Source organism: Sphingomonas zeicaulis, assembly GCF_050433225.1.
Classification (GTDB): domain Bacteria; phylum Pseudomonadota; class Alphaproteobacteria; order Sphingomonadales; family Sphingomonadaceae; genus Sphingomonas_D; species Sphingomonas_D zeicaulis.
In genome coordinates this window covers 1-56,328 of record NZ_JBNPXQ010000014.1, presented here as the reverse complement: position 1 = coordinate 56,328, position 56,328 = coordinate 1, and the positions used below count along the sequence as shown (strand labels likewise).

The window sequence follows — 56,328 nt, the reverse complement described above, 5'->3', positions numbered from 1 at the left end:
GAAGGATCGCCTTTTCGCGCAGTAAGTCATCCTTGAGCTTTTCGCTGAGCCGGGCTTCCGTCACGTCGGAGATGGTCAGGAGCAGGCGGACCAGTTCCGGTTCGCCATAGTCGAGCTTCTGGGCACTCAGAACGAGGCGCCGGGGCGGCAGCCCACCCTTGAGATCCATCTCATAGGCTTCGATCCTGACATGGCCCGAAAGGGTGGCGTCGAGCAGCGAGCGAAGCTGGGGCACGTTCCATTCCCCTGCGCCGAGCGCAAACACCGACTGTCCGCTGACATCGGGCGGATCAAGACCGAATGCGCTGTAAAAGGATGTGCTGCCGGCTATGACAGTCAACTCCCCGTCGAGGAGCAACGCGGGCGCGGCGGAAGAAGTCAGGATCGCCAGCGCGAGGCCATGCGCAACATCAGGTTGGACGGACGGATTCATGATGAATGCCCCTTTCCGGGGAAAGCCGGAAAGCTCGCGGTGATGAAAGCTGTGTCCGGTAATCGCGAATCTCGCACTCCTTCCAGAAGGATACGGACTCGCAGATGCACCATAGCACCGATCACGCATAAGCCCGGCATCTATTCGATGCTGGGCAAATGTTCCTGTCCCTGATCCCGGGCAAGGCCCGTGCGGATCAGTCGGCGCACGTTGGCGCGACCCGGTAATAGTCGGTCACGCGACGGCCATAGGCTTCATCGAATACAGGTGCTGAATCCGGCCGAAAACTAGGCGCGCCTTCCAGCAATCGTTTGTCGATGTTCGCCACATATCCGCCCTCGGTCTCGTCGAAGCGAAAAGCCGACCAAGGAATGGGGTGATAGCTCTGCCCCAATCCGAGAAATCCCCCGGTGGACAGGATGACATAGGCGATCTGTCCGGTCCGCTCATCAAGGATAAGCTTGGCCATCGTACCCAGCTTGTCGCCATCGCGGCCATGCACGGCCTTGCCGCGAATGTCGTCGGCGGAGATCAGGACAACCGCGCCGACGGGCGCGGCTGTTGCTTCTGCATTGGTGGCCATGGCTTGGCTCCTTTGAGTGAAAGCCAGGGGCAGCAGGCGCCACCCCGGACTGGACAAGCATTCTCAGGCAAGACTGTGCTTCAATGCGCTGGTCTGGTCGTGCCCGGCCTTCACAGAGGTGAAGGCATCGCGAATGACGTCCCGTGTTGCGGGTTGCAGGTCGGTGTCCTTCAACGCGATTTCGAACTTCGCCTTGATATGATCCTCGCCGCGTTCGACTTCGTCGATGATCGCCTTATCGTTTTTGCCGGTAAACGCCTGCTTGAGGTCCATGAAGCTGCGATGCGCTGCGCCCAGGAAACTGGAACTGTCCTCAGGCTTACCTCCGAGTCCACGCATTTCTCCCTGCAGGGAAGCGACGACCTGTCTGCGATCAAGCGCAAAGCCGGCAAACAGGGTCTCAAAACGCGTACTCTTCGCATCTTCGGCTGCATCCTCGAAGCCTTTCAGGCTGTCGAGGGTCGTTGTGATCAGTCCGTTCAGAACCGAGATATCATGCTTGTCGCTCACGTTTTGTATCCTTGATTTGGGTAGTATTAAGAGCCGGAAGAGATGGCACCCTCCAGCTCCTCGTGACGCTCAGTTTGCCGAGAGGGCCGATGGCAACAGCGCATCGCCCTGCTGGAGCTGTTGCTCGATGATCGGCACGCCGTTGCCGGCAACCTGTTTCAGCGACTGGTCGGCACCGTCTTCGGCATAGCCCTTATAGGCGGCCCAATTGCCCTGCTGAACGCGTGCGGACTGGGTGAGATAGAGGTTGTCGAACGATCCGCGCGGCGTGCCCCGCAACATCTTGAGCATCGAAGCTCGTTCTGCCGACAATCGGGTGGTCGGCCGGGCGATCCTGCGCTGGTCGTTGTTCAGCGATGCGAGAAGCGTCTGCTGGGAAGTTTGCGCCTCCGAGATCATACGGCGCGCATAGTTCTTGACGTCGCTGCGCTGTGAGCGCGCGAGGCTGAGCCGGCTTGCCGCTATCTGAAACAGATTGGCATCGGATGCGGAGGCAGAGAAGGCTGGGCCGTCGAGGCCATGGATAGGTGCGGCGCCCACGTCCGCGCTGGAATAGCTGCCCGTCATGGCGGGCATGGTGGACTGGGCTGGGGCGACCGTAGGGACGCTGAGCATTGCCGTCCCGAGCAGGACGGAGATCATTGCACATTTCATGTTATGTTCCTCGCGGACCCAAATCTACCGGTTATGCCGGCAAGAAAAGGCACGTCCGCTCTTTGGCTGGAAACGCAGCGTCCAGGATGGAAAGGCATCGCTTGGAGCCATCAAAGAACGATCGAGGCTCGATATCGTTGCACGTGTTCCACATTTATATTTGAGAAACGCCTTGATCCACCGGTCGATGATAAATATTTATGCGTATAGAATTTAATATTTATGGAACGAATATCCCATAAGATTATTTTGTATATTCCGGGTACGACATGCCGATACGGCGAGATCGTCTTCTGGACTATATATCTCAGGAGTGCGATCATGGGAATCATCATGTGGCTTGTTGTCGGCGGCGTCCTCGGCTGGCTCGCAAGCGTTATCATGCGCACGGATGGACAGCAGGGCATCATCCTCAATATCGTGGTCGGCATCATCGGTGCCTTCATCGGTGGCCTGATTTTTGCGCGGGGCGACATCAACAATGCCCCGCTCACGATCACGACATTTCTGGTCTCGCTCGTGGGGTCGATCATATTGCTCGCAATCGTCAACATGGTCCGCCGCGGGTCGATACGCTGAGGTCATCATCAATGTGGTTGTGTCGGCAACGCAGCACGAACGGTGACGCCATTTGAGCATGCTCACCATCAGGCACCGCACGTCCTACCATTATCGGCAGGCGGTACAGCTTGGGCCCCACCGGCTGATGTTGCGCCCACGCGAAGGACATGATGTCAAACTTGTGTCTTTCGACCTGGATATCACGCCCGAGGCGAGCATTTCCTGGACCTGTGACGTTGCCGGCAATGCGGTCGCGACAGCGACGGTTCCAGTCATGACCGACAGCTTGATTGTCGAAGGCAGATCGGTGCTGGCCATAAGCGCAATCGCGTGGCCGGTGTTCGATATCGCTGCATCGGCGATCAATTATCCGTTTCGTTACGGCGAGGACGATTGGACGGACCTCGGCAGTCTGACCGTCATGCAGTATCCGGACGAGGCCCATCGGCTGCGGGACTGGACGCAAGGATTCGTCGCTGGGAATCCCACCGATACGCTTGCTCTGCTCAAGGACCTGACCACCGGCGTTGCCAACGGGATCTTGTATCAGGTGCGAGAGGATGAAGGCACACAGTCCCCAGTCGAGACGTTGGACCGCGGCTGGGGATCATGCCGGGATTTCGCGGTGTTGTTCGTCGAGGCAGCGCGCAGTCTCGGCTTCGGCGCGCGGATCGTCTCCGGTTACCTCGACAATCGGGCGGAAAACCTCGTCGGCCAGAATGCGGCCGGGTCCACCCATGCGTGGGCCGAGGTCTTTGTACCCGGTGCTGGCTGGATCACCTTTGACCCGACCAACCGCAGCGTTGGTGGTTTCAACCTTGTGCCTGTCGCGACTGGTCGCGGTATCCACCAGATCGCACCGGTCACCGGCAGCTATGCGGGACCAGCGAACATGCTTGACCACATGAGCGTGGAAGTCGAACTGCGCTGACCAGCCATGCGCCAGTGGATAACAGAGTAGCTTGCCAAAAGACCTCTCCGCCCATGGTATTTCGCCTTGCACACCCCATATCTAATTTACCGCAGTCCAAATGCCCAGGGCTCGACTGCGGCCGAGAGATAGTTCGCGCTCCCGCTCATGATGGAGACGAGCGATGTCCTTTTTATTCAGTAGCATAACGAGTACGGACAGAGCGGATCTTCCACTCGATCTTCCCATGATCCCGCAATCCAGTGGTGCGCAGGGTGACGCCGCGCGGTCCCTGCGCGAAGACAATTGGGAGAATGAAGGCGGTCACGTCGCCGGAGCGAAGTCCCCGACGCCAACTCCCGCACTTTCCGCCAATGATGTCGAGACGCTCGAGGCTCAGGTTCGTCGCATGGAAAGCAAGCTGGCCAGCGATTTTGCCGATGGGCGGGTAGGGATGCGTTACAACACCTATGCACATCGCTCTCGCGTCCTTCGCCAGCAAAAGGCGAAGCTTGATGTGCTGCGGGCCGGTGTTCAGTCGCAGGAGCAACCAGGATGAACGATCCTTCTGAACTAGACGAAGCCGCTGCGGCCGAGCAGATGGCTCATTACGAGATCACTCGCGTTCGGGTCGATCACTATCGCTACAAGGATTATCGCTACTCGAAGTTGAGCGACGCAGTTGCTCAGGCCAGACGTGACCAAAAGCCCTCCTGATCTTGGCCACCTGGGCATTGAGCTTTTGAAAGGACATCCCATGGAACTTTCATCGACCTTTTGCCGTATGCAGGAGAACATCCAGCGTGATCGCGCGATCAATGCGGTGTTGGAAAACATCCGCCGCGTGGCCGAGAAAGCGGCCAAGGCATGGGGCACCGTGGCTGTTGCCGCCGAACAACGCGAAGCGCGTCGCGAACGAACGCGCATCATTGCGGACATGGCCGCTCTCCAAAATGAGAGGTTGCCCAGCGAAGAGGACAGGCTGCTCAGCGAAAACCCGGACAGGGGGTTCGAAAGCCCCTGAACTGAGCCACCAAAAATCGGAGGAGATCCATCGCTTGTACGTTAGGATCCTGTGCCCGGCCATCACGGCATGCGCACATGCCGTTCCTGAATACTACAACCCTCAGGCCGCAGTATGAAGAGGGCGAGATGATCGATCCCGCAAATCCAGGCCTGCCGCACGAGTTTGCCGACCGACTAACGAAGCCGTTCACGCAGTTCCTCAGGGTCGAGGCCGCAGCCGGGGGATTGTTGCTGGTCGCTACGATAGTCGCATTGACCCTCGCAAATACGGCTTGGTCTGAGCAATTCCTGGCGTTCTGGGAGATGCAGATCGGGCTGCAGATCGGCCCCTTGGACTTTACCCGTTCAACGGGACACTGGATCAACGACGGATTGATGACCTTTTTTTTCTTCGTGGTGTCCCTGGAGATGAAGCGCGAGTTCGCTCTGGGCGAATTGCGAAACCTGCGAACGGCGGCCCTTCCTTTCGCAGCTGCGCTGGGCGGCATGATAGTGCCTGCTTCGATCTACATTGCGATTCTGGCCGGAAAAGCCGGCACGCACGGCTGGGGAACGGTGATGGCGACCGATACGGCGTTCGTCATCGGGGGGCTTGCGCTCTTTGGTTCGCGCGTTCCCCACAGCTTGCGCCTGTTCCTCATAGCCCTGGCGATTTTCGATGACATTGGCGCCATCCTGGTCGTGGCGATTGGGTACGGGAATGCCTTGAATTTCGGCGCAATCGGTCTTGCGTTTTTGGTCCTCAGTGTAATCGCCATCGCCGCTCGTCTGGGCATCAGAAGCATCCCAATATACTTTTTCTTCGGAGCCGCGTTTTGGCTGTGCCTTGACGCCTCCGGCATCCACGCGACGATCGCCGGTGTCATACTCGGGCTAATGACCCCGGCGCGAATCTGGGTGGGTGTGCCGCGTCTGCGCGCCATCCTCCGGAATGTCCTGCAGCCGCGTGATCATGAATGGAGTGGCGACACATCGGATCGCCGCGAACTTGTGGAAGCGGGCCGCGCCATCAGCGAATCCCTATCGCCGTTGGAGCGGTTGGAAATGATGCTGCACCCCTGGGTGGGGTTCGCGATCATGCCTCTCTTCGCTCTGGCCAATGCGGGGGTCGCGTTTTCGACGTCCGACATCCAACCTGTCACCGTCGCAATCTTTGTCGCGCTGGTCTTCGGCAAGCCGATAGGCGTGCTGCTCTTCAGCTGGCTGGTGCTGCGTTCCGGCCTAGCAACGCTCGGAGCAGGCCTGAACTGGTCTTTCCTCACGGCCGGCGCCTTCCTGACGGGGATAGGCTTCACTATGTCCTTTTTCATTGCGAACCTGGCTTATCCTTCGACGCTGCTGGCTGCGGCGAAGCTGGGAATTCTTCTTGCTTCGCTCGCATCGGCGGTCGTGGGCCTGTTGGCCGTTTATTGGGTGACGTGGCACAAACGAGGGAATGCCTGGTGACCATCCAACGATAAGTTCGGGCAGGGAGCTAAACTCTTTGGTCGGCGGCATCTTTGCCGGCTATGGCTATAGGATCATGCCCCAGATGATGGTCGACGAAGAAGCGCTTTTTAGCGTCCGCGCATGATGCCAAGTCGGCGGTGCCGCTAGCGGCAGATGAGACCAACCTCAGTCTACCAAAGATGATATTCGAAGTAGCCTCAAGCGGCTGCTCTTGCCGCAAGCCGTCATTCAAGTGACGAGCGGAGAACGGCGGCAATGTCCCACGAGGGCCGCGAACTCATCGCATGATGAGCGGGTTGGAAAGGAGAGAAAAGGAGATCGAAATGGCAGAGCTGACCAACGCCGCCTTTTTCAATGCAAAACCAGGACGATCCGAAGAGCTTGGGTTCGAGCTCCTGCAGTTCGTCTCGCCATCGCGGCAGGAAGAGGGCTGCCTCCGCTACGAAATCCACCAGTCTACGGATGATCCCAACGCGCGGATGGTTCTGGAGGACTGGCGGCACCCATCCGACTTCGATCTGCACATGGCGACCGACTACGTGCAGGCCTTCATGGCGAAGGTCGCTGATCTATGCACCGAAGAGGTGGAGAAGAACAGGCGCCCCCTTGGTCCGCATGCTGCCGGCACTGGACTTTTCAGCGGTTTTGAAGCTGCCGCATCTGCGGCGCCCGTCGCGCCAAGGCTCTATCGAACCCGTGCACCACGACCGAAAAGGACCCCCAAAAGGAGGACCACGGACGCCACGACGAGGAAAATCTAGGCGAGTTCAGCAGACAGGCCAGCCATGCCTCCGAAACCTGGGAGAGCGGCGATGAAAGCGACAACAGCAAATATGACTGCCCAGCGGAATTTAGAACGACCCCTTGATTGATGCGCCGCGTCGTCGTCCGATAGCAGTGAATATCACCGCGTTGATCGCGAGACGGTCGAGCCTGCAACGCCGCATGGTGACCAGATATGGCGTGGAGCCGTTTGGCTGCGCGTTTCAGAACGCGACGATTCGATGCTCACGTGCGCGTGCAAGCACGGCGTCTATCGCCGTGACCACCATTTCGGGGACAGCGTAATGTAGCAGGTGCCCTTGCCCTGCCACCGTCCGCAACTCGACAGTGCTGTAAGTCGCAGCCAGGCGCTCCGCGTGCTTGGACGGATGGGCGATAAGGTCGCCATCGCCGGCAATTGCTATGATCGGCATCGCCAATTCGTCATATCGCCGGCTGAGCGCGATCGCGGCTGGAACCATCATTGCTGTCTCCGCTGATGTCGCACGCACCTGCGTGGGGCGAAACGTCATATCGACGGGGAACGCGGCAAATTTCTTCGGGACTGGCGCTGGCGCAAAACTGGCCTTCACGCCGATTGGCCCCATCAGCCGGCCCGCGATCGGGGAGATTGTCGCAGCCAGGATATCGCCCGCGCCTGGCACTGCCGGCGCAGACAGAAGGACGACGTCCGGACGAGCGGTCGCGAAATAATAGCCCGACACCAGTACCAAGCCATCGATCGCCTTTGGCCTTTCGAGTGCCATGGCAAGCGCAACCATCGTGCCCCAGCTATGGCCGACCACGACGGCATGCTCGACACCGATTCGCTGCAGGGCGCGCAAGAGAAGGTCGGCCTGCGCCTGAGGCGACCATATCGTCGTGCGGGGGCGATCACTGTAGCCGAAGCCCGGTCGGTCAAAAGCAATCACGCGGTGATGCTTCGCTGCGAGGCCCAGCACGCCGCTCGCAATGAAATCCTGGAGAAGCACTCCATTGCCGTGCAACAGCACGACGACGGGGCCATTGCCCTGATCGACATAATGAAGCCGAACGCCGTCGACATCCACGAACTTTCCGATCGCGGGAGTCCTTGCTTCTGCCTTACGCGCGCGCGCGCGATTGAAGACGGCACTGCCGACAAGGGCCGCCGCACCTGCTCCAGCCGCGATCCACTCCCGGTTCCGGCTGGCGAACGCCCGCCAAGCCCCCTTCGAGCGAGGAACACGAACGGGGGATCGGGAGTGAGGTGTGGTTTTCATCACGTTTCAACCATTGTGCGCTGCACAAAGTTCAGACTGAGGAAACATAAACTGAAAGAAAAGCGGTCCTTCCTGCGAGGGGCGCCATTTCACAGTCGCTATCCAGCCAAGAAAGATCGACCGGCATTTCAAGCAGCCGGCCGCGGATGTTTGCTTGGGACTTCCGGAACCAGCGGTTTCGTTTCGCCGGCGTCAGCAGCGAAAGGGATTGTCTCTTCAGGCCGATCGCCTTGAGAGCAGCTGCCGCTATTCTGAAGAACGGTCCCCCGCCGGACCGAACGGTCCACCTCCTGTGGCAGCGTCCCGGATGGCATCAGGAATCGTTTTACGATGTCGCCCCCCAGCCGGGTCGGGCGCAATGTCCTCGCGTCGAGGCAGCACCATCGCGACTTCACGCGCGCAAGAACGTCCCCGCCGCGGCGAACGGTTGTCTCATAAAATGCGCTTTCACGCCGAACCTGTTCGAGCACCGCTGTCACGACGAGCCGGTCGTTGAGGAATGCCGGTCTGCGGTAGACGATCTCGTGCCTGAGCGCGACCCAGACATGCGCGGCAACAGCCTCCGGGCCGGCGATCCGCTGCCAATGCGCGATGACGACGTTTTGTACCCATTTCAGGTAAACGGCATTGTTGACGTGACCCATGAAATCAATATCGGAAGGTTCGGCATCGACCGCCAGGTCCTGAGTGAGAGCATCCATGCGCTGGTTGTATCGCGCTTCGGGACGCGACTGTGTTTCCTATATCAAGATTGGCACAATATTATCCAAATTGTCGCAAACATCCCCGGCGACGGTGCTCCCGCCGCATTGCTCATGAAACCGCGCACGCAACCAACCGTTTGATAAGGCAGGCGAGGATCGGCTCGGCATGTCCGGCTGGGCGGGGTCCGTGCCCCTTGCAGAAATGGGGACAGGATGAACGCCGACTTCGTCATCGGCGGCGGCCCAGCCGGACTGACCGCCACTATATATCTCGCTCGATTTCCTCTTACCGTCACGGCAATTCGAAACGATCTGGGCGAAGCGGGAATACTGGTGCGTTGGACCTCTGGTCTCCCGCAACGGGGCCATCGGCACGGTCTCCGGGATTCAGGCTCCCCGTGAGGCGGCGGCTCGGCGCCGGCTTCCACCGTCGACCGGAGGGGGCAGGCGATGGACAATCCTCACCTCACGCCCGGCCTGATTGATCCATGTATGATGCTTCCGCACGATCACGGGGGAATAAGGGTGTCAGCCGGCACTGCTCCCCCCTGTGCATGGTTAGGTCCGGCGAGTGGCCCTGACTTCTCGCCGGACCGACTGCTGATCCATGTTCTACCGCGGCACCGTGCTCGTCTGACATAAGCGTTCCAGCTGCAGACCGATCGGCGTGCGGTGCGGTCAGGTCCGGAGAAGATGTAAGAGGCGGGACCTCTCCGGACCGCTCGAAACGGTTGGGTATGGCGCCGCCCGGGTCAGCCCGCGCGGCGCAGCCGGCGGTGAAGATAATTCTCGTCGAACCCGGCGATCTGGGTCAGGCGATTGGGATCAGAGATCAGCAAGCGGCCGCGCTCGAGTTGCATCGCGCCGCTCAGCCGGAGTTCCTTCAGCACCCGATTGAGGTGCACGGGCGTCATCCCCAGCGAATCCGCCAGCATGAGTTGCGACAGCGGCAGGGTGAGCTGCGGTTCGGAGGTGAGGCCGATGTTGCGGGCACGCAGATAGAGTTCGCACATCAGGTGCGCCACGCGCTCGATGCTCGCACGGCGCCCCATGCTGGTGATCCAGGCCCGCATCGTTCCCTCATCGATCAACTGCGCGACATACATTGCTTTCGCAATGCCGGGATGGCGCGCCATGAGTTCATCCATGACTCCCCGCTCGATGGTGGAGACGACGGCCGGCGTTATCGTCTGGATGCTGTGATCCATTTCGGCGAGCAGGCCGATGTGCAGATCGCAGGAGTCGCCAGGCATCAGGTAGGCGAGAACCTGCCGCGTGCCGTTGGGCAGGATCTTGTAGCGACAGGCCCAGCCGTCCAGCACCACGAACACCGGCCCTGGCCGGTCTCCTTCGCGGATCAGATCATGCCGTGCGGAATAGTCGCGGGCAGATGCGGTTGCGGATGCAAGCGCGGCGATCTCATCTTGCGTCAGCGGCGCCAAGCCTTTCAGTTTGGCGATGAAGGAGTTGTCCATCACGCCATCATCTCATGCATGACATAAAATTTATATTGATTGGTGTTATAGTTGAAAGTTGATATAAATGATTATGTTTCTCGCAAATTTGCGCTAGGAGGGAGGCATCGTCGGATTGAACTCGGGCACCGGCGGCTGAGGGACCTGCGCTCTCGCCTCCTGGAGCAATGGTCATGGCCGAACGACAACCCCTGTCGGGGTTCAAGCAATCTGTCCTCGGCGGAGCGGAACCACAGGGGGAAGCCGCCATCCTCCTTGTCGAAAGCCTGATCCATGGGCTGATTGCGCGTTCGGTGATCAGCGCTGAGGACGCTCTCGAAATCGTCACGGTAGCCATCGATGTCTGTACCGATATTGCCGATGTGGCTGAGGATGCGTCCAAATTCAAAGGCGTTCAGACTGCGCTGCAGAATATCGCGCTCAGCCTCAGCCATGACGTGTGAGGGGAACTGACGCGTAGAATGCGTTCTGAATTCACGACGATGGCGATATTTGCTCGGTCCAATGCGGGGAAAAGACGTAGAACGATCTGTGAATTGATCCCGAACTGCTATGGCGTGACGAGATTTCTCATTTAAGTTGATTTATGTTCCACTGCGATAATCGCAACCGCCTCTAACGTAGGCTCGATTCGACGCGGTAACGACATCGCGGGCGGGTCGGGCCAATTTATGAGGGGCGCGGCGATGGATGATGCGCCGGTACGGACCGGACCGGTGGCAGGCGACCGAGGTGCCGCGATCCTGATTATGCGCAACGCGCTGATGCGCGAAGGGCTGCACCGGATCTTGCGAGACGATGGCTACGCGGGGGTCCTTGCCGGTGCTGAAATGGCCGATTTCGGCAAATTTTCGTGGACAAGGGAGCATCTTGTCATTCTCGATAGCGGGACATTCGATGCCGGGGGCTTCGACTCCATCCGCGATGCCAATCCCGTTCTCGAAATGCCGCGGTTCGTCGTCATCGCAGATGAACTCGATATTGAAAGGATGTTCCGAGTTTTCGCAGCGGGGGGACGGGGCTATTTGTGCGGTGGCGATTCATATAAATCCTTCCTGATCAAGCTGGCTCTGGTGCGGCTCGACGAAAAGGTGATGCCATCCGCATTTTTGGACACGCTCTCGGGCCTACCGCGCCTGGAAAGGACAGCGGCACCGGAGCTCTGGGATCCGAGCGCGCTCGACACACGTGGGCAGGCCGTTCTCGCCGGGCTCGTACAGGGCATGTCAAACAAGACGATCGCGCACGAACTGTGCCTGAGCGAACTGACTGTAAAGCTGGCAGTCAGGGCCGTGCTGCGAAAGCTGCAGGTGAGCAATCGCACCCAAGCGGCGATAACGGCCCGAGGTTGCAAGGAAATCCACCTTGCCTGGAAGCATTCATGCGGGCTGAAGCTGAGCGGCCCGCGCGGGGTATGAGCCGTTTCGGCACATCCAGCTCAATGATCGCCATGAGCGCGTGGATGCAGTAGGGGCGCGCAGGGTCACCTCTCTGCCAATCCCCCGCAGGGCAGATCAAGTCGCAACGGCGTTGCTTCCAAACCATCCGCGGAGCCGATGACACGAGCCTTGCGAAGGGGCGAAAGTGTGGTGGACGGCGCCGCCGAGCACCGAGGACTGCGCGCCGGATTCGACCGGACGGGGCCGAGTGCTTCGACCGCGATCATGGGTCCCGACGGCAACGCGGCCTCGCGTCGGCGAGCTCTCTCCAGGTCGGAGCATGTTCACTGGTCCTTTCCCAGCCGCGGTCGCGGCGACCGACCTGCGCACCGAGCAGTTGCGGTGCCAGCGCGGATTGAGCGGGAGATGATCTCGGGGACCGGCGGCGGCAGGGCCGCCGCACTCGATCCATTCCCGTATCCACCCTGGCGCCGCGATCCGTCCCCCGCTCGAGGTGTCTGACAGCGGCCGGAGCCGGACCGTAGGGTGGCGGCGGATCGGCGTGATCGCCGAACCGTGCATATTCTCCTTGCAAAATATTGCTCGATATTGGCGGGTCACAGGACCCAATATTGCAGAGGTGCGTTATTATTAATTCACGCGATAGAAGATCAATGCCGATATTCGACAAATTAGAAACATTTTTATTTGTAATGGGATGAAGTATATGAAATCTGTCTCAGCAGATCAGCGGAAAGTGGCGATCGCCGCGGTCGCCGCGGTCGCATCGATTGCGCTGCTGGCAGGATGCGATGGACCGGCCGAGAAGGCGGGAAAATCCGCAAATGCAGCGGCTGGCATCAAGGCTGGGGTCTTGTCCGACGGGCCGGGCGAGCGCATCGGCGAGGCTCGCGACCGGGCAGAACGAGACCGCGGCAGAGCCGTCGAAGCGCGAGCTGATGCGGCTGAAGATCGTGCCGACGAGGTGAGAAGCATTGCGGATCAGCGTGCCGATGCACTTGAACGGGAGGCGGCAGCGATCCGCGGCACTGCCAAGCAGGATGCCGGCGATCTTGATCGACGGGCCGACACGATCCGCGGAAAATGACGGGTCAGCACGGATTTCCCCGTAGAGTCACCGATCGGGCGGTCGTCCAGCCGGGCGGAACGGGTGTTCCGATGCTGCTGAGCTGCGCGACCTGCGCAGATCATGATTTTCGCGATTGGCTGCGACAACCGAGCAGCCGCGGGGCATCTTGCGGATAAAGTACGGCGAAGGGTATCGCGAGACACATTTCCCGCTAGGCGCGATGCTCCCGTGACGCGATTGCGAGGCGGTCCGCTGCCCCGATGGGTGCCGCCTGGACAATCGAAGGAGCGAAAGATGAATAACAACAACTCTTCTCAGTCCACACCGACGTAGAAGCGGATATGTCGATCAGCGATTTCGTCCCGGGCGCCAGTAGCGGCGTTTTCGCCGATTAGCTTGAACAGGTCGCACGACTTGCTAAAGTGGCCAAGTAAAGTGCGCAAACCCACCTGCATAACGCCCGCGGATCGCAAGCGCATTCGCCCCCGATCACCGCGAGATGCGACGCTGGCCGAAATTGACTTCAATCATCGGGCAAAGGCTGGCGTAATCGAGAGACTACGTCGAATTGCGGCTTTTCCCCATCCCCGAGCTAAGGCGGCAACCATGATCATCAAGGCGGTTTTGTTCGATCTCGATGGCACTCTGGTCGACAGCAACGACATGCACGTTTCCGCCTGGCACGAGGCTTTCGCCGGAATCGGCGTCAGCCTCGATCGCCGGGTCATTCATGACCAGATCGGCAAGGGCGCGGATATGCTGGTGCCGACCCTGCTGCCTGCGCTCGATGAAGCGGGACAGAAGGGGCTGGGTGAGGCCCAAGGCCGCATATTCAAGGACCGCTTTCGGGATAAGGTGCGCCCGTTTCCGGGCGCTCACGACCTTCTGGCGCAGGCATATCGCAACGGTCAGAAAGTCGTCTTCGCGACGTCCGCATCAAAGTCCGACCTCGACCATTATGTCGAACTGCTCGATGCGCGGGATCTCGTCTGCGGGATGACGAGTGCGGAGGACGTCGAACATACCAAGCCGGCGCCCGACATATTCGCCATGGCGTTGGCAAAGGTCGAACCGCTTTCGCCGGAGGAGGCGCTGGTGATTGGCGATACACCTTATGATATCGAAGCCGCCGCAAAATGCGGAATCCGGACCGTCGCGGTGCGATCAGGCAGGTTTTCCGATGTGACACTGCTCAGCGCAGGTGCAATTGCAATCTACGATGATGCCGCCACCCTGTTGGCGGATTATGCCAATTCGCCATTGGCAAGGTGATCAGGCTGATCGAACAGCGCGGCTATCACTCCGGTGTCTGGCCGGGCGCAATTGGGGAACCCTGCGCTGGCCGCCCATTCCCTGGCGGGGATTTATCGCCCTGAGGTCGCCATTGAACTAGAGCGGATCCTCGATCGGCCGAACGGCGGCAGGAGTCTGGCATGCCTCGACCGGATGCAGTTGTGGCTGCCCGGCCGACAGTGCCGGCGCGATCGCACTGGCGCTGAAATCTCCTCAAACGTGCAGGGCGTCGCCGCGGTGAAGTGAACGCCAACGAAAATGGCCGCGATGAACAGGCTGTGCCGACCAGCCGCCTGAAGCGCATTCACATCGGGCTGGCCAGTCGGATAGATGTTGGCGGAATACGGTAAGACCGCCGCCGATCAGGCTAAAGAAGCGAGCGCTGTCCGGCATCGTGGGGAGGCCAGAGATGTGCATAGATGTCTCGCCCCAGAGACGGGGCACGAACCACGCTCTTCATCAGCGCACCGACGTCCTCCGCGGAGCGGCGCCGCGTCGATTGGCAGTTCCATCCAGACGCTCCATACTGGGCGCGCGACATAGAGCTGGCACGGATATGCGTCATGCCGCAGCGACCCGGGGACCGGTTACGGCAACCCTCAGTTGAACCGGTGGGCCAGGGCGGTGACCGATCTTAGGCGCTGGTTTCAGGAATACAGCCGTCCGGAGGTGGCGCAAAGCAGATGGGGTGGATGGCTCCCGCTCCCGGCATCTGAGTGCCAAAGTGTGGTTGCTGTCGAAGCGTCCACTCACGAGAGGAGCCATCCGCAATGGAGATTAGCACGATCGGCCTCGATCTGGCCAAAAGCATCTTTCAGGTTCACGCGATCAACACCGCTGGCGAGACAGTCGTCCGCAAAGCGCTCCGGCGTTCGCAAATGGTGCCGTTTTTCACGAAGCTGCCGCCGTGCCGGGTCGGGATCGAGGCATGCGGCACGTCGCATCATTGGGCGCGCGAGTTGACCAGGCTCGGTCATGACGTGCGCCTGATGTCACCGGCATATGTGAAGCCGTATGTGAAGCGCGGTAAGACTGACGCCAACGATGCGGAGGCGATCTGCGAGGCAGTGACGCGGCCGACGATGCGGTTTGTGCCGGTAAAGTCGCCTGATCAGCAGGCGGCGCTGGCGCTGCACCGGACCCGCGATCTGCTGGTCAAGCAGCGCACGCAGCTCGTCAACATGATCCGAGGTCTGCTCGCCGAATTTGGTGTCGAGATCGCGCGGGGGCTGCACCATGCGCTCGAGCTGGCGAAGCGGCTGGTCAACGGCCGCGCGCCCGACGTCCCGGCGCTCGCCCAGCGGGTGGTCACCAGCCTGGCGCAGCAGATCGGCAGCCTGCAGCTGCAGCTCGCGGCGCTTGAGAAGGAGCTGCTCGCCTGGCATCGATCGAATGAGGTGTCTCAGCGGCTGGCAACAATCCCCGGCGTCGGCATCATCTCGGCGACTGCGCTCGCCGCCTCCGTGACGGAGCCCGAGCGTTTCCGATCCGGCCGTCAGTTTGCAGCGTCGCTCGGGTTGACGCCGCTGCAGAATTCGAGTGGCGGCAAGGAGCGGATGGGGCGGATCTCGCGCATGGGTGATCGCTACCTGCGCCGGCTGCTGGTCGTCGGCATGACATCGCTGATCAGACGCGCGAGGACGGCCCCTGCGTCAGTCGATCCTCGCATCCCTGCCATGCTGCAGCGCCGGCCAGCACGAGTGGTCACTGTCGCCGCCGCCAACCGGACCGCACGCGTGGCATGGGCGATCATGACGCGTGGCGGCACGTATCAGAAGCCAGCAGTAGCTGCTGCATGAACCGCTAACGAGGAGACCAGCTCAACGAGGTTGTGAGGACGAAGAGATGTGATGGCGCACCGGTCAGACCGGGAGCCGGGACACGCCGCCTCATGTCCGAGGCATCATAGCCTGCTAAGCAGAGTGGCACCCAGCTCGCGGATACCATCAGGGCCAGCGGTCAAGGAGACGACCGCACCAAAAGGCCGGACACAAGACTGCACCCGACCAGCCGCTAAACCTCAAATCGCCACTTGCAACGCGGGAGCCATCCACACAGGACATGACGCATGGAAATTGGATCATGGCAGCTGACGCCCAATGGCGGACGTTGACAAGTCACAGGTCCTGTTGTTGCTCTGACCCAATGGGAAGAGATCATATTCCGATCGAGGCAGATCCGGATGGACTGGGCGGAGTCGTCAAGCAGGAGGGGGGCGAAGGGAGCATGCCTGATTTAGTGGCCTATCGCCCTGAACCGTGGCGGTTTCTTCGACTTGCGCGTGTTGTTGGAGTTGCGAAGTATATTGCCGCCAATGAGCTTGGCTTGGAAGAGGCGACGGCAATGATCAACGCGATGGTGCAGATTTCCGACTACAAAGGCACATTAGGGGTCGTCTGGCGTGGAACGTCTCATAATTCTGCCTTCGAGAGCGTCTTAAGCCGGGCCTGGGCGTCTGAAGGTGAAGTCGAAGGGGGAGATTTAGGTGAGATCTTCCACGCTGACGCGGCCTCTGAAGGCGCCATTGAATAAGCTAAACGACCGCTTCCCACCACATTTCGCCGATCCGCGCGCCGGGAGCCGACTGTGCGGACGACCCCAACGGGACGAATCGGTTCGGCAGCTCACGGTGCCGCCCCTGGGAGAAGTGCGCGCTGCTGGTGACCGCCAGGCACCGTCCGGTTTCAAGCCTCGCCCTTGCCGACCGCGGCGACGAGATTTGGCGCGAAGCGGACGTCAATCGTCACCATTTCCTCCGGCCGCTCGCGACCAGAGTCGGTCGGTCAGGCCCTCGCCAACGAACGTCCAGTTTCGACAAAAGCTGCCGCGCGGACTGAACGAATCAGACTATCGGCAACGCGCCTCACATTGGTCGATAAAGAGCCCCGGCGTCGCTCCCGAAACCTGACGTTGATTCATCTGGCGACGACCGGTGTGATTGGTGATTAACGGGATGACTTGCGGGTGCTCAGTCTGCCAGCGTCTTCTTGTCGGTGAGCGTGAGGATGCTCGTAACCTCGGCGTCGGCCACCTTGAAGCTCTGCTCGAGGATCGTGAAGCCGCCCGCGTCGCGGTCGAACCAGGCGCTGGCCTTGACCGGGCGGGGGACGCTCGATTCCGGCTTGTTGCCGTATAGCATGTCGAAGGCGAGGCTGTCGGAGGAGACGTCGTTGCGGGGGTACCACCTGCCAGGGTCCGAGGGGGAGCCACGAAACCATTTCCTGCCGGCGCGCGTGGTGCAGACCATGAGGACGGGGAAGCGGTCGGTGGCGACGATCTTTATGAGGGTCGCCGTCTTGCTGGCCTGGAACTCGTCGGCAATCTCGCCGAGCGTCTTGATGGTCAGGCGCGATACGTCCCGCGCGCAGGCCGTGCAGACCTTAGTCGGCAGGGTGGGCTTCTTGCTTCCCATCCAAGCCTGCATTGATCGACATCGGTCACCCTCCTGCATCGAAGCACCTGCGCGACTTCGTGCCATGCAGGAGGGTGGCTGAATTAATTACGCGGTGATCCAATAGGTCACTATGCATTCCAGAAGCCGCTCTTCCGTCCGTGGCGCGCCTTGAGGCCGACCATATAGGTTTGATGATCGGCGTGCTCGGCATAGTCATTGATCTTGCTGTCGAGATGGGAGCACGTCTGCAAATGGCGGGCGGCATGGGGATATCGCTTGTATCGGGCCTTATCGAGCGAGAAATCGATCATTGCACGCAGAAGCAGCGTCGCGGCCAGGGGATGGTGTTGTTCCATCGCCTCCGCGGCGGGGCCCAGGAGCCAATAATGGTCGCCGTTCAGTTCGGCGTGGCGAGCGAGGATCATCCGGGCCGCATCGTCGATCGCGGGCCATTCTACCAGAAACGACAGCGCCTGATGGAAATCAGGAAACCGGTATGCATAGGCGAGGGCTTGCGACTCCGCCTCGATGTCATCGAAGTCGGGCAGCCGCTTGATGAAGGCTTTCAGATACTCCTTGTTGAGGTTCCGCTTAAACGCCTGCCACCGTTCCTGCTGCGCATCGCCGATCCTGCCTGAGGCATCCAGCGCATCGATCCGCACTCGCTGCCAGTCGGGCCAGTGACCACCCGCACCCATTCCAACCTCGGCACGCGTCAACGCTTCCAGTGCATCCTGAGGTCGGCCGGAGGTCAGAAGCCGTTCGGCAATTCTCGCCGCGATCGCTGGATTGGCCTGCTCCGCCTCCGAGTGGAGAGCGGCATAGCCATCGACATCTCCCATGGCGTCGGCAATGTCGGCAAGCGCGTTCTGGACAAGGCGAGCCTGATGCCGCGCAGCATAGTCGTCCTCGAAGATCGCGCCTCGCGTACCGATGGCAACGACCTTGCGACTGTCGCTATCAGCGGAAGCTGGCTTTCCAGCCGAAAGCTTACCGAATTTCGCCTTCAGCATGGTCAGGCCGTTCGTTCCGAGGGCCTTCGCCATCAGCGGGATCAAACCATCGAACTGTCCATACTCGTTGGCGCAGAGCGCTTCGTAAATGCGGTCCGCGAGACGAACGGGGTCGGGCCGGGCCTGTGCGGCGACTTCCCCGATATCCTCCAGGGCTTGACTGAAAACACTGCCGAGCGCTCCGCTGCTGTCGTCGCATCGTTCGTAGATGGCCGGCGCCATGTCGAGCAGGCGCCAGAGGAGTTCAAACGCCTCGGACGGATACGTTGGCGCGACATGGGTCATGATCGCCGATCGCTGCGTATCGAGATCCTGCGCCAACGGACGAACCTTGTTCCAATCCAGGAAGGACCTCGACCGGGCGATCGAGACAAGGCGCTTGCGGATTTCCGCGGCGACATCGGTGCCGCCCGCCTCGCTCGCCAGTTCGAGCCGGAGGCGCCGCTTCATGGCGGCATCGCCTTGCGCCAGTTCCAGAAGCAACTCAGCCAGCCTGGCAGCTCCCAGTGCCGAGAGGTTCGTCGCATTCAGAGTCTTCGGTGACGACATCATTCGATTTTGCGAGAACCTGCCGCCCGGTCAATCATGAATGCAGTTTGCGCCTTGCGTACTTCCCAGCGACCGTCGGCGACCGACTCACGCCGTTCCGTTGGCAGTTTTTAGGTGTCTGCTCAGGCCAAAAAGCAGCCTTCGGCATATAGGAACATGCCGACAGCCGACGTTGCGATCGCCGTCGTTTTCGGTCACCAGGGCGCGGTCGTCGGCGGTAGACAGGTCGGAAAGCTCGGGAGCCAAGCACCCCGGAGATCCCGGAGTCGTTCAATGATCTCGATCGCCAGGCGACGTTGGTCGACGCGCGCGACCGTCATTCGACCTCTCGAAGGCATCTGCGTAAAGTTGCTCGATCCGGCTGGATTCCTCGTCGGTCAGCGCACCGAACTCTGGGATCCGCGCCCGCAGGGAGAAGCGGCCGGGATTCTGCTCGAGAACCTTCTGCAACAGCTCGATATGGGCCGCTGGCATATCGACGATCTCCTGCACGGCATCGCTGAACTGGTCGAACGCTTCGAGAAAGCGGACCTTGCGCGGGAGGTCTTCCACGATGGTCTGTTCCACGCACGCATAGAGAAACTCGGCATGCGCGGTGGCGTCGAAAAAGCGGTAGAAGTCGATCGTCTGGTTAAGCACCTCGACAGTGCCTTCCTTGGTTTGCTGCCATTCGATCTCAGGAAGTAGGGGGGCGCGAATAGGTCTCGAGAACGGAGCGACAGCCGTCGAGCTGACGCAGGATCGCGGCGCTGAGCGGAAACACGGGTCCGGCCGGATTGTAGTGAGCCGAGGCCAGTGCGTGGTGGGATGGATGCGGCCGTTCCCGTCCACGGAAGGGTGGATGTAGACGAAACCAAAGGCCATGGCGGCCGCGGCAACGACAGCATCAAGACCGCCATCCAAGGTCCCGTTCGGCATAAGCGACAAGACACGTCAGCAGGCCGCGATGTCTTCATGGCGAGCGCTGATGTGATCGGGCAGCGGTTCCCCGGTCTCGCGATCATGGACGCCGACGAAGCCGCCCTCGGTTCGCAGGCCGAGCCGGACAAAGCGGGTGTCCTCGCCGATGACGACGCGCTGAAGGCGTTCGAACTCTGCGATCGTGAGCGGACGCGTCCCTGCCTGCGCGATTGCCCGCCCCCAGCGGGCCGCGCGTGTTCCGGAGGGGCGTTCGCCTTCAATGGCGAAGGATGATTTGGAGTTATTGTGAAGGAGAAAGGCGGCAGCCCGGGCGACGAGGTCGCTACGGACCCTGCCAATCTCCGCGCGGGCGCGCTGGCCGAGCTCCTTGGCGGCGACGGCTTCGAGGGCATGGGTGCGCCGGACCATCGGGCAGAAAGCAGGCGTCCCAGGGAGGTTGTCGATGACCTTGTGGCGCGAGGACACTCGGCCTTTCGCCAACGCAAACTGCAGCTTGTCGTCGATAATCGGCACGGTTTTGATTTTGCCAGGGTCGGGAAGATCGAGCGCCTCGCCGGTGATCCATTCGTACAGGAACCAAATTCGGCGGGCGAACGCGCCCGTTGGCGTCGCGATGATGAAGTCATGGATGGGTTGCGCGCCAATGGTGGCAAAGAGACGCGCAAGGACCCTGAGGTCGACACCCTCTCATTTGAGGGCGAACATCAGCTGGCCGGCGAGCTTCGCTTCGGGATGGTGTCTCGGCGTCAGGAGCGTCCAGTCGTCGGTCGAGGCGGGATGATGGCGCTCGGCGATGGCAGCAAGGTGCGACGGCTGAGGAAGCGACAGATCATAGCGGGCGATGAGCGCTGCGTAGCCCTGCGAAAACGCGCGCTCGGGCAAGCACCGTCCGCGAGAATCCATCACCGTTTATGAAGGCCACTCACCATAAACGTGCCCATGAACACCGCTCACCGCGGTCCAGATCAATTGCGAAAATGGATCACGGGCTGTGGATTTTAATCACCATCGGAAGCGTTCTGTGAATATCAATCTCCAAGTGCACGCGTTTATGATCTGGCTGGCGGCCCTCACACAGCGGATCTCTCCGGTCTGGATAATCTGGGACCACTCGGCGTCGTATCGCGCCGGTGCCACCGAAGATGGATCCGTCGCCTTACGCAGCGGCGGTCAGACCGTCGGACTGGCCGCGACCTCCTTGCAGGCCTATCTCAAGAAGCGGCTTGACCGGACGTTCGGCTTCCGACCCGGAGTCGAATAGAACGCGAAAGCGCCAGTGTGGAGATAACTCCGTGCCGATCGATGACCTTGCTCAAAATCCATCAAGGCGCGCCGCCTTCCAGATCGGTTACGAAACGATTGGGTTTTTCCCCTTCCAGCCAGGGCGCATATCACGATCTTCGCCGGCCGCGCACGTCGGCGGAGACAAGCGCCGAACTGGCGTGTGCATGGACAGCTTCCCGAAGGCGTTGGCGTTGAAACGTCAACGCAGCCTGACCTTAGGCCTTTCGGGCTAGGCTGCCAGGACTCAGCCGCCATCGACACTGGCCGCCAGGTCCGTGTCCGGCTTCGAGAAGCGGCACGGCTGACCGGTGGCGCCACAGCGACCCTGTCGACCCGTTAAATGGCCGTTCCCGAGCCATCGTCGCCTCCGGCGATGCCGTCGAGAATATGATGGGGCAGGATCGGGACCTCGCGGACGCGCACGCCGACGGCATCAAAGACGGCATTGGCGATGGCGGCTGCGACGCCGGTGCCGCCGAGCTCGCCGATGCCCCGCGCGCCGATCGAACTGGCATGCGGATCATATTCCTCGACGAAGCCGACGTCGATCGCGTCGGCAGGAATGTCGGCGTTGACCGGCACCGCCACGTTCGAGAGGTTCTTCGCGAGGAAGCGTGCATGGCTCGGCTCAATGATCGACGCTTCCATCGTGGCCTTGCCCCATTCCCAGATGATCGACCCGATCATCTGGCTGCGGGCGGTGAGCGGATTGATGATGCGGCCGGCGGAATAGCGGGCGACAATGCGGCGCAGGCGGATGAGACCGAGATCGCGATCGACGCCGACCTCCACGAAATTGGCGCCCCACGTGCCCATCGCATAGTCGGTGCCGGAGCCGTTCATGCTTGCGGGCGCGCCTCCGGGAAGCGCGAAGCTCCCGTCCGCCGCCACCTCTTCCAGGTCGGCCTGCGCCATCAGCGCATCGAGGTCGAGCGGCCCGTCCGCTGGCGCGCCCTTGAGCACAAGCTTCGCACGCACGGCCCTCGCCGCATTCGCTGCGGCGCTGCCCATGCCGATCGTGTGTGAGCTGCCATAGACTGGCCCCGCCGGCGCGAGGCGGGAATCGCCCCAGCGAATCTCGACATGCTCCGGCCCGGTGCCCAGCGCATCGGCGACGATCAGCTGAACCGCGGTCTGGTTGCCGGTGCCGATGTCGTTGGAGCTGCTCTCGACGATCACCCGTCCACCCCTACGGACACGCACCCGCGCCTGCGAGGGGAAGCGGGCGACGAACGTCCCGGCGGTCGACATGCCATGCCCGATCGACCAGACGCCATCCTGTCGCGGTCGCTGCCCGCGCTTGCGCCAGCCATAGACGCGCGCGGCCTCCTGATAGGCTTCGCACAGGCGGTTGGAGGACCAGGGTTTGCCCTCCAGCGGCTCGCGCTCGGCGAAATTCCGCAAGCGCAGGTCGAGCGGATCGATGCCAAGCTTGCGGGCGAGTTCGTCCATCGCGCTTTCAAGCGCCCAGCTGCCCGGTCCCTCGACGGGAGAACGCATCGGCGTCGACAGGACGAGATTGATGCGCTCGACGGACTGGTCGAGCTGGATATTGGGCGATGCATAGAAGGTGGCCGATGCCATGCCCGGGGATTCGAACTGCATGTCGGTGATCGAGGTAGTGTTGATCGCCTCGTGCCGGACCGCGGCGAGCGTCCCCACCTTGTCCGCGCCGAGCGTGATCGTCTGGCGGCACTCCGGCTGATGGCCCGCCATCGAGTACATCTGCGCGCGACTGAGCTGGATCCGCACCGGGCGCCCGACCAGCTTTGCAGCCTGCGCCGCAAGCACCTCGTGCGGATAGACCGCGCCCTTGCAGCCGAAGCCGCCGCCGGTGTGCGGTGCAATGACATGAACCCTCTCCGGCGGGATACCGAACAAGGCTGCAAGGCCGTTGCGCGGATTCTGGGTGAACTGGGTCGAATCCCAGACCGTCAGCGCATCGCCGTGCCACTGCGCGACGCATGCAGACGTTTCCATCGGATTATGATTGCGCGTCGGCTGGAAATAGCTCTCCTTCACCGTGACCGCCGCGCGGGCGAGCGCGGCCGGCACATCGCCCTTGTGCGCGTCTCCATGAAACATCCCGCCGGCCGGCGGCTTGACCAGCCTGCCGGCGCCCGGGATCATCGCCCTGGCCGGGGCGATGCGCGGCCGCACGAGCGCCGCCCCCTCCTCCGCCGCCTCGATCGTCTCCGCGAGGACGATGGCGATCGCCTGCCCCTCCCACTGGATCTCGTCGGACTGGAGCGGCATGTGGGTGATCGCGATCGGCCGCCCTGGCTTCGGAAGCTTTGGCATGTCCCTGTGGGTAAGGATGCGCACAACGCCGGGGATCCCGGCCGCGGCCGCGGCGTCGATCGCGGTCACCGCTCCCGCCGCGACCGGCGAGCCGACCAACACGCCATGGAGCAGGCCTGCCGGGAAATGGTCGGCCGCATAGCGCGCGGCGCCCGTCACCTTCACCGCGCTTTCGTAGCGGGTTCGCGGTTTGCCGACGCTCATGACGGTTGTCCTTCGGCGGCCTGAACGATCGCGCGGGCGGCGGCGCCCGCCGCCATCGCGACCTTGTAGCGGTTATGCGCGAGCGGACGCGCCTCGGAGAGACTGCGCCGCAGGATCGGCAGCACGGCATCGCGCGTCGGTGCCTGGCCCACCAGCAACCGTTCGGCAGCGGTCAGCCGCCAGGGTTTTTGCGCGACCGAGCCCAGCATGATCGTCACCCGGACGATCCTGCCTCCCTGCAACTCGAGCACCGCCGCCGCCGAAACCAGCGCATATTCGTAGCTCGCACGCTCGCGCACCTTCACATAGGCAGAGCGGGCGGTGGGCCGGATCGCAAGATGATAGCCGAGGATCAGTTCGCCGGGCGCGAGCCGGTGCTCGGCCAGCGCTGCGTTGCGTCCGGCGGCCGCAGCGTCCTCCTGGGTCAGATGCAGGTCCGCGACCGGCAGCATGCGTCGCCCGCCCGGCCCGGCAATCTCGACCTCGGCGCCCAGCGCGGCGAGCGCCACGAGCGGGTCGGACGGCTGCACCGCAACGCAGGCGTCGGTCCAACCGAAGATTGCGTGGCGCTCGTTCAGGCCATGGCGTGCGACGCAGCCGCTGCCTGCGACCCGCTTGTTGCACGGCCAGGGGACCGGCGCCTCCGCCCGGAAATAGGCGCAACGCGTTTTCTGCAGGACATTGCCGCCGATCGTCGCGCGGTTACGGATCTGCGGCGACGCGGCCGCGAGGCAAGCTTCCGCCAGCACCCGCGCATCGCGCTCCACCTGCGCATTGCCGCCGATCGCGTTGAGCGTCGCCAATGCACCGATGCTGAGCCGGTCGCCGGTCCGCACCACCTGGTCCAGGCCTTCGATCCGGCCGATGTCGATGACCCGCTCGGGCGCGGCGATGCCGAGCCGGAACCAGTTGAGCAATTCGGTGCCGCCGGCGATCGGCATCACACTCTTGGCGTCGGCGGTGAAGGCATCCTGGGCCCGCGCCGCGAGCGTATAGGCGAAGTCGCGCATGGGATCAGCTCTCCGGGTGGCCGGCGGCGCCGAGTACCGCCGCGGTGATCTGCGGATAGGCAGCGCAGCGGCAGATGTTGCCGCTCATCCACTCGCGGACGCTGTCGGCATCGGTGGCATGGCCCTCGCGGATGCAGGCGATGGCAGATAGGATCTGGCCGGGCGTGCAATAGCCGCACTGGAAGGCGTCATGCTCGATGAAAGCCCGCTGCACCGGGTGGAGCCGCCCTTCCGTGGCGATGCCCTCGATTGTGGTTACCGCGCGCCCTTCACATTGGATGGCGAGCGTGAGGCACGCATTCATGCGCGCGCCGTCGATGAGCACCGTGCAGGTGCCGCACGCGCCCTCGTTGCAGCCCTTCTTGGTGCCGGTAAGGTGCATCCGGTCGCGCAGATAGTCGAGCAAGGTGATCCGCGGTTCGACCGTGGCCGCGACCGGCCGGCCGTTGACCTGTAAGCGCACAGCGCGCGCGGTGGACGCCACGGGCACAGGGCGCTGCGCGGCGTCCGCCGCGCCGGCAGCAGCAGCGACCGGCAGCACGGCACCGCCGGCGAGCAGCCCACGGCGCGAGATCTCGAATTCATCGTTCGTCATCGCGCGATCCTTCCCGATGCAATCGACGGCGACAAGCGCGTGACTTGCATGAAATCAGCGGAAGATCATCCGCTGGGCAGAAACCGGCCTCTTCGGTCATGACATCCACCAGATATCCATGGATCTGAACGACGGATCGACTTGCGCTTGACTCGCCAGCGATCGCCAAGACACTGAGCGTATGAGGATGTCATGATCGTCAAGCATCCGCTGCGGCGGCCACAATTGCCCGCAGGGCCGCTTCCCAGCGTAGGGTATCGTGCCGCCGGAATCGCCCCGCCCCCGCCCGCCGGGCGCAGCATCGCGGACCAGGATCGCTCGGCACCTTTTCGCGACCAGCGCCGCGCATGACCTTGCGCACGGCAGCACTCGGGGCGGTCTCCGATGTCGCGCGCGACCGCCATGTGGCGGCGGCCGGCCTGTCCTTCCACCGTTCGCGAACCCTGATCGGGCATCGGACGCGCTATTCGTCGATCAGCGCCCAGCACCAACTTTATGTCACGCTCGACGGCGCGACTGCGTACAGCGCGGGCCGCATCGATCGCGCGAGCTGGGACCGGGCGCCGGACGCGCCCGACATCATCTCCTTCACCCCGGCTGGACGCAACCGATCGAGCATCCTCGGGCGCGGCTGGATCGAATGCGCGCATATCTGCCTCGATCCCGACAGGCTCGCCGAGGCGTGCCAGGTCGACCGCATTCCGGATTGGTCGGCGCTCTACAACGGCCGCATACCGAAGATCGCAGCACTCGCGCGTGCGATCGACGGCGCCGCGGCGCAGGCTGCACCGCAGGTCGAGATCGACCGCCTCGCCATCGCGCTCCAGCGAGGCCTGGCGATCGCGCTCGGCGGCGTCACCCCACGGCGGGACGATGCCTGGCTGCACCCGAGGGCGCTGCGCCGGGTCTGCAGCTACATCGAGGACCATCTCGCCGACGCCCTCCCCCTCGCCGACCTCGCCCGCGAAGCGGGCCTTGGCCCCAGCGCCTTCCTCCGCGCATTTCGCGGCTCGACCGGTGTCACGCCGGGTCGATATGTCATGCAGCGGCGGGTCGCGCGCGCCGCCGCACTGCTGACCGGCACCGACGCGCCGGTCGCATGGATCGCGGCCCGGACCGGCTTTGCCTCGGCGGCGCATCTGACCAACCTCTTCCGCCAGCGCCTCGGCAGCACGCCGGCACGCTTCCGACGGGAGATCGAGATTCTGCCGCCCGATTGATCCGGCAACGATCGGCCACGGTCGTCCGCTCGCCGTGACGCGGCCCAGTCAATACCGCCAGGCGCGGAGCCGCGAAGACATGCGAACCGCGCGCATCGCACGGGGTGACATGCGCAGGAGACCGACAAGAGGACGGGTTTGGCCGGAGCCCAAGTCACATTGATGCCGCGCCACAGGCGGGGCAAAAGGCCGACATTATCCGCCGCCTTGCCGCCCTCGCCCTGCTGTTCGCCATCCCCGCCTGCAGCCTCCCCCCAGGCAATCCGCCGGGCGTCCCGGTATCGAGCGAGCGGCCGCTCAGGATCGCGAGCTGGAACCTCGAATTCCTAGCGGAGAAGGACGGTACCGGTTGCCAGCCCCGTGACGCTGCGGACTATCGCGCCATGCGCGCGATCGCCGACAGTCTCGACGCCGATGTCATCGCCTTCCAGGAAGCCGAATCCGAACGCGCAGCACAGCGCGTTTTCGATCCGGCGCGCTACACCATCGTGATGGAGACCCGTGCCGGCGATCCCACGGGCACCTGCGGCGGCCGCCATCCCGACCAGCCCTTCATCCGCCAGGCAGTGGGCCTCGCGATCCGCAAGGGCATCGCCTTCGAACGTCATCCCGACGTCACTGGCCTGATGCTGGGCAATCCGCAGCTTCGCTCCGGCGTCGATGTCACGATCCGCCCGCGGGACGATGCACCGCTCCGGCTTCTCGGCGTCCACCTGAAGTCGGGCTGCTTTTCGGGAACGCAGGACAGTGCCTGCCCTGTCCTGTTGCAACAGATCCCCGTGCTCGAAGCCTGGATCGACGCGGCAGCGGCCGGCCCGACGCGCTTCGCAGTGCTTGGCGACTGGAACCGCCGCCTGGCGCTTGCCGGCGACACCGTCTGGACCGAGATCGACGACGCCGAGCCGGCAAATGCCGACCTGCGGCTCGCAGACGCGGGTACCCCGCCCCGCTGCGATCCCCGCTATGACAGCTTCATCGACCATATCGTGCTGGACAGGCGGGCGGGCACCGCGATGGCTGGATTCAGCGAGACGCCCTACCCCGCCGGCAGCAAGCATTATTCGGATCACTGCCCGGTTTCGGTGACGCTGCGATAGCGCCGTCCTTTCCGGTATATTTACGTCAACGCGTGGACCTGGTCATCGTAACAAGGGTGAGCGTTGGGCAAGATCGTTGCGGATCGTTGTCGCGGCGACACCGCCTTCGCCCATGGCGTGGCTTAGTTGATCGAGCCCCAGCACCACGTCGCCGGCTGCATAAAGGCCAGCGACGCTTGTGCGTTGATGCGGATCCACCGGCGACACTGACAATACGCCCATCCGCCGCCGCGCCGGATGCGAAAGCCCTGCCAGAAACGGCTCAAGCCATCGCTCCAGATCGCTCCGCCAGTCTTCGTTCACCGCCATCGCCGTTGATCCGTCAGCCTACACTGACACACGAGAATCAACGACGATTCCAGCCGGTTCCTTCAACCTGCCAAAGTAGTGCTAGTCGCGAAATCATCCACGATCAGATCGGCAAAGGCGCTGACATGCTGGTGCCTGCGCTGCTGCCCGATCTCGATCCAGCTGCGCGGGATAGCCTTGCCGAGGCGCACGGCGCCGCGTTCAAAGCGAAATATCTCGGCAAGGCCAGGCCATTCCCGTCTGCGCATGCGCTGCTTGCCGCCGCGCACGACCGCGGGCAACAGGTCGTGCTGGCATCTTCGGCCTCGCAGGCCGAACTTGACCATTATCTCGATCTTCTCGAAGCGCGCGCGCTCGTTGGAGCGACAACCAGCAGCGACGACGTGAGGCACACCAAGCCGGCTCCGGACCTTTTCGCAGTCGCGCTTGGCAAGCTTCAGGGCATCGATGCCGAGGCTGCGATCGTTGTCGGCGACACACCATACGACATGCAGGCCGCCAATGGATGCGGTATCGCCGCCGTCGCAGTGCGTTCAGGGAAATTCCGGGATGACGTGCTGTGGAACGCTGGGGCGATCGCGATCTACGACGATGCCGCGGCGCTTCTCGCGGCATATGCAAGTTCGCCGCTCGGACGCTGAACCTGCGCCGGTCGAAGACATCGACCGGGAAACTGAGGCACCGGTCACGAGCGGCCGCCATGAGAAAAGAACGCGACAGGGCCAGCCTACCGCCAGAGCTGGGTCCGATCTTTTCACTCGCTGGTGGGGCGCGTGTCCGCAAACTCAGACCACTAGAGATCGGCGTCCCCTTCCGCGTAAGGCTGCGCAGTTCAACGCGGCCACCGACTGCACTTCTGCAGCGGTGGGGCGGCAGTCATCGGTCAATGCGTTGCCGCTGTCGGCGCGCGCTTTTGTCGGAAAAGATAGGGCATGATCGCCTGTGCGATCGCGCGTCCCACCGATTCCGCGACGTGCGATGCGCGGTCCTGTCCTTCGCTGGCAAGGAAGCATTGTTGCGCTCCTCTTCGCTTGCGCGCAGCTCGCTGATGTCGCGCGAAACCGAGAGGATTGGGTCGGGCTCGCGTTCGGGCCCGAAAATCGGACTTACCGCGACGTGCCGCCATCTGGGCGTGCCCGACATGGCGTCGACCTTGCCGATGAAACTGCGCGCTTCGCCTCGTCTCGCCGCCTCGATGGCGGCGCGCGCCTCGACATGACCCTGCTCTTGCCAGAAGTGGGGCCAGGGGCAGCCGGCGATGGCGTTGAAGTCACTCACCTCCATCACGCGCTGGCCGCCCTCGCTCGTGACGGTCAGCCGTGCGTCGAGCTCGAGCACCTTAATGCAGTCGGTCGAACTGGCGAGGACGCCGGCGAGAAAGGCCTCGCGCTTGGCCGACGCCACAAAATCCTGCTTGCGCTTACGCCGCAGGACCTCGGTTTGGAGCAGCGCGGTGCGCAACGCGACCACCAGACCCACCAGCGCTAGCGTCGTCGCGATGAAGAAGATCGAAGCACCCCAATGGACGGTGGTGAGGAACAAGGGCAAGTCGGGTCGCGAGGCCGCATAGCCGGCGCCGAGCGGGACATGATCGTCGCCCAGACCCCTAGCCAGGACTTGAACGCGTCGACGCGCTGCACGGCCTCGGCCTAGATCATAGGAGGCGTGACCGCGTCGGGCGCGGAAAGCGACTGGCGTGCGATCGCTGGCGACACTTGGCGGGCGGTGTTCGATCGCGCTCACCGTCAGGCCCGGCTGGGAGAGCAGCTCACTTGAGCGCGTGGCAGGTCCGCAGGCGAGCGGTTCGGCGCGGATTGGGAACGCCTCCCGCCGACCGTGGTTATGGTGAGGACGCCGGGGCCTACGCTCCTGCGAACAGGAGGGTAAGTGGACCAGCGCGACAATTGGCACCTGACTGACGATGTGAGCCATGAGAGCGGACCCGGCGATCCCTTCGCCGCCGCCGTGCGCGCTACGCGCATGCCGATGGTCATCACCGACCCCGCCAAGCCCGACAATCCGATCGTCTTCTGCAACGAGGCGTTCCAGAAGCTCACCGGCTATGACCGCGACGAGATCGTAGGGCGCAACTGCCGGTTCCTCCAAGGCCCCAACACCGATCGCGACGCGGTGCGGCGCATCCATGAGGCGATCGTGGCTGGCAAGCCGATCGATGTCGATCTTCTGAACTATCGCAAGGACGGCAGCACCTTCTGGAACGCGCTTTATCTGAGCCCGGTCCGCAACGCCGCCGGCGACATTCAGTTCTATTTCGCCTCGCAGCTCGATGTCACCGACCGCATCGAGGCGCAGCGCGCGATCGCCGAGCAAAAGGCGATCGTCGAGCGCGAGGTCGAGAAGCGCACAGCCGATCTGACCGCCGCGCTCAAGGAGAAGACCTTGCTGCTGCACGAGGTCGATCACCGCGTGAAAAACAATCTCACCATGATCGGCTCGCTGCTGCGTTTGCAGGCGCGCACCATCGCCGACCCTGCCGTGACCGCAAAACTCGAGGCGATGCTCGAGCGCGTCGACGCACTCGCAACCGTCCATCGCCGGCTCTACCAGAGCGAGGATGTCCAGCGGTTCGACATTGGCGCCTTCTGCCAGAACCTTGTCGCCGACGTCGTCGGCTCGAGTGGGCGCAACGACATCGAGACCGACGTCTCGGTCGAGCGGATCGAAGTTCCGGCTAGCATGGCATCGGCATTGGGGCTCGTGCTCAACGAAGTGCTGACCAATGCAATCAAGCATGCTTATTCCGATGGGCGCGGCGGCACGCTGAGGGTCGCGGCCCACCGCGACGGCACGACCGCGCGGCTGACCATCGCCGATGACGGGCCGGGCTTCGCCGGTGACAAGCCGCCCGAGGGCGGTCTCGGCACCACGCTCATCAACCGCCTCTCCAGACAGGCAGGCGCGACCGTATCCTGGACCAGCAGCGGCGAGGGCACCCGGGTCGACATCCTGCTCGATACGGTGGGCGCATGACCCGTCCCTCCACGCCGCTCTCCATCCTGATCGTCGAGGATGAGGCCCTGCTCGCGATGGACCTCGAGAGCATGATCGAGGATGCCGGGCATTGCGTCGTCGCTGAAGCGGCCTCGCTACACGATGTCGCCGATCTGCCCGACGATTGCCGGTTCGATCTCGCCTTCGTCGATATCCAGCTCGCGCGCGGCACCAGCGGCCTCGATGTGTCGAAGCTCATCCAGCAGCGCTGGCACGGCACCTTCATCGTGTTCGTGACCGCCAACCCCTCGAAAATTCCTGAGGACTTCGCCGGCGCGCACGGGGTCATCCCCAAGCCTTTCTCACGTAACGGGCTGATGGCCGCGATGCGCTATATCGAGGAAGGCGTGTGCGACCCGCCGCCTGTCTCGCCGCAACCGGCGAGTTTCCTCGCGTCGCCAGCCTTCGCGGCGACGTGGAGCTGACGGCTGCGGTTTACTTGACGATCAAGCCTGAACGTCTTTTGGCCAACGCCGAATGTCGTCTCCTGACGAGACCGGTCAGTCGGTAAGTCTAAGCAACACGGCCGCTAAGGTCGAATCCGCGACAATGATCCGAATAGTTGATCCGGGGAAAGCATGCGGCGCCGCTGCAGGCGCTGTCGAGCCGGGATCGAGGTCCGCTTTCGCGTCGCTGGAGATGCGCTGCCCTGTCGTAGATTCACGCAAAGCGGACGACCCGGAGGTGTTGCCGAAGCTCTCGGCGATCTCGAAGCACTTGCGCCGAATCAAAAATCTGCGAGATTGGCAACGTAGGCAGAAGCGCTTGCGAGGAATGCGTGTCCTTTAACGTCGGATTGTGTGTCTCGGACTTCGAGATGAACATACTTGAGGTTGATGGACATTTTGAGAGTATTTTGGGCCTGACCGCGTCTGTGTTGAAGCGGCGGAACGTCCTTGAACTGACGCATGCCGATGATCGATCGACCAACACGCGGTGGCTTGATCTGCTCCGAGCCGGTGGGGCGCCGTTCTCGATAACGAAGCGATATCAGCGAGATAACGGCAGCGTGGTTTGGGTGACCAACCACGTGAGCATCCTCCGTGAAGGTTTTTCCCCGTCGCGGCTGATCGCGACCGTGGAAGTTCGATCGCCGAAGATCAGTCGCGATAATGGCGAGTCTGGTTGGCTTGTGGCGAAAAGCTTCCTCCAGATACAGGAACAAGCCCGACGACTTCTCGGCCGCGAGATGGGCTCGGGCGAGCCTCTGTCCATCCTGCTGGCGACGTATGCCGCAGAAGTGGAAGGTCGCATATGCGACTTCAAATGGTTAGAGCGGGCGGTCGCAAGGCCTCAGAGCGTTTTGTGGCGCTGGTTGCACGCACTTCGACAGGAGAAGTTAATTGAAGGCTATATACCGGAAGAACTTAACGGCGAGGTACATGTTCAGCTGACAAGCCAAGCGTTCTACATTATGGTCGAGCTTCTGGCAGAGAAGGACTCCGACCTAGGAATCCGCAGCGGTGCGCAATCATCCGAGTGACCACCGCCAACGCCTATGAACCAACAGGCCCGAGCCGTCTGAGTAGAAATTCGGGCCGGCCGTTTTCGGGCGTTGGCGTCCAGCGCCGGCTGGGCCGAAGTTGGCGCGAAGCGGACATCGTTCTGCAAACCGATTGCAAAGGCGCGCCACTTTTTCGTGCGGGAGTTTGGTCGTCCTGTGCTAACAACGCTTACCGGCGGCCAAACCCGAGCTGCGTCCGGTTGAGAGAATCGTTTTTGCTCTTGCTCGCTCCAAGAGGGAGCGTCTGATGGACGATCTGAATTATCTATATCACCGCCAGCAGGTATCGCTGATGATGGCGCAGGCGGCGCCGGACGCATGCAGCCGAGCATCTCACAACGCGATGGCTAAGGCCTACGAATCTCGTATCGGCACCATGCGCATCGCCTCCGGCGCCCACGAACTGTCACTTGCAGATTGAGCCGGTCCAATCCGCCGGCTGCCAACAAGAATCGGGATGTGAAAGCGCTCGTATATCCTCCCAATCTGGCGACCGAGCGCGCGACCTAATATCGACTGGGGGGAGTGCGCCCCCACTACATATTCTTTGTTGGAGACGCGCAATGAGCGGTCGCAATTTTACCGATCTGGCCGACTACCTTGACGGCTTGGCCGCAGATATTCTCGGCAATTTCGCCGATAGCCGCGATAACGGATTCAAACCGAACCAGGCTTCAATTCGCGACGCTATCGATCTTTTTACAGCCGCTGAGCACCTCAGACGGCGGGACAAGGATCAGATCCGGTCGGCCTGAGTCGCGTTGCCTCGACAACCCCGCGCTTCCGTTTCGTGTCGCCAGTCGGCGGGATACAGGCTGAGCCGATACGCGACCGCAAAGCCCAACATATTTGGGTGCGTTCTTTCTCGTGACGACCGATGCCCGCCCATATGAGTCGGATCGATCATCTAAGGGCGCAGGTCTCACGCTGCCACAGGCTCGCCGCTGCAATTGTTGATGCGCAAACGGCGGAGGCCCTTCGGAAACTCGCGGAACGCTATTCCTCGGAGATTTTAGAGATCGAGGGCGAACCAGAGCTTCATCAACCACGGTGAAGCGGGGAGGTCTTCGGCGGGCGGACTCGGACATCGGATCCTTGCCTTCTCACTCCGGCGCCCGCTTGACGGCTACAGAGACCTCCATCTGCTCGAAATCCTCGAGGTTTCCGACATATCCGCCGCTAACCGGCATGATTTGGCGGTTGAGCCGGGCCACGGCGACCGGGATCAACTGGGCACCGCCAACCCGAGCGTGCGTAGGATCGAACGCGATCCAGCCGGCGCCCGGTAGGTAGATCTCCGCCCAAGCGTGCGTGGAGCCGGGATCATCTTCTGATTGCTCCTCGTCGAACAGGTAGCCGGACACCGCGCGCGCGCCGAAGCCGAGATGGCGTGCTGCCTCGATGAACAACCCGGCAATATCGCGACATGAACCGCTGGTGAGATTGAGGGTCTGCGCAGGCGTCTGCGTTCCCTCCTCGTCGCGAACCCGGTAGGTAATCGCGCTCAGCATCCCGGCGTTCAGATCCTTGAGCAGCGACAAAGTGTTGGTCTGAAGACCCATCACGAAGCCGCGCGCCCAGGCGCCGACTTTTTCGGCATCAGGCGTGAGCCAATCGGGCTGCGCAAGCGCCCCAAGATCGATCACGTCTTCGAGCGAATAGGTGAAGGGATAAGAATGGGCTGATGGCTTGATCGGGACGACTGGCCATTCCGCTGCCTGATGGTCGATGGTCGCCCTGCTGGAGATTGACAGCATCAAGGTCGGTGCATGGAAGATCGCGGTTGCGATGAGGTTGCCAAACACGTCCAGGGTCCAGGCGACCTCTGCCGCGGGCTCGCAAACGAGCGACCGCGAAAGCGTGGTCAAGTCACCACCGTCCCGAGGCGTCACGATCAGGGTGTGCGGCTGCAACGTCACAGGTCGCACGTAGCGATAGATCGTTTGATGGTGGATCGTCAGTCGCAATCGCCCCCCCCCGGTCCCCAGGAAACGCGCTTGAATTGCTGCCGGGCCCGGAGCCGTTGCGGTATCGGTCCCGGCTCGGCTTCAAGTGAGGCTGTGCTTCAGCGCGCTCATCTGGTCGTGCCCCTGGCGCACCGAGCCATAGGCTTCTTGAATCACTGCATCTGCCTCCGGCGACAGGTCGCGATCTTCGAGCGCGCGCTCGAATTTCGTCTTGATATGATCCTCGCCGCGCTCGACCTCTGTGATGATCTCCTTGTCGTCGTTCGACGTGAAGGCCTGCTTCAGATCAACAAGGGTTCGATGCGCGGCTGCCAGGAGGCTGCTGCTGGTCTCGGGCTCACCACCAAGGCGCGTAACCTCGGCCTGCAGGGCGCTTGCGACCTGCGCACGGTCACGGGCGAAATCGGCAAACATGGACGCGAACTTGGTGCTCTCTGCGTCCCGGGCGGCGTCCTCATAGCCCTTCATGCTGTCGAGGGTCGTGGTCGTCAGTCCGTTCAAGACGGAGATATCGTGGTCGCTGCTCATGATTTTTCCTATGTGTGGAGCGCCATCAACGAAGCGCCAGCGTCAAAGTGCCAGCGCTTGGATATCCGCTGCGAATTGACGCCAACGTTCTACACCCGGCGCATCAACGACGGGGTCGTCCCACACCGCAACCTGCCCTGCGTTGTCAACGAATGTCTGAAAGGGGACGAGCTGATCCGGAGGATCTCGGAGCAGCGTACGCTGCTGGTAGTTCCGAGGCGCCGTCAGTCTTCGGTCCGCGCCGACGAGGTTCGGCGCTAAGTGGACTGGTAAAGCGGCTGCTTCCGACGCGATTGGGCTATTCGACGATCCTTATCCGATGTGGCAGCCTCGTACTCTGCAACTGGCAATTCGTTCAGATCCTCGGGGCGTGTGAATGACAACGTCCGATATAAATCTTTACCGGCACTTGCCCTCGGCTTTAAGCTTGGCGCGGTAACGACGCCCATGTTCAGCCCGCCACGCGTCCGCCCTTTGCTGACCTTCTGACTGAAGCACGTTAGAATATTCCGCCTCCATCGCGCGCCGTTCCGGCCCAGGTCCCGAATCGGCGAGGCAGCGGCTCGACACCGAGGTGGAGCGTGACTTCTTGCTGGCGATGTCGCCAGACAGCTTGTTTGCCATCACCCCGGTGGCGAGCTGTCCCATTGGTGCCGTGTCTACGGGCGCATATTGCGCTCCAGCCGGCGCAGCATGCCACATCCCAAATGCAGCAACCAAGCAGCAATACCAGCGCGACATATCGACAGTCTCTCCTTGTTCTGCGAGCGCAGGCTTGGGCAGATCGGCAGGCCGGTCCAGTATCAATCGTCCAAACGACCGGACCAGGCGGCGAGCGCCAATCAATCGCTAAGATCGAAGACCATAAGTACGGGATCGATCCCTTCGTGTGTCGCTGGCAGTAGCCGCCGGCGTGTTGGTGCGTTGGATCTCGGCAGAATGAGCGCCAGGAGTGGACAAGTCCGGGAGGCCGCTATCGCACGATCAGGCAGGACAGCCGAACTCGCCTGATCGCACAGCTGAGCCTGCCTTTTCGCGAGTGGCCGCTCAACCTGCCTTGGTGAACGCTCGATGACCCATGTCACCGTGCATTGCGCGGGAAGCGCGCGGCGGCGCCACCGTGTCGTGGAGCCGTGATTGAAGTTCGCGTTCAGGCGCCTGTTGAATGTGCCGCTATGCCAGAGATTTGGCGCGAAGCGGTCATATAGCTCAGCAGGTGGGCCATGGCCGCTCGCACCCCATTCCACAAAGCTGTCGGTGTCGTGGTATGACGTCCACGTCGAGGGCTTACTGTGAAGCGTCCCGGGTTTTCCGGAGGCTCCGAACTGTGAGAAGGAGCATCCGGTATGAGCAAGATGGGAAACAGATTTTCGCCTGAGGTCCGTGATCGAGCGGTTCGAATGGTTGGCGAGCACCGTGCGGATTACGGCTCGGAATGGGAGGCGATGAGTTCGATTGCCTCGAAGATCGGCTGCACGGCCGAGACGCTGCGCCGCTGGTGCCGCACGGAGGCGGGCCGACGGGCGGCACCAGCGGCACAGGGCGTCGATGATAAGGCCCGGCTCAAGCTGCTGGAGCGCGAGGTCAAGGAGCTCCGTCGAGCCAACGAGATCCTTCGCAAGGCGTCGGCATATTTTGCGATGGCGGAGCTCGACCGCCGCGAGAGATGATGATGTCGTTCATCGACGTCCATCGCGAGGAGCTGGGTATCGAGCCGATCTGCCGCGAACTGGCGATCGCCCCGTCCTCCTATCACGAACACGCGACCCGCCTTGCCGATCCGGCGAAGCGTTCCGCCCGTGCGCGCCGGGATGACGACATGTGCGAGCAGATCCGGCGCGTTCACGAGGCCAGCTTCGGACTCTACGGCTCGCGCAAGGTCTGGCATCAGTTGCGGCGCGAGGGCCTTCATGTCGCCAAGTGCACGGTCGAGCGACTGATGCGTAGCATGGCCGAGACAATCAATGGCCTTTACAAGGCCGAGGTCATCTGGCGCCAGCGGTCCTGGCCGAGCGCATCTGCGGTGGAAATGGCAACGCTCAGCTGGGTCGATTGGTATAATAACCATCGCCTCTTCGGCCCGCTCGGCTACATCCCACCCGCCGAGGCTGAAGCAAACTACTACGCCGCTATCGAAACCCTCGATATGGCTGCATGAGTCAAACTGCATAGCCTCCAGAAAACCCGGGACGCTTCAGCATTGGCGCAAGCGGGATTGCGCCCCGCGGGTCATTTGGTGGTGCGCTTAGTGGGTATGCGCACAGGGCACATACGCCGATGAAGCGCCGGAGCCGCTCGCGAGAAGACAGGCAAGAAAGTCCCACGAGCCGACGTCACCTGTCGACCAGAGCCAGTCGTTCAGATCATCCACCGCGAATGTCTGCTCCTGACAGAAGCCGCCGATGAAATGCTCCGAAGCGGATCGTCAGAAAGGCGCCTTATAATTGGTCGTTCCGCCCGCCCGCCTACGACGCCGAAAGCTGCCGTTCGTTAATGCTGCTTCGGCCGGCGAGGGAGCGACCGTAATTGGGAGGATCCGGACCGTCCGGAAATGGTAGCCTACTAGGCCCAAGCCGACATGCCCCTGCCAAAAACCATATGGTGGCTATTCGCGGATACTCGCGCGTCCCGTCATGCCTCGTCGGACAGCCGGCCATGACGAAGCAGCAACTTGGTCAGCACTCCGTTCGCCGTTCGGAAATTGTCGAGCTGTCCCGCAAGACGATATTGCCACTTCAGGCCGTGGAAAAGGTTGTTCCGAAACCGATAGATGATGATCAGCATCGCGCAGACCCGCTCGACCGGGTCGTTCGTAGCGCCGGCGACCACCGCCGCGACCAGCTCTGGCTTGTCGTTGCGCCGCAGCTCGAGCCGGCTGAAGCGCGGGCTGTGCTGGCCATTCTCCGAATAGCGCGCGCAGAAATAGCCGATCTCCTCCTCGAACTCGGCCGCATTCAGAAGCCCTTCATCGTGCCAGCGCTGGACGGCATCGCAGATCGCCGTGGCCCCCGCGCCGTTCGGGAAGACTCGGCCTTCGAACAGGCCCCAGAGGAAGGCGAAGCCGTTGATCGCGTCGAGTTCGGCCCGCGACAGCTGCGCGAACCCCAGGACCTTGTCCCTGAGCCAGGCCTCGATCTCGCTCAATCCTCGCCCCCTCGCCGATCACCGAGCGCCTTACCGCAGCTGTAGCAGCCATTCGCGCCGATCGCCGCATCGGCCGGGGCCGCGAAGGTGCCGCGGCATTTCGGCCGCGCGCGACGAAATCCTGGCCGCACAGCGCGCAATGGATCTGCTGGTGGGCGCGGTCCCCGGAAAGGGGCCGTTGCGGCTGACCGCCCAGTCATCATGGCACGCATGGCAGGCAAAGCGGAACGCCGACTTCTTCACCCCGAACAGGGTCCGGAAAGCGCGGGGCGCAATGAACGGCCATTCATAGCCCATGCCGAACATGACCTCCTGGCGCGACGACCAATGCTTGTCGTCGAAATAGTCGCGCCGGCCGAGCGCGATCATCTCGACCCGATCGCGCAACCAGGGCCGGTTTGGCCACAGATCGATATATTGGTTGATGAGATCGCCGCAGATCCGCACGGGATAGAGAACCACATCGGTGTTGCCGAGATGGGCATAGCGGTTGCGGCGGACCCGGAGCGCGCCATAGCGCTGGACATAACGGTCGGGCAGGATCGTTGCGGTCAGGCTGTTGACCGCCTCGGGCAGCTCGGCCGCATCGCGCGTGCGCAAGGCCGCGAAATCGATGTCCCGCGCGCGGACGCTGAACGGGATGTCGCCATCGATTAGCAGGAACGGGCTGACCGCCGCGTTCCTGGCCTTCAGCGCCAGTTCGTTCGACCGCTGGACGACCGCCAGGATCGCGTGGAGATCTTCCTGGGCGCCGCGTAGATACTCGGCCCGCTCCTCGGCCCATAGATCTTCCCCCCTCGGTCTCGGCGAAGCTATAGTCCGGATGGAGCCCATCGAAATCGGACATGGGCGAGATGAGCTCGTCCCAAGCCCGGAAATAGGGTTTCACCGCGGTGATGTTCAGCCCCTCCGCGGTCGGCAGGTTGACGATCATGATGGCCCTCCGGACGCGGGCATCGGCCGTCGGGTCTGCCATGCCGCCAGCGCCGCGCGACCATAGCGCATGCCGATCATCTCCTCGTCCGAGAAGCCGAGATGCGCTTGCTGGGTGGCGTCGGCGAGACGCTCGAAACTGGCGATATGGCCGACACGGCGGGCAACCTCGGCCAGCGCCCCGCCTGCCTCCTCCCAGATTTGCGAGACCCCGCCGAAGCCGAACAGCTCATGCCCGGTCAGCACGACCACCCGCGACGCCAGGCCCTCCCGCCGGCCGCGCTGCCACCCCCAGCGACGACACAGCCGGCGCAGGGCGCGCACATCCTCAGCGGACAGCCGCTCCTTTAGGTTGGCGACGACGAGATAGGCGCCGGGCAGCGCGGTCCCGAGCGAGATCAGCCGGTCGATGTCCTTCGGTTTGAGCACATGGCTGCTGAAGGTTTTGCACTCGCCGACGAACAACAGGGGTTCGCGCCGCTGCGGTCCGTGGCTCTCCATCCGGTGCCAGGCGAAGAAGTCGGTCTCCAGCGTAGCGCCTGAGGTCGCAAGTTCGAGCCCGGTGGTGAAGGTGAAGTCGCTGCGCGTCGACATCTCATCTTCGAGAAAGCGCCGGGTCAGCCCGACCGCATCGCCGCCCTGGGCATGATGCGGCGTGGCGAACGGCCCCACCACCCGATATTTCCAATTGCAGCGCTTCGGGACCTGCCCCTGCGGGAAGTCGAAGCGTTTGAAGCAACGCTCGCACCGCACCGCCGATGTCGTCGAGGCTGTACCAATTCTCCTTGAGGCAGTGCGAACAGGCGGTGGCGATGCCGAGGCGGAGCATGCCGGCTTGACGAACTGCTCGATCGAGCGATGTCCGCCGAAGCGCTTTTTCTTCAACGCCTTGAGAAGTTGCTCAAGCTTGGCGATCGTCGCTGTGCGGTCGGAATATTCCTCGCTGCTGCCGTCGTCGTGGACGCGCCGCCGGCGGGCCAGCCCGTCGAAGAACTGGATCGTCTCGGGATCCGCGACGATCGCCATACGCGTCAGTCCGCCGATCGACGCGATCAGCTGCTCGGCCACCCACCCCGCATCCGATGTCGTGGCGACAATGCCCTGGCCGCCAGCCAGCTGGTCACCGCCTCCTGGGTGGTGGGCAGGGTCAGATGCCCTGGATGCCCGGCGAAGCTCTGCAGGCAGACAAAGCCTTCGCGCGCCCGGAACTCGTGCATGCCGCCACGTCAGGTATATTAGGGGATGCGGTCGACCGCGGCCGGCGGGAGGGCGCGCGCCAGGACACCGTCGGGCGCATAGATGCTCGGCCGGACGACATTGACCCATCCGGGCCCAACGCATTGCGCTGGGTGTCGAAGGCCGGCGACAAAGATGGATAGCGCATAAACTGACCCGTCCCCGCCGCGGTCAGCGCACTATGCTGCTCGGCGACGACCAGCTCGGCGCGCATCTCGACGGTCGGCAGCTCATCGGTCGGCGGCGCCAACCCCGGCATGTCCCGCCGAACGACGACGGCGCCGGGGGCGAAGCCCGCGCTGGCGAGATCAAGGGTGGCCAGCACCTTGGCCCGGTTGAGCGACCGGCCGGCCTGCAGGATCGCCGGGGTCATCATGCCATGGCGGCTGCCGGGCTGCGGCCTATGGTTGCGATGGATGATATCGACGACGCCCTCGCGCGATGCCGCCAGCTAATGGACGTTGACCGGCAGCACATCGGCGACCAGCCGCATGTTCCAAAAATCGATGACGCCGAGCCCGCTCAGCGGGTCGAAGACGAAGATGACCGGCGAGGCGTCCCAGCGATAGCGCAGCGTACTGCCCTGCAGCGTATGGTCGAGCGGGACGTCGCTATGCCCCTGGGCAACGGTCGACCAAGCCGCCGAATCGGGCACCCTGTCGATCGCACCGAGCGCCCCGCGATGATAATTGGCGAGCTCGCCGAGCGGTCCTTCCTCGGGAAACACGCCATAAGCCGTCTCCGCAAAGGCCTGGCCGATCCTGTCCCCGCCGGCGAAGTGCAGGACGTCCCGGCTGTTGATGCGCTGAGACCGATATTCGGTGCTGTAGAGATGCTCATAGACATGATCCATCCCGATGCCGGTGTTGAGGACCGGTCGCGCGATACCCTCTGTGCGGATCATGTTGCCAAGACCGACCATCCGTTCTCGCTCGTGCAGCGTCGACGGTGCAGCGATGCCGGCCGCCTCGAACTGGCCGGCCGCGGCCGACACGAAGATGTCGGGTTCGAAGAAGTCGAGCATCCCCCGCGTCAGCGCAGCAGAGGACCGCGCGCGACCATGGTCGGGCCGCCACGCGCGCGGCAGCCTCTTCATCACGGGGATGAGCGGCAACATCATGCCACCCCACATGCAGGTCGCCAGCCGCATTACCTCGCCGATCGTCGCCCGGTCGGCGGGGTCGACCAGGAACCCGACCCGCAAGGGGCGCAGGATGATCTCGGCCGAGATCGAATCCGTCATGCCTTCTCCCCGTCCCTCATCTGTGCCGCTCGGATGCGCCCCGATCTGGATGCAGTCCTCGTAGCCTTTCGTTACAGCAATGCCTATCTCCGCCCCATGGTGACGACGATCTACTGCGACGATGCCGGCTTCACCGGCGACAATCTGCTCAATCCCGATCAGCCCTTCTTCGCTTATGCGGCGACCGCCGTGGAGCCTTCTCAGGCGAACGGGCTGGTCGCCGAATTGCGGTCGCGCTTCGCGATCGGCACCGCAGAGCTCAAGGGCAAGGACCTGTACCGACGGGACTGCGCACCCAAGCTGATCGCCTGGCTGACCAGCCTGCTGGGCGGCCGCACCACCATCGCGCTCAACCACAAGCTCTACGCGCTCAGCTGCAAATTCTACGAATATATCTATGAGCCGGTGCTCGCCGAGAACAGCCGCTTCTTTTACGATCGGGGCGTCCATGACTATGTCGCCATGGTGCTGTTCGCCTATCTCCAGCGTGGCGATCAGACCGCCGCGCGCCTTACCGAGCGGTTCGAGGCGATCATGCGGCGGCAAAGTGGCGCGCCGGCGCTCTATTTCGATCCTACGGCACAGGACCAGTCCGATCTCGCCATCGAACCGATCCTGCGCTTCGCCGAGGCCAATCGCGAGCAGGCGATGGCCGAGCTAGACGACCTCGCCGACGACACGGGCCGGATCAAGTTCGTCCTCGACCTCAGCCTGAGCTCGGCCCAGTCGGTGCTGACCACCAGCGGCGAACGCTACGGCGAGATCGACGTTGTCATGGATGAATCGCGGCCGCTCGAGGCGTTCAGCGACTTCTTCAACAGCTTTGTGAGCCGCACCGAAACCGCCTATTTCGAGTTTCGCGGGCGCCGGCAGCCGCTGACCTTCCATCTCCATCGCGAACTGCGGTTCGGCTCGTCGAAGGCGGATGCCGGCCTGCAGCTCGCCGACATCTTCGCGTCCTTCGCCGCGCTCGCCGCGCGTGATCGCGACACGCCGCGTGGCCGGGCCATCCTCGAGCATCTCCTGCCGCTGCTCGACGAGGGCGCGCTCTTCCCGAAATATGAGATGCTCGATCTCAGCCGCAAGGAGATGATGGCCACCATGTGCCTCGTCGCCGAGCTGACCCGCCGCGCCGAGGCCCGGCTGTCACTTCTCGACGGGATCGAGGCCTATGCCGGGTTCATCGCACGGCGGCTCGACAGCGATCCGCCCGACTTCCGGGCCGCCGGCGCATGAATTCCCGATAGGACCTTGCGATCGCGACGGGGGTGTACCAAATATCCTCGATCAGCGAGGCAGATGACCGAGCTGATACGCACCGCAAGGGACTGATCGATCGCCTTGACAGGCTCCAGGCTAATACCCTGGGAGGCCGGTTAAAGACGGATCGGGAGTAATCAAGGGACGGCGATCGTAATTCGCCGTCCCTGTTTGCATGAGGCTTTTCGTGTTCGCGACCATTTCGATCCCGATCTTCGACGAGCGCCATTTCCTGCCCGCGCGGACGTCGCTGACCCGGCGGCCAAGCTGGCCGGCGCCCGGGCTGTCGCGCGCGCCCTTCCAGCGCAATCTCGGCGCGATCGTCCCGCGGCCGCTCGGCGGCGTGCTGGGCTGGGCGGGCGAGACCCAGATTTGCGAAGTGCGGCGCTCGCTGGTCGTCGAAGCGGGGGACTGGATGCCTGAAAGGGTGCCGCTCCGCGCCAAATATAAGCGCCTCTACGCCGATGGCGAAGGCGGTGCCTATTTCTCGATCGGGGTCGTCATCCCGCAATTTCGCGAGGAGGGTATCGCACCGCTCGGACGGGACCTCGAGCAGATCCTCGCCGCCCGGCTGCGCTCACCCGGGCGAGGCACGACCGCTGCGCTGCGCGACGCGGGACCGATGATCGCCGATCTGTTCGGGACCGGCGCCACCAAGGGCAACCCGGCCGGGACCTGCGGGCTCTTCACCGCCAAGCCGCTGATCACCCTCCAGGGTTCGCCATTGCCCTTCGACCCCAAAGGACGCGGCCACCGCCACGGCGGCGAGATCGACGGCGTCCGCTATGCGATCAGCGAGGTGTCGCGGCAATTCGCGCCCCCGTTGGGTCTCCCGGTCTTCGTGCTCGAGGCCGAGGACGGCCGGCCGCGCGATCGGCTGCGGACCGCCCGCATCATCGTCAACCGGCTCTATCTCGAGCTGTTCTGCTTCGAGCGCTGCTTGGCCCTGCTTCTCTCACCTCGGCTCGACACGCTCGATGATGATGGGCTCGGCCTGTTGAAGGCCCGGATCGCACTGTCGGCGGAGCGGCTGACAGGTCACCGGGCGCCGCTGCTCGCCGACCGGCTCGACCTCTATGCCCAGCTTGGCGCCATCTTCGAACGGATCCACCAGCCTGGCCAGATCGACGAACTACATAATGCGCTGCGCAAGGCGGGCGCGAGCCCAAATCTCGCCCGCGCCGTCATGACCGCGGCGGAGAAGACCCGGGCCTTCGAGACCCAGTTGGTGCAACATGTCGGACCAGGAGCGACCATCACCATGTCCACCTACAATAATTACGGCCAGGCCGGCGCGATGGGCAACAATGCCCAGGCCTCGGACTTCACCCAGCAATGGGCGAACCTCGCCAAGGATATCGACCTGCCGGCCCTGGCGGACCAGCTAGCTGCGCTCCGCGCCGACCTGGCGCCCCAAGCAAGCTCTGCGGCACAGATGGGCGAGCTCACCGCGATCGTTGAGGCGCAAGAGGCGGCGACCGCCAAGGATGGGCCGGGCGTGCTCAAGAGCCTCGCCAAGGTCGGCAAATGGTCGCTGGGCGCCGCCGAGAAGATCGGTGTCGCGCTGGCGGCCGCCATCATCAAGGACGCTGCCGGCCTGTGATGGGCGGGAGCGGCCTGGCCTCGACCTGGCGCCGCCCCGGCCGCCCGGCCGAGAGGATCGACCATGGCCGCTGAGGATGGGACGGTCACGCAGGATATCGCGGAAATCCGCGCGATGGCGATCGCCATGGGCGAGCTGACCGGGCTCGACGAGGTGCGCACCTTCTATCATGACGAGACCAACAATATCCGGAAGCTGCGCATCGACGAGCGCGGCTTCAATGTAGACACGCTCAAGACCTTCGTGCTCGGCGGCGTCAGCCATGCCGGTCCGCCCAGACCGCTCGACATGGCGAGACTGCGCAAGGCGCTCGCGACCCCGGCGGCGGTCGCCGAGCTGAAGGTCGATAATATCGCCAAGGGCGACTTCACCCGGCTGATCGCCTCGCCCCGGCTCGCCATCGTCCTCGACTGGGTCCGCGATCAGGGCCTGGTCTGGCACTATAGCGAGCTCGACCCGCTCTACTGGTCGATCGTCGACATCATCGATTCGATTCTGCCCGAGAGCGGCAACCCGATGCTGTTCATGGCCGCTTCCCGTATCAAGAGCGACCTCCACCTCATCTTGAGCCAGAACATCCCCGCGGTCGTCGACCTCTTCTATCGCCATGACTATCCCGGCCTCGCGCCGGGCACGCACCGCGCCTTCCTGAACGAGCTGCGCGCGCTGGTCCGCGACCATCTCGATATCCTGCCGCATTTCGAGGGGATGATGCTGAAGGGCATCGTCGAGATGGGGCGCTCGCTGGAAGGGCTCGAATTCGTCGAGGACAATGCCCCCCATCTTCTCATCGCGGAGTTCAGCGCCTTCTATACCCAGCGGATCGCGCTGTTCCGCAACGCCCACCATATCCTCGACATGGAGCCCGTGATCCGCGCCCAGTTCGAGCGGTTGCCGCTAAGCGCGAACGGTGTCCCGGTCACCAATTACCGCTTCGCGGACTCCAAAACCGAGGCCGGCATCCAGATCGCCGATATCGTCACCGGCCTGCTCGGCAAGATGCACAGTTTCGTCGCCGAACAGCCGCGCGAGGCGATCATCGCGTTTCGCGACGAGCTGCCGGCCGATGCGCTCGCCAATCTCGACCGGATCCGCGACGCACTCACCCTCTCCGACCGCGCCAACCGCGCCTTCATCCATCATGTCGCGAGCCTGCACGATATCGACAAGCTCGACCTGCTGCTGCGCTTCGGGCATGGTCTTTATGCTGGTGGCGGAGCGCCCGCCTTCAGGCTCTAGGCCGGCGCGCCATCCGACACGTCTGGGGCGTCGCTCATACGATCAGGCCCCCCCAGGGGTGCCGTCCGGTGGCCTCATGTAGATGCCGGCAGGATCTCGTCCGGGTCCGCGGGCGCCGGGTGCGGCTTCGATGCCAGCGTCCGGCCGCGCGGCCGGCTCGGATCGGGTCGGCAAGAAACAAAGTCGCCGCCGCATCGTCCCCGAGCAACGCTGAAGCGCCCGCCATTTCGTGGAGCCCCGCACCATCGAGCCCGTGATCGGCCAGCCGCGCATCGAGCGCATCGATCCCGAATGGCAAGACCAACACTCGCTCCGATGCGGCCGGCGCAAGCGCCAAGCGCAGGGCGGCGAGCTGATCGGCGCGCGCGGGCGAATGGGACTAGGGCTGGGCGGGTATCGGACTCACGACTTATATGTTCGCTATATGCTCCGAGGAACTGAGGCGTCCGTCAAGCCGTCGAGAATTTCGGTTCGGTTTCACCCTGCCGCCGGGCACGACAGCGTTGACAGCGCCCGGAACCCATGGAAATATGGGCTCCAAGGCCAGTCGCAGTGGCCTGCCGCCTGCACCAGCAAAGCCTTCGTGGCGCTGCCCCGATATCAGAACCCGCCCCGTTTTTCGTGGGTCTCGGGACAACGGCAGCAGGCGACGTTTTCCTCAGAGATCGATGGAGAACGACGATGGCGACCTATGTCTTTCACAAGCTTTCGGACCTGAAGAAACGTGCCAACCGCTTGGCGCGCGAAGAGAACCGTCAGCGCCACGACGCGCTCGATGAGACGGCGCGCCGCGGCGGCTACCAGAACTACGCCCATGCCCGCGTCTGGCTGCCCGACCTCCAGTCGAGCCCCTTCCACCGGATCGAAATTTACCAGCGCTGGCGCGACACCAAGGCGCGGCTCGCCGGGACCGCCTCGGTCACGGTCAAGCTGCGCACGCCGCTGCTCGAACTGATCAAGCTGCACCAGCTCGAGGGCTATCTCGGCGGCTGCACCCTGCCCCATGCGACCCGGGTCGATGTCGACGGCTTCATGCGCGACAAGAGCGCCAGTCGGCAGGATGTGATGCGGGTCGCCCGCGCGCTCCAGTTCATGGACGCGACCCGGCTGAAGCCGTCAGGCTCGCAGCGCCGCTATCCGAAGGGGAAATGGGACAACCGGCCCGAGCTCGCCGACCATGACCATGGCTGGTACGACCCCGAGGCGCGGGTCCACCTGCTGATGAGCGAGCCCTATCGCGGCGACAGCGCCGAAAGCCCTGCACATCTCGCCTGGGAGCAGCGCCATGGCTGGCGGACGATCAAAGTCGAACGCACCAGTATCTATGGCCTGGGCACCGAGCTCTTCCTGATGGGCCCCGAACACTATCTGCCGACGCTCGCCGCCAAGGTCGCGCGGCTGATGCGCTCGCCCGATCCGCTCGCCCCCGAGGCGGTCGAGACCACCGAGCACCCGCTTCCACGCGGCTTCTGAGCTTCAGCGATGGCGGAGCAGCGCGCTCCGCCATAAGCTTGGCTATATCCTAGAAGGCGAGCCCCGGTTGGCTGGCATGGAGCGGCGGCGGGAAGACCCAGCTGATGTCGAGACTGCCCGTGGGCAGCGGGTCAAGCTCTAGGACGGCAATTTCTTCTATATCGCCGGCCTCTGGGAGCCGCCGATGGCCGATTGGGCATTGAGCTACCGCCTCATCACTGTGGCCGCCAACCCGGACGTGGCCCCGCATCAGCACCGGCACGGGGCCGTCATCCTGCGCCGTCAGCTCATGCAGTGGCTCGACGCCACGATCCCTGACGCCGAGCTGCTTGCGCCGCCCCCGCGCGGGACCTTCCGTATCGATGTCGTCGATGACCAAGCCGAGCTGTCGCTTTTGCTGTGAACGGACCGGCCAGGACCGCGCCATCATGGACGCAAAAGTGTGTGGCGGGCGCGGGCTTTGCGGCTAAGGTCGCGGCCGGGGGGACGCCATGGACACGATCGATTATGATTGGGAGTGGCAGAAAATGCGGCTCGCCAACGCTTTGCACGACCTCGTCGGCGACCCGTTCGAGCAGTATTTCCAGAGAATTGCCAAGGCCGTCTGGCGCGAGGATTTCACCGCAACCACGCCGATGGGCTCGCGGGGCGACCTCAAATGCGACGGCTACCGCCATTCGGCCGGCATGGTCTTTCAATGCTATGGACCGCGCTACGGCAAGGTCGATGTCGAACCCGCGCTCAAGAAGATCCGCGAGGACTTCACCGGTGCCAAGGACCATTGGCAGGATGCGCTGAAGGCCTGGCGTTTCGTCATGAACATCGACCGCGACAAGGCCCCGTCCGAGGTCGCGCTCGAGATCAAGACCCTGTCGACCCGCCTCAAGGTGGAGGGGCTGCCTTGGGGCCGCGCCGAGATCTTCGGCCTCGCCCAGGACATGCCGGCGGCCGAGCGGATCGCGATGTTCGGCCTGGCGCCGCGCCCGACCGACATGGCCGGCATCACCTATGAGAATATTGGTCGCGCGCTCAGCCTCATCAAGCGCGGCATCGCCGAGGACAAGCTCGATCCCGTGGTCTTGCCCCCCGATCTCACCGAAAAGGCCGATTGGAATGCGCTCCCCCATGGCGCCCAACAATATCTGTCGGTCGGACAGGCCGGGGCGAACCGCGTCCATCAATATCTGATGGACCAGGTCGATCCGCAGGAAGCCGAGCGCATGGCCGAGGGTTTCAAGGCCCGCTATGGCGAGTGCCGCGCCAGCGCGATGGAGCCCGACCGGATCTTCCAAAAGATGATCGTCTTCGCTGGCGGCGCGAGCGATGATTCCGATCGCGACGTCGCCGCCCTCTCGATCGTCGCGCATTTCTTCTCGACCTGCGAGATTTTCGAGCAACCTCCCGCTAAGCAGGCCGCGACATGATCCTGCCGACAAAGAATATCGCGCCTGATCGCGCGCTGCTGACCCTGTCGGGCCGCATCTTCGATGCGCTGGCGATGCCACGGACGGTGTCGGGGGTCTGGGACGAGGTCCGCAGCCAGAGCCGCGACCGCCCTATCGCCTATAGCTGGTTCATCCTCGCGATCGACCTGCTCTACCTTTTGGGCCTCGTCGGTATCGATCAGGACGGCCTGCTCACCCGCCGATCGGTGGCCTGACCATGCTCCATCGCCTGTCCGCCGACCGCCCCAGCTTCCAGACCATCGAGTTCCGGCCCGGCCTCAACATCCTGCTCACGACCAAGAGCGCAACCACCCCCGAGAAAGGGGTCCGGGAGCGCCTGCGCACCCGTAACGGCGCAGGAAAATCGAGCGTCATCGAGATCCTCCATTTCCTGCTCGGCGGCCAGCATCATGGCGCCCTGAAGGCCGCGATCCTGGCAGAATGGCTGTTCACGCTCGATCTCGATGCCGGCCCGCGTACCAAGGTCAGCCGCAGCGTCGCCGGCCGGAAGACGGTGCTGGTCGAGTCCGGCGTAAAGCCCGCCGACGGGCTCGATCTCGTTCTGCCCGCCCTTCCCAAAGTCGATCGCATTCTCAACAGTGACTGGTGCGACCTGTTGGGCGAACGCTGGTTTCGCCTCGATGCGGACCGGCAAAAGGGGGCCGCCAGCTTCCGCAAGATGATGGCCTATTTCGCTCGACGCCGGCGCGATGGCGGCTTCGAGAATCCCGTCCACAGCCGCAGCGGACAAAGTGCCGCCGACACCCAGACGACGCTCGCCGAGCTGTTCGGGCTCGACGCCGAGCTGGTGCGCCGCCTTCATGAGGCCAAGGCGGCGATCAAGAAGCTCGATATCGCGCGCAAGACATTGGCGGAGATGGAGGCGATGGCGCCGCAAGGGCGTCGAAAGGTCGATCTCGAGGCCGAGATCGCCGCCCAGATCGCGGCGGCCAAGCTCAGCCGCGACCGGCTCGACGAGCGCGTGCGCGAGTTCAACGTGCTCCCCGCCTTTCGAGAACTCGAATATGAGCTGGCATCACTCAACCAGCTGTTCCGGGATCTTTCGGATCGCGACGTCATCGACCAAGAGGTCGTCACGATCAACGAGCGGGCGCTCGCCGCCGAGGCGCCGGGCGAAAACACCGACCTGCTGCGGCTGTTCGAGGAGGCCCGACTCGTCTTCCCCGACCGAGTGCTGGGCCGCTACGAGGAGGTCCAGTCCTTCCACCGCCAGCTCGTCGAGCATCGTCAGGCGCATCTGCGCAACGAGCTCCACGCGGCCCGGCGGCGGATCGAAAACCGCCAGCCGCAACGCGAGCGGCTCGAACAGCGCCGGCGCGAGATCGCCGCGGCGTTGCGGTCGAGCGGGCCGGCCGAGACCCTGCTCCAGCTCCAGAATGAGCTCGCCGAGCAGCGATCGGTGGTCAGTGGGCTCGAGGCCCGGCTGAGCGAGGCGAAGACTCTGGAGGATCAGTTCGAACAACTGGGTCGTGACGCCAAGGAAGCGGCACAGGCGGTCAAGCAGGACAAACGCGAACGCTCGACGATCGTCGAGCAGGCCAGCACCACGTTCTCCGCCATCTCCGAACGCCTGTTCGAGAAGCCGGGGACGCTGGCGATTTCGGCCGATGACGACGGCCTGCGTTTCGTGCCGACCACGCCCTCCGACCAGAGTGCCGGCGTGATGAGCATGGAGATCTTCTGCTTCGACTGGACGTTGGCGACGATCGCCCATCAGAGGGGCCGTGGTCCCGGCTTCCTCATTCATGACAGCCATTTGTTCGAGCCGGTCGACGGCCGCCAGTTTGCCCGGGCTCTCACGATCGCTGCTGAATTCTCTCGGGAAACCGGCATCCAATATGTCGCGCTGCTAAATTCCGACGAACTGGCCCGCGCGGAGCGTGAGGGCGACGTGAGCTTCAGCGAGTACGTCCTCGATACGGTTTTGTCGGATTCGCCCGAGGGCGGGCTGTTCGGCATTCGCTTCGACTAAGCGCTCGGCAAACAGTTCGGAGAATGGCGCCTGTCCAACTGCTGCGAACATAAGTTGCCCGCCCGCGCACGCCCATCATCGTTGCATCGAGCAAGATGCGGCGGCGCTTCTCGAACACTTTGGCCCAGGCAACCAGATTGGCGACGGAGGTCTCGTCCTCCAGCGTGATGAACATGACGCCGTTGGCCGAACCGGGTCGCTGCCGCAGGTGCACAAGACCGGAGATTTCCCCCCTTGATAGGTGCGCGTAGCAGTCGCCCCAGGCGCCCTGGCGCATCGCAGATGGGCCAAACATCTTCTCGCCATCGGTACCGTCCGATAAGGATCGGCTCATGATCGAAATCCATGACGCGATACCTGACCATGAGGCACTGCTTGCACTCGCGCCCGAAGAGCTGGCGGGCAAGCTGCTATTCCTCATGCGCAACCGCTTCGAGCGCGACAAGAACCAGCTCCAGACGAGCAATTTCATCACCGAGGTGATGACCGAGAAGCTGCCCTCGGAGGGCGGCAAGGGCTATCCGCACGAGGCGCGCGTCTCGGTCGCCTTCGCGCTCACCGAAGCGATGATGTGGTTGCAGGCGCAAGGCCTGCTGATCCCCTTTCCCGCCGATCATACGGCGCCAGGGCGCATGCTGAGCCGCCGCGCCCGCGCCTTCGAGACAACCGAGGATTTTCAGCAGTTCGTGATGGCGAAGCGCCTCAATCGCGAGCTGCTCCATCCGGCGATTGCCGAAGAAGTGTGGCTGGCGTTCGTGCGCGGTAATTTCGCGGCGGCCGTTTTCCAAGCGATGCGCGCGGTCGAGATCGTGGTGCGCGAGGCTGCAGGCTTCGAGGCGAGCGATCACGGCGTAGCGATGATCCGTCGGGCGTTCCATAAGGACAACGGGCCGCTGCGCGATCCAAACCAGGATGAGGGCGAGCGCGAGGCGCTCATGCATCTCTTCGCCGGCGCGATCGGCTCCTACAAGAATCCGCATTCACACCGAGCGGTGGAAATGAACGATGCGGGTGAGGCGATCGAGGTGGTAATGCTGGCGAGCCACCTGCTCAGGATTGTCGATGCGCGCAGGCCCGCCCCCCCGCAGGGCGAGCCGGGTCCAGTGGCGGAAGCGGCGGTCGCCGCCGCGGCGAGCAGTGCCTGCGGAAGGCTGAACGATGGCGCAGATGACCGATCCGATGAGCGCGCTGGTGCAGTTCCAGGAGGCGTTCGAGCAGGGCTTGATCCCGGTCCAGCCGACGCGGCGGGACAGGAACCTCCTGTTCGCGCCGGACACGCCCAACGGGCCTCCGCCAACTATATGCGGGCCGAAGGGTAGACGCTCACGGTGCTGGTGATGTTCGCCCAGAACGGCCTGGAGGATGGCGAGCCGGTGGTCAACATCGGCTATGCGGTGCCCGAGGCCTATCGCGGGCACGGGCTTGCCAAGGCGACACTGATAGCGGCGCTCGCCGAACTGTCGGCAGGGCTCGCGGGCGCGCGAATTTCCGCGATCCATATCGAGGCGGTGATCGCACCGGACAACCTAGCGTCGCTGCGGGTCGCAGCCGCTATTTTCGACGCCGCGCCGACACCGATCATCGACCGCGAGTCCGAACTGCCGGCGCTGCACTACACGCGCCGCGTAGCGTCACGGGCCGGCTGACCGGCGCTCGATAAGTCGGTGCGTCCACAGTAGCGACTAGTCCGCCGGCCGGTCCGCAATCGACCAGCTCAAGACATTCCTCGTCCTTGATCTGAGCGACGGCTTTAGATGACATCCGCCATTCGCGTCGCACAAACCGGCCGGCGGACTTCTCACCCAATTCCAAGCCTGTACCACTCAGTTTGAGGCCCTTGCCGCCCCATCATGGTTTTGTCACAACTCTACGCTGTGCTACGAAGGAATTCTCGGACCGCGACGACGATCGTTATCCGCCGCAGAATGCGAGGTAATCGATCCGATGTGTGTATTCCGACTTCAGAATTATTGCGATGCCGCCTGAGAGCAGCTCCATTTCCACAGTCGAGAAGCGGCTGAACGTGAAAATCGCCGGAGCCGGGAATCAGGCGATGATGTTTGCGCATGGTTTCGGCTGCGACCAGAATATGTGGCGCTTCGTCGCGCCTGCGTTCGAGGCCGACTTTCGCACGATTTTGTTCGACTATGCCGGTGCCGGTGAATCCGATCTTAAGGCCTACGATGCCGTGAAATATGGATCTCTCGACGGCTACGCGAATGATGTCGTCGAGCTCGCTCGGGCTTTGAATGTGAGAGACGGGATCTTCGTCGGCCACTCGGTCAGCTCAATGATCGGCCTTACTGCGGCACGGATGGCACCCGAGCTTTTCTCGACGATCGTGCTTATCGGGCCTTCGCCCTGCTACATTGACGATGGCGACTATGTCGGCGGTTTCAGCCGCGCACAGATCGAAGAGCTTCTGGAATTCCTAGACACCAACCACGTGGGCTGGTCGCAAGCGATGGCCCCCGTGATCATGGGAAACGCCGATCAACCGGAACTTGGCGAAGAGTTGACCAGTAGCTTCTGTCGCACTGACCCCGACGCCGCCAGGCAATTTGCTCGCGTCACATTTCTGACGGACAGCCGCGAGGATCTTCGCGACGTGAACGCTCGCGTCCTGATCCTCCAATGCTGCGAGGATGTCATCGCTCCGCCAGGCGTCGGCGCCTATGTCCACAAGGCGATACCTGGGAGCGTTCTGGTAACGCTCGACGCCACCGGCCATTGTCCCAATCTGAGCGCGCCCGAGGCCACGATCGCCGCGATCAAAGCCTTTGTCTGAGCCTCAGCACCATGCGGCGCCTGGCGCAGTCACGATCAACTTCGAGGACCTCTTCGAGACGGCGCCATGTGGCTATCTGCTGGCTGACCGCGACGGCCGCCTGATCCGGGCTAATCGGACCTTTGCGAACTGGGTTGGCGTTCGGCCTGAGAATCTTGTTGGAAAGCGCCTTCCCGACCTTCTGACCATTCCGGGCAAGATATTCTACGAGACGCATTTCGCTCCGACGCTGCGCATGCGCGGGCAATTGAACGAAATCGCACTCGAAATTGCCACTTCCGGACAGCAAAAGCTGCCCGTACTCGTTAATGCCAATGAAAGCCGCGGAGACCGTAAGGCGGACTCGCTCGTGAGGTTTGCCGTGTTCCTGGCGGCAGAAAGGCGAGGCTACGAGCAGGGATTGCTCAACGCTCGCGACAAAGCCGAAGCGACGATTGTGAGTGAACGAGCAGACTCGGAATTACGCGAGCAATTCATCGCGGTCCTCGGACACGACCTACGCAACCCGCTGGCTTCAATTACGAGTGGCATTCACATGCTGGCGAAGGAAACTCTGAGCGAGCGTGGCCGAAAGGTTGTCGCCTTGATGGGCGGAAGCGTCGTCCGTGCGGCCGGGCTCATAGATAATGTGATGGACTTTGCGAGGGGGCGCTTAGGCGGCGGGATCACTCTGGCCCGTGACGCGAGCGAACCTCTTGAGCCCGTGTTACGCCAGGTCGTCTCCGAACTCCGGTCCATCTCTCCAGACCAGGAAATCGTGGCCCACTACTCGATGCAGGAGCCGATCGTGTGCGATCGGATGAGGATCGGTCAGCTCCTCTCTAACCTGCTGGGCAATGCGCTCACTCACGGCGCGAAAGATCAGCCGGTACGGGTCGACGCTACGACCTCGCTTGATGAACTGGTGATCGCCGTTTCCAATGGTGGGACCCCGATCCCACCCCCTGCGATCGAGAAGCTGTTTCAGCCTTTTTTTCGCGGGCATGACCGCGCTCGGCAAGGGCTCGGGCTAGGTCTGCATATCGCTTCCGAGATCGCACGCGCCCACGACGGCACGCTGGTGGCGCGGTCCGACGAGGTCGCAACGACGTTTATTTTTACCATGCCGCTGCCAAATGGCGGATTTCTTGCGTCCTGATTGTACCAAAGACGTAGCCCAGGCGTTCTGGAGCATACACTATGACCGGGCAGTTCCCGGGCGGAGAGCCGGGAATGTCAAATGCTATCACTATATTGACCGTGCTGGTCGTCGAAGATGATGTTCTTGTGCGCATGCATGGGATCGACATCCTCGAAGAGGCTGGATTTCATGTCATCGAAGCGGACAATGCCGATGATGCGCTAACGATCCTGAACGACGGAGCACTGGTTCACCTATTGTTCTCGGATATCGATATGCCCGGCAGCTTGGATGGGCTCGGGCTTGCCCAGCTTGTTCATATCCGTTGGCCGCTGCTGCCTCTGTTGCTGACCTCAGGGCATCATCGGCTAGCCGACGACGATACACCGAAGGGCGCGAAGTTCGTCCGCAAACCCTGGAGCTCGGACGCCCTGCTGAGTCATGTAAGGCAGCTCGTAGCAGCCTAAGTGAGAGCGCCAGGCGGTTACTGCTGTCGAGATCATTGACGCGGTGGCTACATCTCCGGCGTCCGGTGCGATCGTGCCGCTCGGCCTCGCGCTCAAATACCGTCGCCCGAGCATCGCCTGACAATGCGATCCCGCACAGCCGTCGGTCGCGTGTTCACGGTTACGAATGACCAGTTTGGCGTAACCAGACGCTCCCGTTGATGGCGGCAACTGGTATCAATGTCCCAAACCCTGTCGTATACGCGGGCTGCCTCCATTCGGCGCTTGCAATTAGCGCCGTGGTGCCGCCGTTGTAAACATGCCGGGGACAAGTCAAAGACAAAAAAGTGCTCAATACCCCTTTTCAGCGGGTTTACGTTGATGCGTTGAATCAACATGCCTATCCGCCTCGAATATTGCTGGCCCTATTCGATCGACTGGCCGCAGCTGTCCGGCGCGATCCGCATCGATCGTGCAGGCGCGGGATGCGAGAGATGCGGTGAACCGCAACTGACGCGGGTGGCTCATCTCGGCGACGGACGCTGGTGGGATGCCGGAGCCCGATGTTGGCGCTCCGAGCGAAGCAAGCCGATGGCGGTTAAGAACTTCGGCCTGGCGCTCGTAAAACCACCTATGTGGTTCTCGCCTGCGCGCGTCTTGATCATGATCCTGGAAATAGCGCTCCGGCCAACCTCGCTGCGCTATGTCAGCCATGCCAGCCGGCTCGGCGGGGGGATCACGCTCGTGCGCGACACCGACGAACCGCTTGAGCCCGTGCTCTGGCAGGCCGTCGAGGAACTTCGCACGACTGCGCCGGAACGAACGCTTCTGGCCGACTATGATCTCGATGACCCGATCGATTGCGACCGTGGCCATATCGGACAGCTCCTGTCAAACCTGCGCGGAAATGCGTTGATGCACGGCGCCAGGAATCAGCCGGTTCGCGTGTCGGCAAGGACGACCGAAGCCCTGTTGCGGTTCGCGGTATCGAATGGCGGCACGCCTATTCTGGCGGCGGCCATGGAGCGCCTCTTCCAACCGTTTTTCCGTGGCCAGGTCAGATGCGACCGCGACGGCCTGAGGCTCCACGTCGCGCGTGGACACGCTCTGTGCCATCCTCGACAGAAAATAGGCCGGGCAGCGGCTACTGCGGCTGTGCGGTCCACCTGGGCTCCAGCCGCCGCGCGGAAATCCTCAGCCGCCGACCCGCCCGGACGCTCAGGCGTCCAGCGAGCCCTTGACGGACGGCGCACGGCGCACCATCTTGAAAACTGTCGGTGATGGCGCATGCTTCACCGGATCGCACTTGGCAGCGCTGGCTCCCGCTTGTGAAAGCGACGATGTCGTCGCGGAGCCAGTGTGAGGGCACTTGCCCGATGACAGTCGATAATTCCCCCTTCGGTTGC

At 63.1% G+C, this 56,328-nt stretch carries 58 protein-coding genes, 3 pseudogenes and 1 other annotated feature (1 of these 62 only partly in view); of the genes and pseudogenes, 39 read left to right on the top strand and 22 right to left on the bottom strand.

Annotated features, from left to right (window positions below; all coding sequences use genetic code 11):
• From FHS96_RS27765 to FHS96_RS27750, 4 genes are all read right to left on the bottom strand, one after another.
• Positions 1-433: the beginning of a sensor histidine kinase gene (locus FHS96_RS27765; protein ID WP_429599644.1), read on the bottom strand. 593 nt of this gene lie to the left of the window's left edge; the window shows 433 of its 1,026 coding nt (coding positions 1-433); its start codon is at positions 431-433; its stop codon lies beyond the left edge, outside the window.
• 196 nt (positions 434-629) lie between these two features.
• Positions 630-1,016, bottom strand: coding sequence for a PRC-barrel domain-containing protein (locus FHS96_RS27760; RefSeq protein ID WP_429599642.1), 387 nt, complete (start codon positions 1,014-1,016; stop codon positions 630-632).
• 63 nt (positions 1,017-1,079) lie between these two features.
• Positions 1,080-1,526: a ferritin-like domain-containing protein gene (locus FHS96_RS27755; RefSeq protein WP_429599639.1), complete on the bottom strand. Its 447-nt coding sequence runs from the start codon at positions 1,524-1,526 to the stop codon at positions 1,080-1,082.
• Between the two features lie 69 nt (positions 1,527-1,595).
• Complete coding sequence (locus FHS96_RS27750; RefSeq protein ID WP_429599637.1) at positions 1,596-2,168, bottom strand: DUF4142 domain-containing protein; 573 nt, start codon at positions 2,166-2,168, stop codon at positions 1,596-1,598.
• A 333-nt stretch (positions 2,169-2,501) separates the two neighbouring features.
• Between FHS96_RS27750 and FHS96_RS27745 the strand changes: the two genes are divergently transcribed.
• The 7 genes from FHS96_RS27745 to FHS96_RS27715 all read left to right on the top strand — a co-directional run bounded on the left by FHS96_RS27745 (position 2,502) and on the right by FHS96_RS27715 (position 6,887).
• Positions 2,502-2,759 (top strand): GlsB/YeaQ/YmgE family stress response membrane protein, encoded by a 258-nt coding sequence (locus tag FHS96_RS27745; RefSeq protein WP_429599635.1) that lies wholly within the window; start codon positions 2,502-2,504, stop codon positions 2,757-2,759.
• Between the two features lie 58 nt (positions 2,760-2,817).
• Positions 2,818-3,672 (top strand): transglutaminase family protein, encoded by an 855-nt coding sequence (locus FHS96_RS27740; RefSeq protein ID WP_429599699.1) that lies wholly within the window; start codon positions 2,818-2,820, stop codon positions 3,670-3,672.
• 226 nt (positions 3,673-3,898) lie between these two features.
• Entirely contained in the window at positions 3,899-4,210 is a 312-nt protein-coding gene (locus tag FHS96_RS27735) for a hypothetical protein (protein ID WP_429599633.1), read from the top strand.
• Positions 4,207-4,368, top strand: a complete 162-nt coding sequence (locus tag FHS96_RS27730; RefSeq protein ID WP_196224433.1) for a hypothetical protein — start codon at positions 4,207-4,209, stop codon at positions 4,366-4,368. Before FHS96_RS27735 ends, FHS96_RS27730 begins: the two co-directional genes overlap by 4 nt.
• A gap of 40 nt (positions 4,369-4,408) precedes the next feature.
• Positions 4,409-4,675 carry a hypothetical protein gene (locus FHS96_RS27725; RefSeq protein WP_429599631.1) on the top strand — a complete coding sequence of 89 codons (267 nt, stop codon included), beginning with the start codon at positions 4,409-4,411 and terminating at the stop codon, positions 4,673-4,675.
• Between the two features lie 128 nt (positions 4,676-4,803).
• A complete protein-coding gene (nhaA, locus tag FHS96_RS27720) occupies positions 4,804-6,123 on the top strand; it encodes a Na+/H+ antiporter NhaA (protein ID WP_429599628.1) in 1,320 nt (439 codons plus the stop codon).
• 326 nt (positions 6,124-6,449) lie between these two features.
• Positions 6,450-6,887: a putative quinol monooxygenase gene (locus FHS96_RS27715; protein WP_429599625.1), complete on the top strand. Its 438-nt coding sequence runs from the start codon at positions 6,450-6,452 to the stop codon at positions 6,885-6,887.
• A 225-nt stretch (positions 6,888-7,112) separates the two neighbouring features.
• Here the strand turns inward: FHS96_RS27715 and FHS96_RS27710 are convergent, their stop codons facing one another.
• From FHS96_RS27710 to FHS96_RS27700, 3 genes are all read right to left on the bottom strand, one after another.
• Positions 7,113-7,958 (bottom strand): alpha/beta fold hydrolase, encoded by an 846-nt coding sequence (locus tag FHS96_RS27710; protein ID WP_429599623.1) that lies wholly within the window; start codon positions 7,956-7,958, stop codon positions 7,113-7,115.
• Between the two features lie 320 nt (positions 7,959-8,278).
• Positions 8,279-8,851, bottom strand: a complete 573-nt coding sequence (locus FHS96_RS27705) for an acyl-CoA thioesterase (RefSeq protein WP_429599621.1) — start codon at positions 8,849-8,851, stop codon at positions 8,279-8,281.
• 755 nt (positions 8,852-9,606) lie between these two features.
• On the bottom strand, positions 9,607-10,329 hold the full coding sequence (locus FHS96_RS27700; RefSeq protein WP_429599619.1) for a Crp/Fnr family transcriptional regulator: 723 nt from the start codon (positions 10,327-10,329) through the stop codon (positions 9,607-9,609).
• 173 nt (positions 10,330-10,502) lie between these two features.
• On the opposite strand from FHS96_RS27700, the gene FHS96_RS27695 reads away from it, so the two are divergent.
• The 6 genes from FHS96_RS27695 to FHS96_RS27670 all read left to right on the top strand — a co-directional run bounded on the left by FHS96_RS27695 (position 10,503) and on the right by FHS96_RS27670 (position 16,623).
• A complete protein-coding gene (locus tag FHS96_RS27695; RefSeq protein ID WP_429599616.1) occupies positions 10,503-10,772 on the top strand; it encodes a hypothetical protein in 270 nt (89 codons plus the stop codon).
• Positions 10,773-11,015: 243 nt separating this feature from the next.
• The gene (locus tag FHS96_RS27690; protein WP_429599614.1) at positions 11,016-11,747 is read left to right on the top strand and encodes a LuxR C-terminal-related transcriptional regulator; all 732 of its coding nucleotides are present in this window, start codon (positions 11,016-11,018) and stop codon (positions 11,745-11,747) included.
• Between the two features lie 688 nt (positions 11,748-12,435).
• Positions 12,436-12,816 (top strand): hypothetical protein, encoded by a 381-nt coding sequence (locus FHS96_RS27685; RefSeq protein ID WP_429599612.1) that lies wholly within the window; start codon positions 12,436-12,438, stop codon positions 12,814-12,816.
• A 588-nt stretch (positions 12,817-13,404) separates the two neighbouring features.
• Positions 13,405-14,070: an HAD family hydrolase gene (locus FHS96_RS27680; RefSeq protein WP_429599610.1), complete on the top strand. Its 666-nt coding sequence runs from the start codon at positions 13,405-13,407 to the stop codon at positions 14,068-14,070.
• A 791-nt stretch (positions 14,071-14,861) separates the two neighbouring features.
• A complete protein-coding gene (locus tag FHS96_RS27675; protein ID WP_429599607.1) occupies positions 14,862-15,890 on the top strand; it encodes an IS110 family RNA-guided transposase in 1,029 nt (342 codons plus the stop codon).
• A 283-nt stretch (positions 15,891-16,173) separates the two neighbouring features.
• Positions 16,174-16,623 (top strand): hypothetical protein, encoded by a 450-nt coding sequence (locus FHS96_RS27670; RefSeq protein WP_429599604.1) that lies wholly within the window; start codon positions 16,174-16,176, stop codon positions 16,621-16,623.
• A gap of 436 nt (positions 16,624-17,059) precedes the next feature.
• On the opposite strand, the gene FHS96_RS27665 is transcribed toward FHS96_RS27670, so the two are convergent.
• The 3 genes from FHS96_RS27665 to FHS96_RS27655 form a co-directional block, all read right to left on the bottom strand.
• On the bottom strand, positions 17,060-17,503 hold the full coding sequence (locus FHS96_RS27665; protein WP_429599602.1) for a hypothetical protein: 444 nt from the start codon (positions 17,501-17,503) through the stop codon (positions 17,060-17,062).
• 110 nt (positions 17,504-17,613) lie between these two features.
• The gene (locus FHS96_RS27660) at positions 17,614-19,047 is read right to left on the bottom strand and encodes a DUF6880 family protein (protein WP_429599600.1); all 1,434 of its coding nucleotides are present in this window, start codon (positions 19,045-19,047) and stop codon (positions 17,614-17,616) included.
• Between the two features lie 270 nt (positions 19,048-19,317).
• A complete protein-coding gene (locus FHS96_RS27655) occupies positions 19,318-19,911 on the bottom strand; it encodes a hypothetical protein (RefSeq protein WP_429599697.1) in 594 nt (197 codons plus the stop codon).
• Between FHS96_RS27655 and FHS96_RS27650 the strand changes: the two genes are divergently transcribed.
• The 3 genes from FHS96_RS27650 to FHS96_RS27640 all read left to right on the top strand — a co-directional run bounded on the left by FHS96_RS27650 (position 19,855) and on the right by FHS96_RS27640 (position 21,485).
• Positions 19,855-20,241 (top strand): hypothetical protein, encoded by a 387-nt coding sequence (locus FHS96_RS27650; RefSeq protein ID WP_429599706.1) that lies wholly within the window; start codon positions 19,855-19,857, stop codon positions 20,239-20,241. The two genes, FHS96_RS27655 and FHS96_RS27650, sit on opposite strands and share 57 nt — an antisense overlap.
• 12 nt (positions 20,242-20,253) lie before the next feature.
• Positions 20,254-20,883, top strand: coding sequence for a hypothetical protein (locus tag FHS96_RS27645; RefSeq protein ID WP_429599704.1), 630 nt, complete (start codon positions 20,254-20,256; stop codon positions 20,881-20,883).
• A 377-nt stretch (positions 20,884-21,260) separates the two neighbouring features.
• Entirely contained in the window at positions 21,261-21,485 is a 225-nt protein-coding gene (locus FHS96_RS27640) for a hypothetical protein (RefSeq protein ID WP_429599598.1), read from the top strand.
• 103 nt (positions 21,486-21,588) lie between these two features.
• On the opposite strand, the gene FHS96_RS27635 is transcribed toward FHS96_RS27640, so the two are convergent.
• From FHS96_RS27635 to FHS96_RS27625, 3 genes are read right to left on the bottom strand one after another with little or no spacing between them, the layout of a single operon-like run.
• Positions 21,589-23,757 carry a xanthine dehydrogenase family protein molybdopterin-binding subunit gene (locus tag FHS96_RS27635; protein ID WP_429599596.1) on the bottom strand — a complete coding sequence of 723 codons (2,169 nt, stop codon included), beginning with the start codon at positions 23,755-23,757 and terminating at the stop codon, positions 21,589-21,591.
• On the bottom strand, positions 23,754-24,767 hold the full coding sequence (locus FHS96_RS27630) for an FAD binding domain-containing protein (protein WP_429599593.1): 1,014 nt from the start codon (positions 24,765-24,767) through the stop codon (positions 23,754-23,756). The genes FHS96_RS27635 and FHS96_RS27630 overlap by 4 nt, the downstream gene beginning before the upstream one ends.
• Before the next feature lie 4 nt (positions 24,768-24,771).
• Positions 24,772-25,362: a (2Fe-2S)-binding protein gene (locus tag FHS96_RS27625; RefSeq protein ID WP_429599591.1), complete on the bottom strand. Its 591-nt coding sequence runs from the start codon at positions 25,360-25,362 to the stop codon at positions 24,772-24,774.
• A gap of 347 nt (positions 25,363-25,709) precedes the next feature.
• Here FHS96_RS27625 and FHS96_RS27620 point away from each other — a divergent pair, with 347 nt between their 5' ends.
• Both FHS96_RS27620 and FHS96_RS27615 read left to right on the top strand, forming a co-directional pair.
• Entirely contained in the window at positions 25,710-26,582 is an 873-nt protein-coding gene (locus FHS96_RS27620) for a helix-turn-helix domain-containing protein (protein WP_429599588.1), read from the top strand.
• Positions 26,583-26,686: 104 nt separating this feature from the next.
• Positions 26,687-27,679 (top strand): endonuclease/exonuclease/phosphatase family protein, encoded by a 993-nt coding sequence (locus FHS96_RS27615; protein ID WP_429599585.1) that lies wholly within the window; start codon positions 26,687-26,689, stop codon positions 27,677-27,679.
• A gap of 42 nt (positions 27,680-27,721) precedes the next feature.
• Here FHS96_RS27615 and FHS96_RS27610 read toward each other — a convergent pair.
• A pseudogene (locus FHS96_RS27610) lies at positions 27,722-27,877 on the bottom strand (NAD(P)/FAD-dependent oxidoreductase); the annotation flags it as partial.
• A 116-nt stretch (positions 27,878-27,993) separates the two neighbouring features.
• On the opposite strand from FHS96_RS27610, the gene FHS96_RS27605 reads away from it, so the two are divergent.
• Positions 27,994-28,629, top strand: coding sequence for an HAD family hydrolase (locus FHS96_RS27605; RefSeq protein ID WP_429599583.1), 636 nt, complete (start codon positions 27,994-27,996; stop codon positions 28,627-28,629).
• Between the two features lie 235 nt (positions 28,630-28,864).
• Here FHS96_RS27605 and FHS96_RS27600 read toward each other — a convergent pair whose 3' ends face one another.
• Entirely contained in the window at positions 28,865-29,530 is a 666-nt protein-coding gene (locus tag FHS96_RS27600; RefSeq protein ID WP_429599580.1) for a PAS domain-containing protein, read from the bottom strand.
• A gap of 345 nt (positions 29,531-29,875) precedes the next feature.
• Here FHS96_RS27600 and FHS96_RS27595 point away from each other — a divergent pair, with 345 nt between their 5' ends.
• From FHS96_RS27595 to FHS96_RS27575, 5 genes are all read left to right on the top strand, one after another.
• The gene (locus tag FHS96_RS27595; protein ID WP_429599578.1) at positions 29,876-30,979 is read left to right on the top strand and encodes a PAS domain-containing protein; all 1,104 of its coding nucleotides are present in this window, start codon (positions 29,876-29,878) and stop codon (positions 30,977-30,979) included.
• The gene (locus tag FHS96_RS27590) at positions 30,976-31,425 is read left to right on the top strand and encodes a response regulator (protein WP_429599575.1); all 450 of its coding nucleotides are present in this window, start codon (positions 30,976-30,978) and stop codon (positions 31,423-31,425) included. The genes FHS96_RS27595 and FHS96_RS27590 overlap by 4 nt, the downstream gene beginning before the upstream one ends.
• 353 nt (positions 31,426-31,778) lie before the next feature.
• The gene (locus FHS96_RS27585; protein WP_429599573.1) at positions 31,779-32,483 is read left to right on the top strand and encodes a PAS domain-containing protein; all 705 of its coding nucleotides are present in this window, start codon (positions 31,779-31,781) and stop codon (positions 32,481-32,483) included.
• 268 nt (positions 32,484-32,751) lie between these two features.
• The gene (locus tag FHS96_RS27580; protein ID WP_429599571.1) at positions 32,752-32,925 is read left to right on the top strand and encodes a hypothetical protein; all 174 of its coding nucleotides are present in this window, start codon (positions 32,752-32,754) and stop codon (positions 32,923-32,925) included.
• 142 nt (positions 32,926-33,067) lie between these two features.
• Positions 33,068-33,259, top strand: coding sequence for a hypothetical protein (locus FHS96_RS27575; RefSeq protein ID WP_429599569.1), 192 nt, complete (start codon positions 33,068-33,070; stop codon positions 33,257-33,259).
• 348 nt (positions 33,260-33,607) lie between these two features.
• On the opposite strand, the gene FHS96_RS27570 is transcribed toward FHS96_RS27575, so the two are convergent.
• Both FHS96_RS27570 and FHS96_RS27565 read right to left on the bottom strand, forming a co-directional pair.
• The gene (locus FHS96_RS27570; RefSeq protein WP_429599567.1) at positions 33,608-34,471 is read right to left on the bottom strand and encodes a transglutaminase family protein; all 864 of its coding nucleotides are present in this window, start codon (positions 34,469-34,471) and stop codon (positions 33,608-33,610) included.
• Between the two features lie 81 nt (positions 34,472-34,552).
• On the bottom strand, positions 34,553-34,999 hold the full coding sequence (locus FHS96_RS27565) for a ferritin-like domain-containing protein (protein WP_429599565.1): 447 nt from the start codon (positions 34,997-34,999) through the stop codon (positions 34,553-34,555).
• A gap of 1,346 nt (positions 35,000-36,345) precedes the next feature.
• Here FHS96_RS27565 and FHS96_RS27560 point away from each other — a divergent pair.
• Positions 36,346-37,157: pseudogene (locus FHS96_RS27560) on the top strand (IS3 family transposase).
• Positions 36,627-36,741, top strand: a sequence feature (AL1L pseudoknot). It overlaps the preceding pseudogene by 115 nt.
• A gap of 473 nt (positions 37,158-37,630) precedes the next feature.
• On the opposite strand, the gene FHS96_RS27555 reads toward FHS96_RS27560, so the two are convergent.
• The 5 genes from FHS96_RS27555 to FHS96_RS27535 all read right to left on the bottom strand — a co-directional run bounded on the left by FHS96_RS27555 (position 37,631) and on the right by FHS96_RS27535 (position 41,555).
• Positions 37,631-38,143 carry a hypothetical protein gene (locus tag FHS96_RS27555; RefSeq protein WP_429599563.1) on the bottom strand — a complete coding sequence of 171 codons (513 nt, stop codon included), beginning with the start codon at positions 38,141-38,143 and terminating at the stop codon, positions 37,631-37,633.
• A 30-nt stretch (positions 38,144-38,173) separates the two neighbouring features.
• Positions 38,174-38,977 carry a hypothetical protein gene (locus FHS96_RS27550; RefSeq protein WP_429599560.1) on the bottom strand — a complete coding sequence of 268 codons (804 nt, stop codon included), beginning with the start codon at positions 38,975-38,977 and terminating at the stop codon, positions 38,174-38,176.
• 96 nt (positions 38,978-39,073) lie between these two features.
• Positions 39,074-40,144: a hypothetical protein gene (locus tag FHS96_RS27545; protein ID WP_429599558.1), complete on the bottom strand. Its 1,071-nt coding sequence runs from the start codon at positions 40,142-40,144 to the stop codon at positions 39,074-39,076.
• A gap of 79 nt (positions 40,145-40,223) precedes the next feature.
• Positions 40,224-40,688 carry a hypothetical protein gene (locus FHS96_RS27540; RefSeq protein ID WP_429599556.1) on the bottom strand — a complete coding sequence of 155 codons (465 nt, stop codon included), beginning with the start codon at positions 40,686-40,688 and terminating at the stop codon, positions 40,224-40,226.
• A gap of 75 nt (positions 40,689-40,763) precedes the next feature.
• Positions 40,764-41,555: a hypothetical protein gene (locus FHS96_RS27535; protein WP_429599553.1), complete on the bottom strand. Its 792-nt coding sequence runs from the start codon at positions 41,553-41,555 to the stop codon at positions 40,764-40,766.
• Positions 41,556-41,588: 33 nt separating this feature from the next.
• Between FHS96_RS27535 and FHS96_RS27530 the strand changes: the two genes are divergently transcribed.
• The 14 genes and pseudogenes from FHS96_RS27530 to FHS96_RS27465 all read left to right on the top strand — a co-directional run bounded on the left by FHS96_RS27530 (position 41,589) and on the right by FHS96_RS27465 (position 56,203).
• A complete protein-coding gene (locus tag FHS96_RS27530; protein ID WP_429599550.1) occupies positions 41,589-42,791 on the top strand; it encodes a DUF3800 domain-containing protein in 1,203 nt (400 codons plus the stop codon).
• 211 nt (positions 42,792-43,002) lie between these two features.
• On the top strand, positions 43,003-44,418 hold the full coding sequence (locus tag FHS96_RS27525; RefSeq protein ID WP_429599548.1) for a hypothetical protein: 1,416 nt from the start codon (positions 43,003-43,005) through the stop codon (positions 44,416-44,418).
• 63 nt (positions 44,419-44,481) lie between these two features.
• The gene (locus FHS96_RS27520; protein ID WP_429599546.1) at positions 44,482-45,657 is read left to right on the top strand and encodes a DUF3800 domain-containing protein; all 1,176 of its coding nucleotides are present in this window, start codon (positions 44,482-44,484) and stop codon (positions 45,655-45,657) included.
• Between the two features lie 681 nt (positions 45,658-46,338).
• The gene (locus FHS96_RS27515) at positions 46,339-47,130 is read left to right on the top strand and encodes a hypothetical protein (protein ID WP_429599544.1); all 792 of its coding nucleotides are present in this window, start codon (positions 46,339-46,341) and stop codon (positions 47,128-47,130) included.
• 154 nt (positions 47,131-47,284) lie between these two features.
• Positions 47,285-47,533 (top strand): annotated as a pseudogene (locus FHS96_RS27510) (SOS response-associated peptidase family protein); the annotation flags it as partial.
• Positions 47,534-47,621: 88 nt separating this feature from the next.
• A complete protein-coding gene (locus FHS96_RS27505; RefSeq protein ID WP_429599541.1) occupies positions 47,622-48,554 on the top strand; it encodes an ABC-three component system protein in 933 nt (310 codons plus the stop codon).
• Positions 48,551-48,790: an ABC-three component system middle component 6 gene (locus FHS96_RS27500; RefSeq protein WP_429599538.1), complete on the top strand. Its 240-nt coding sequence runs from the start codon at positions 48,551-48,553 to the stop codon at positions 48,788-48,790. Before FHS96_RS27505 ends, FHS96_RS27500 begins: the two co-directional genes overlap by 4 nt.
• 2 nt (positions 48,791-48,792) lie before the next feature.
• Positions 48,793-50,568, top strand: a complete 1,776-nt coding sequence (locus tag FHS96_RS27495; protein ID WP_429599535.1) for a DUF2326 domain-containing protein — start codon at positions 48,793-48,795, stop codon at positions 50,566-50,568.
• 482 nt (positions 50,569-51,050) lie between these two features.
• Positions 51,051-51,887: a TIGR02391 family protein gene (locus FHS96_RS27490; RefSeq protein ID WP_429599532.1), complete on the top strand. Its 837-nt coding sequence runs from the start codon at positions 51,051-51,053 to the stop codon at positions 51,885-51,887.
• 18 nt (positions 51,888-51,905) lie between these two features.
• Positions 51,906-52,214, top strand: coding sequence for a GNAT family N-acetyltransferase (locus FHS96_RS27485; protein ID WP_429599530.1), 309 nt, complete (start codon positions 51,906-51,908; stop codon positions 52,212-52,214).
• A gap of 302 nt (positions 52,215-52,516) precedes the next feature.
• A complete protein-coding gene (locus FHS96_RS27480) occupies positions 52,517-53,356 on the top strand; it encodes an alpha/beta fold hydrolase (RefSeq protein ID WP_429599527.1) in 840 nt (279 codons plus the stop codon).
• Positions 53,349-54,494, top strand: a complete 1,146-nt coding sequence (locus tag FHS96_RS27475; RefSeq protein WP_429599525.1) for a PAS domain-containing sensor histidine kinase — start codon at positions 53,349-53,351, stop codon at positions 54,492-54,494. Before FHS96_RS27480 ends, FHS96_RS27475 begins: the two co-directional genes overlap by 8 nt.
• Positions 54,495-54,535: 41 nt before the next feature.
• Positions 54,536-54,943, top strand: a complete 408-nt coding sequence (locus FHS96_RS27470) for a response regulator (RefSeq protein WP_429599523.1) — start codon at positions 54,536-54,538, stop codon at positions 54,941-54,943.
• 375 nt (positions 54,944-55,318) lie between these two features.
• Positions 55,319-56,203 carry a sensor histidine kinase gene (locus FHS96_RS27465; protein WP_429599520.1) on the top strand — a complete coding sequence of 295 codons (885 nt, stop codon included), beginning with the start codon at positions 55,319-55,321 and terminating at the stop codon, positions 56,201-56,203.
• Positions 56,204-56,328: the final 125 nt, after the last annotated feature.

Coding starts and splice junctions, on each gene's coding strand:
- FHS96_RS27760 (WP_429599642.1), bottom strand. CDS start 1,016: ATGGCCACCAATGCAGAAGCAACAGCCGCGCCCGTCGGCGCGGTTGTC.
- FHS96_RS27750 (WP_429599637.1), bottom strand. CDS start 2,168: ATGATCTCCGTCCTGCTCGGGACGGCAATGCTCAGCGTCCCTACGGTC.
- FHS96_RS27745 (WP_429599635.1), top strand. CDS start 2,502: ATGGGAATCATCATGTGGCTTGTTGTCGGCGGCGTCCTCGGCTGGCTC.
- FHS96_RS27740 (WP_429599699.1), top strand. CDS start 2,818: ATGCTCACCATCAGGCACCGCACGTCCTACCATTATCGGCAGGCGGTA.
- FHS96_RS27735 (WP_429599633.1), top strand. CDS start 3,899: ATGATCCCGCAATCCAGTGGTGCGCAGGGTGACGCCGCGCGGTCCCTG.
- FHS96_RS27730 (WP_196224433.1), top strand. CDS start 4,207: ATGAACGATCCTTCTGAACTAGACGAAGCCGCTGCGGCCGAGCAGATG.
- FHS96_RS27725 (WP_429599631.1), top strand. CDS start 4,409: ATGGAACTTTCATCGACCTTTTGCCGTATGCAGGAGAACATCCAGCGT.
- nhaA (WP_429599628.1), top strand. CDS start 4,804: ATGATCGATCCCGCAAATCCAGGCCTGCCGCACGAGTTTGCCGACCGA.
- FHS96_RS27715 (WP_429599625.1), top strand. CDS start 6,450: ATGGCAGAGCTGACCAACGCCGCCTTTTTCAATGCAAAACCAGGACGA.
- FHS96_RS27705 (WP_429599621.1), bottom strand. CDS start 8,851: ATGGATGCTCTCACTCAGGACCTGGCGGTCGATGCCGAACCTTCCGAT.
- FHS96_RS27700 (WP_429599619.1), bottom strand. CDS start 10,329: ATGGACAACTCCTTCATCGCCAAACTGAAAGGCTTGGCGCCGCTGACG.
- FHS96_RS27695 (WP_429599616.1), top strand. CDS start 10,503: ATGGCCGAACGACAACCCCTGTCGGGGTTCAAGCAATCTGTCCTCGGC.
- FHS96_RS27690 (WP_429599614.1), top strand. CDS start 11,016: ATGGATGATGCGCCGGTACGGACCGGACCGGTGGCAGGCGACCGAGGT.
- FHS96_RS27685 (WP_429599612.1), top strand. CDS start 12,436: ATGAAATCTGTCTCAGCAGATCAGCGGAAAGTGGCGATCGCCGCGGTC.
- FHS96_RS27680 (WP_429599610.1), top strand. CDS start 13,405: ATGATCATCAAGGCGGTTTTGTTCGATCTCGATGGCACTCTGGTCGAC.
- FHS96_RS27675 (WP_429599607.1), top strand. CDS start 14,862: ATGGAGATTAGCACGATCGGCCTCGATCTGGCCAAAAGCATCTTTCAG.
- FHS96_RS27670 (WP_429599604.1), top strand. CDS start 16,174: ATGGCAGCTGACGCCCAATGGCGGACGTTGACAAGTCACAGGTCCTGT.
- FHS96_RS27665 (WP_429599602.1), bottom strand. CDS start 17,503: ATGGGAAGCAAGAAGCCCACCCTGCCGACTAAGGTCTGCACGGCCTGC.
- FHS96_RS27660 (WP_429599600.1), bottom strand. CDS start 19,047: ATGTCGTCACCGAAGACTCTGAATGCGACGAACCTCTCGGCACTGGGA.
- FHS96_RS27650 (WP_429599706.1), top strand. CDS start 19,855: ATGGATGCGGCCGTTCCCGTCCACGGAAGGGTGGATGTAGACGAAACC.
- FHS96_RS27655 (WP_429599697.1), bottom strand. CDS start 19,911: ATGGCCTTTGGTTTCGTCTACATCCACCCTTCCGTGGACGGGAACGGC.
- FHS96_RS27635 (WP_429599596.1), bottom strand. CDS start 23,757: ATGAGCGTCGGCAAACCGCGAACCCGCTACGAAAGCGCGGTGAAGGTG.
- FHS96_RS27630 (WP_429599593.1), bottom strand. CDS start 24,767: ATGCGCGACTTCGCCTATACGCTCGCGGCGCGGGCCCAGGATGCCTTC.
- FHS96_RS27625 (WP_429599591.1), bottom strand. CDS start 25,362: ATGACGAACGATGAATTCGAGATCTCGCGCCGTGGGCTGCTCGCCGGC.
- FHS96_RS27620 (WP_429599588.1), top strand. CDS start 25,710: ATGACCTTGCGCACGGCAGCACTCGGGGCGGTCTCCGATGTCGCGCGC.
- FHS96_RS27590 (WP_429599575.1), top strand. CDS start 30,976: ATGACCCGTCCCTCCACGCCGCTCTCCATCCTGATCGTCGAGGATGAG.
- FHS96_RS27580 (WP_429599571.1), top strand. CDS start 32,752: ATGGACGATCTGAATTATCTATATCACCGCCAGCAGGTATCGCTGATG.
- FHS96_RS27575 (WP_429599569.1), top strand. CDS start 33,068: ATGAGCGGTCGCAATTTTACCGATCTGGCCGACTACCTTGACGGCTTG.
- FHS96_RS27565 (WP_429599565.1), bottom strand. CDS start 34,999: ATGAGCAGCGACCACGATATCTCCGTCTTGAACGGACTGACGACCACG.
- FHS96_RS27550 (WP_429599560.1), bottom strand. CDS start 38,977: ATGGGCTCCATCCGGACTATAGCTTCGCCGAGACCGAGGGGGGAAGAT.
- FHS96_RS27540 (WP_429599556.1), bottom strand. CDS start 40,688: ATGATGACCCCGGCGATCCTGCAGGCCGGCCGGTCGCTCAACCGGGCC.
- FHS96_RS27535 (WP_429599553.1), bottom strand. CDS start 41,555: ATGACGGATTCGATCTCGGCCGAGATCATCCTGCGCCCCTTGCGGGTC.
- FHS96_RS27530 (WP_429599550.1), top strand. CDS start 41,589: ATGCGCCCCGATCTGGATGCAGTCCTCGTAGCCTTTCGTTACAGCAAT.
- FHS96_RS27520 (WP_429599546.1), top strand. CDS start 44,482: ATGGCCGCTGAGGATGGGACGGTCACGCAGGATATCGCGGAAATCCGC.
- FHS96_RS27515 (WP_429599544.1), top strand. CDS start 46,339: ATGGCGACCTATGTCTTTCACAAGCTTTCGGACCTGAAGAAACGTGCC.
- FHS96_RS27505 (WP_429599541.1), top strand. CDS start 47,622: ATGGACACGATCGATTATGATTGGGAGTGGCAGAAAATGCGGCTCGCC.
- FHS96_RS27500 (WP_429599538.1), top strand. CDS start 48,551: ATGATCCTGCCGACAAAGAATATCGCGCCTGATCGCGCGCTGCTGACC.
- FHS96_RS27495 (WP_429599535.1), top strand. CDS start 48,793: ATGCTCCATCGCCTGTCCGCCGACCGCCCCAGCTTCCAGACCATCGAG.
- FHS96_RS27490 (WP_429599532.1), top strand. CDS start 51,051: ATGACCGAGAAGCTGCCCTCGGAGGGCGGCAAGGGCTATCCGCACGAG.
- FHS96_RS27485 (WP_429599530.1), top strand. CDS start 51,906: ATGTTCGCCCAGAACGGCCTGGAGGATGGCGAGCCGGTGGTCAACATC.
- FHS96_RS27470 (WP_429599523.1), top strand. CDS start 54,536: ATGACCGGGCAGTTCCCGGGCGGAGAGCCGGGAATGTCAAATGCTATC.
- FHS96_RS27465 (WP_429599520.1), top strand. CDS start 55,319: ATGCCTATCCGCCTCGAATATTGCTGGCCCTATTCGATCGACTGGCCG.